The sequence below is a fragment of the Acidaminococcus sp. AM33-14BH genome (assembly GCF_003603525.1).
Lineage (GTDB): Bacteria > Bacillota > Negativicutes > Acidaminococcales > Acidaminococcaceae > Acidaminococcus > Acidaminococcus intestini.
Window position 1 is genome coordinate 1 of sequence record NZ_QTNG01000006.1, and the last position, 57671, is coordinate 57671.

At 51.6% G+C, this 57671-nt stretch carries 43 protein-coding genes, 6 tRNA genes and 1 pseudogene (1 of these 50 running past the window's edge); 9 read left to right on the forward strand and 41 right to left on the reverse strand.

The annotated features are described in order from the left end of the window. The 17 genes from DW817_RS05490 to DW817_RS05570 form a co-directional block, all read right to left on the reverse strand. Positions 1–92: GTP-binding protein (locus DW817_RS05490; protein ID WP_018294844.1), on the reverse strand; the 92-nt coding region annotated here is incomplete at its 3' end. A 79-nt stretch (positions 93–171) separates the two neighbouring features. Next, positions 172–248 (reverse strand) — tRNA-Met (locus DW817_RS05495). A 5-nt stretch (positions 249–253) separates the two neighbouring features. Continuing rightward, positions 254–329: transfer RNA gene (locus DW817_RS05500), tRNA-Thr, on the reverse strand. 3 nt (positions 330–332) lie between these two features. After that, positions 333–408: transfer RNA gene (locus DW817_RS05505), tRNA-Met, on the reverse strand. A 4-nt stretch (positions 409–412) separates the two neighbouring features. Further along, a tRNA-Tyr gene (locus tag DW817_RS05510) sits at positions 413–497 on the reverse strand. A gap of 23 nt (positions 498–520) precedes the next feature. Then, positions 521–596, reverse strand: a tRNA-Thr gene (locus tag DW817_RS05515). 141 nt (positions 597–737) lie between these two features. After that, entirely contained in the window at positions 738–1541 is an 804-nt protein-coding gene (locus DW817_RS05520; protein ID WP_120111408.1) for an undecaprenyl-diphosphate phosphatase, read from the reverse strand. Between the two features lie 188 nt (positions 1542–1729). Next, positions 1730–2830: a 6-phosphofructokinase gene (locus DW817_RS05525; protein ID WP_120111410.1), complete on the reverse strand. Its 1101-nt coding sequence runs from the start codon at positions 2828–2830 to the stop codon at positions 1730–1732. Between the two features lie 12 nt (positions 2831–2842). Continuing rightward, complete coding sequence (gene brxF / locus DW817_RS05530) at positions 2843–3304, reverse strand: BREX-3 system P-loop-containing protein BrxF (protein ID WP_021736741.1); 462 nt, start codon at positions 3302–3304, stop codon at positions 2843–2845. A 171-nt stretch (positions 3305–3475) separates the two neighbouring features. Continuing rightward, a complete protein-coding gene (sigH, locus tag DW817_RS05535; RefSeq protein ID WP_009015195.1) occupies positions 3476–4174 on the reverse strand; it encodes an RNA polymerase sporulation sigma factor SigH in 699 nt (232 codons plus the stop codon). A gap of 12 nt (positions 4175–4186) precedes the next feature. Then, positions 4187–4936, reverse strand: a complete 750-nt coding sequence (rlmB, locus tag DW817_RS05540) for a 23S rRNA (guanosine(2251)-2'-O)-methyltransferase RlmB (RefSeq protein WP_120111412.1) — start codon at positions 4934–4936, stop codon at positions 4187–4189. 88 nt (positions 4937–5024) lie between these two features. Next, the gene (locus tag DW817_RS05545) at positions 5025–6209 is read right to left on the reverse strand and encodes an FprA family A-type flavoprotein (protein WP_009015193.1); all 1185 of its coding nucleotides are present in this window, start codon (positions 6207–6209) and stop codon (positions 5025–5027) included. 171 nt (positions 6210–6380) lie between these two features. Beyond that, positions 6381–7724: a sodium:alanine symporter family protein gene (locus DW817_RS05550; protein ID WP_014129086.1), complete on the reverse strand. Its 1344-nt coding sequence runs from the start codon at positions 7722–7724 to the stop codon at positions 6381–6383. A gap of 48 nt (positions 7725–7772) precedes the next feature. Next, positions 7773–9503 (reverse strand): ABC transporter ATP-binding protein/permease, encoded by a 1731-nt coding sequence (locus DW817_RS05555; RefSeq protein WP_120111415.1) that lies wholly within the window; start codon positions 9501–9503, stop codon positions 7773–7775. A gap of 159 nt (positions 9504–9662) precedes the next feature. After that, the gene (locus DW817_RS05560) at positions 9663–12800 is read right to left on the reverse strand and encodes an efflux RND transporter permease subunit (protein ID WP_120111418.1); all 3138 of its coding nucleotides are present in this window, start codon (positions 12798–12800) and stop codon (positions 9663–9665) included. Between the two features lie 16 nt (positions 12801–12816). Next, complete coding sequence (locus tag DW817_RS05565; protein WP_009015189.1) at positions 12817–13977, reverse strand: efflux RND transporter periplasmic adaptor subunit; 1161 nt, start codon at positions 13975–13977, stop codon at positions 12817–12819. Positions 13978–14100: 123 nt separating this feature from the next. Beyond that, entirely contained in the window at positions 14101–15723 is a 1623-nt protein-coding gene (locus tag DW817_RS05570) for a hypothetical protein (protein WP_022227162.1), read from the reverse strand. 261 nt (positions 15724–15984) lie between these two features. Here DW817_RS05570 and DW817_RS05575 point away from each other — a divergent pair, with 261 nt between their 5' ends. Then, entirely contained in the window at positions 15985–17406 is a 1422-nt protein-coding gene (locus DW817_RS05575; RefSeq protein WP_120111421.1) for an FAD-binding oxidoreductase, read from the forward strand. A gap of 50 nt (positions 17407–17456) precedes the next feature. On the opposite strand, the gene DW817_RS05580 is transcribed toward DW817_RS05575, so the two are convergent. The 13 genes and pseudogenes from DW817_RS05580 to DW817_RS05650 all read right to left on the reverse strand — a co-directional run bounded on the left by DW817_RS05580 (position 17457) and on the right by DW817_RS05650 (position 34637). Beyond that, complete coding sequence (locus DW817_RS05580; RefSeq protein ID WP_009015186.1) at positions 17457–18569, reverse strand: 5-methyltetrahydropteroyltriglutamate--homocysteine S-methyltransferase; 1113 nt, start codon at positions 18567–18569, stop codon at positions 17457–17459. A 144-nt stretch (positions 18570–18713) separates the two neighbouring features. Beyond that, positions 18714–19835, reverse strand: a complete 1122-nt coding sequence (gene hydE / locus DW817_RS05585; protein WP_196800442.1) for a [FeFe] hydrogenase H-cluster radical SAM maturase HydE — start codon at positions 19833–19835, stop codon at positions 18714–18716. A 307-nt stretch (positions 19836–20142) separates the two neighbouring features. Next, positions 20143–21456: an APC family permease gene (locus DW817_RS05595; protein WP_009015184.1), complete on the reverse strand. Its 1314-nt coding sequence runs from the start codon at positions 21454–21456 to the stop codon at positions 20143–20145. Further along, positions 21443–22189 carry a gamma-glutamyl-gamma-aminobutyrate hydrolase family protein gene (locus DW817_RS05600; RefSeq protein ID WP_009015183.1) on the reverse strand — a complete coding sequence of 249 codons (747 nt, stop codon included), beginning with the start codon at positions 22187–22189 and terminating at the stop codon, positions 21443–21445. Before DW817_RS05600 ends, DW817_RS05595 begins: the two co-directional genes overlap by 14 nt. Before the next feature lie 131 nt (positions 22190–22320). Beyond that, positions 22321–24732 carry a homocysteine S-methyltransferase family protein gene (locus DW817_RS05605; protein WP_120111424.1) on the reverse strand — a complete coding sequence of 804 codons (2412 nt, stop codon included), beginning with the start codon at positions 24730–24732 and terminating at the stop codon, positions 22321–22323. Between the two features lie 2 nt (positions 24733–24734). Then, the gene (locus tag DW817_RS05610; protein WP_120111428.1) at positions 24735–25430 is read right to left on the reverse strand and encodes a vitamin B12 dependent-methionine synthase activation domain-containing protein; all 696 of its coding nucleotides are present in this window, start codon (positions 25428–25430) and stop codon (positions 24735–24737) included. A gap of 10 nt (positions 25431–25440) precedes the next feature. Then, positions 25441–26307 carry a methylenetetrahydrofolate reductase gene (locus DW817_RS05615; RefSeq protein WP_009015180.1) on the reverse strand — a complete coding sequence of 289 codons (867 nt, stop codon included), beginning with the start codon at positions 26305–26307 and terminating at the stop codon, positions 25441–25443. Positions 26308–26667: 360 nt separating this feature from the next. Continuing rightward, positions 26668–27048, reverse strand: a pseudogene (locus tag DW817_RS11045) (isochorismatase family protein); the annotation flags it as partial. A gap of 1149 nt (positions 27049–28197) precedes the next feature. Then, complete coding sequence (gene pepT / locus DW817_RS05630; protein WP_009015177.1) at positions 28198–29415, reverse strand: peptidase T; 1218 nt, start codon at positions 29413–29415, stop codon at positions 28198–28200. Positions 29416–29486: 71 nt separating this feature from the next. Then, entirely contained in the window at positions 29487–30041 is a 555-nt protein-coding gene (locus DW817_RS05635) for a phosphoribosyltransferase family protein (RefSeq protein WP_009015176.1), read from the reverse strand. Between the two features lie 472 nt (positions 30042–30513). Further along, positions 30514–30822, reverse strand: a complete 309-nt coding sequence (locus tag DW817_RS05640; RefSeq protein WP_009015175.1) for a hypothetical protein — start codon at positions 30820–30822, stop codon at positions 30514–30516. Positions 30823–30969: 147 nt separating this feature from the next. Further along, positions 30970–33072: an RNA degradosome polyphosphate kinase gene (locus tag DW817_RS05645; RefSeq protein WP_014129093.1), complete on the reverse strand. Its 2103-nt coding sequence runs from the start codon at positions 33070–33072 to the stop codon at positions 30970–30972. 11 nt (positions 33073–33083) lie between these two features. Beyond that, positions 33084–34637 (reverse strand): hypothetical protein, encoded by a 1554-nt coding sequence (locus tag DW817_RS05650; RefSeq protein ID WP_009015173.1) that lies wholly within the window; start codon positions 34635–34637, stop codon positions 33084–33086. Positions 34638–34838: 201 nt separating this feature from the next. Between DW817_RS05650 and DW817_RS05655 the strand changes: the two genes are divergently transcribed. Together DW817_RS05655 and DW817_RS05660 are read left to right on the forward strand one after the other, a co-directional pair. Next, complete coding sequence (locus DW817_RS05655) at positions 34839–36389, forward strand: Ppx/GppA phosphatase family protein (RefSeq protein ID WP_009015172.1); 1551 nt, start codon at positions 34839–34841, stop codon at positions 36387–36389. Positions 36390–36395: 6 nt separating this feature from the next. Then, a complete protein-coding gene (locus tag DW817_RS05660) occupies positions 36396–37340 on the forward strand; it encodes a LysR family transcriptional regulator (RefSeq protein WP_009015171.1) in 945 nt (314 codons plus the stop codon). A gap of 897 nt (positions 37341–38237) precedes the next feature. Here DW817_RS05660 and DW817_RS05670 read toward each other — a convergent pair. From DW817_RS05670 to DW817_RS05710, 9 genes are all read right to left on the reverse strand, one after another. Continuing rightward, entirely contained in the window at positions 38238–38921 is a 684-nt protein-coding gene (locus tag DW817_RS05670) for an LrgB family protein (protein WP_009015170.1), read from the reverse strand. Then, positions 38914–39282, reverse strand: coding sequence for a CidA/LrgA family protein (locus DW817_RS05675; protein WP_009015169.1), 369 nt, complete (start codon positions 39280–39282; stop codon positions 38914–38916). The genes DW817_RS05670 and DW817_RS05675 overlap by 8 nt, the downstream gene beginning before the upstream one ends. Positions 39283–39502: 220 nt before the next feature. Further along, a complete protein-coding gene (locus DW817_RS05680) occupies positions 39503–40765 on the reverse strand; it encodes a YfcC family protein (protein ID WP_243634076.1) in 1263 nt (420 codons plus the stop codon). Next, complete coding sequence (locus DW817_RS10840; RefSeq protein WP_243634077.1) at positions 40762–41064, reverse strand: hypothetical protein; 303 nt, start codon at positions 41062–41064, stop codon at positions 40762–40764. The genes DW817_RS05680 and DW817_RS10840 overlap by 4 nt, the downstream gene beginning before the upstream one ends. Before the next feature lie 48 nt (positions 41065–41112). Then, positions 41113–42462: a Sapep family Mn(2+)-dependent dipeptidase gene (locus tag DW817_RS05685; protein ID WP_021737409.1), complete on the reverse strand. Its 1350-nt coding sequence runs from the start codon at positions 42460–42462 to the stop codon at positions 41113–41115. A gap of 211 nt (positions 42463–42673) precedes the next feature. Continuing rightward, positions 42674–43633, reverse strand: a complete 960-nt coding sequence (locus tag DW817_RS05690; RefSeq protein WP_021737451.1) for an inositol hexakisphosphate — start codon at positions 43631–43633, stop codon at positions 42674–42676. Positions 43634–43693: 60 nt separating this feature from the next. Further along, a tRNA-Ala gene (locus DW817_RS05695) sits at positions 43694–43769 on the reverse strand. A 1538-nt stretch (positions 43770–45307) separates the two neighbouring features. Further along, entirely contained in the window at positions 45308–45733 is a 426-nt protein-coding gene (locus DW817_RS05705) for an Rrf2 family transcriptional regulator (protein WP_009015165.1), read from the reverse strand. Positions 45734–45839: 106 nt separating this feature from the next. Further along, the gene (locus DW817_RS05710) at positions 45840–46799 is read right to left on the reverse strand and encodes a LysR family transcriptional regulator (RefSeq protein WP_014129100.1); all 960 of its coding nucleotides are present in this window, start codon (positions 46797–46799) and stop codon (positions 45840–45842) included. A 136-nt stretch (positions 46800–46935) separates the two neighbouring features. On the opposite strand from DW817_RS05710, the gene DW817_RS05715 reads away from it, so the two are divergent. The 6 genes from DW817_RS05715 to DW817_RS05745 all read left to right on the forward strand — a co-directional run bounded on the left by DW817_RS05715 (position 46936) and on the right by DW817_RS05745 (position 55688). Further along, positions 46936–48579 carry a dihydroxy-acid dehydratase gene (locus DW817_RS05715; RefSeq protein ID WP_009015163.1) on the forward strand — a complete coding sequence of 548 codons (1644 nt, stop codon included), beginning with the start codon at positions 46936–46938 and terminating at the stop codon, positions 48577–48579. Positions 48580–48845: 266 nt separating this feature from the next. Beyond that, positions 48846–50681: an NAD(P)-binding protein gene (locus tag DW817_RS05720; protein WP_009015162.1), complete on the forward strand. Its 1836-nt coding sequence runs from the start codon at positions 48846–48848 to the stop codon at positions 50679–50681. Further along, complete coding sequence (locus DW817_RS05725) at positions 50675–52417, forward strand: [FeFe] hydrogenase, group A (protein ID WP_021737390.1); 1743 nt, start codon at positions 50675–50677, stop codon at positions 52415–52417. Before DW817_RS05720 ends, DW817_RS05725 begins: the two co-directional genes overlap by 7 nt. Positions 52418–52720: 303 nt before the next feature. Beyond that, complete coding sequence (gene pcp / locus DW817_RS05730; RefSeq protein WP_120111440.1) at positions 52721–53368, forward strand: pyroglutamyl-peptidase I; 648 nt, start codon at positions 52721–52723, stop codon at positions 53366–53368. Between the two features lie 791 nt (positions 53369–54159). Beyond that, positions 54160–54696: a DUF805 domain-containing protein gene (locus DW817_RS05740; protein ID WP_014129104.1), complete on the forward strand. Its 537-nt coding sequence runs from the start codon at positions 54160–54162 to the stop codon at positions 54694–54696. A 14-nt stretch (positions 54697–54710) separates the two neighbouring features. Continuing rightward, positions 54711–55688 (forward strand): MBL fold metallo-hydrolase, encoded by a 978-nt coding sequence (locus tag DW817_RS05745; RefSeq protein ID WP_120111444.1) that lies wholly within the window; start codon positions 54711–54713, stop codon positions 55686–55688. A gap of 791 nt (positions 55689–56479) precedes the next feature. On the opposite strand, the gene DW817_RS05750 is transcribed toward DW817_RS05745, so the two are convergent. Both DW817_RS05750 and DW817_RS05755 read right to left on the reverse strand, forming a co-directional pair. After that, positions 56480–57334 (reverse strand): serine hydrolase, encoded by an 855-nt coding sequence (locus DW817_RS05750; protein ID WP_009016309.1) that lies wholly within the window; start codon positions 57332–57334, stop codon positions 56480–56482. After that, positions 57331–57671 carry the 3' portion of an N-acetylmuramoyl-L-alanine amidase gene (locus tag DW817_RS05755; RefSeq protein ID WP_009016310.1) on the reverse strand. Its footprint extends 325 nt past the window's final position, so only the last 341 of its 666 coding nucleotides appear in the window; its start codon lies beyond the right edge, outside the window; it ends in the stop codon at positions 57331–57333. Before DW817_RS05755 ends, DW817_RS05750 begins: the two co-directional genes overlap by 4 nt.

Genomic DNA, 57671 nt, shown 5'->3' on the forward strand with positions numbered 1-57671 from the left:
GCAGCGGTCAGGGTCGTCTTGCCATGGTCAACGTGACCAATGGTACCAATGTTGACATGGGGTTTTGTTCTTTCAAATTTCTCTTTAGCCATTTGATTACCTCCCAACGCTATGCTTGGTTTTTGAAAAGATTTTAAAAGAGCCCCGCTAGAAACGGGGCTGACTAAACTATGGTAGCGGCGCACGGATTTGAACCGCGGACAGGCCGGGTATGAACCGACTGCTCTAGCCAACTGAGCTACGCCGCCATGAGTGGAGCTGATGACCAGAATCGGACTGGTGACCTTATCCTTACCAAGGATACGCTCTACCGACTGAGCTACATCAGCATATGGTTGCGGGGGCTGGACTTGAACCAACGACCTTCGGGTTATGAGCCCGACGAGCTACCAACTGCTCCACCCCGCGATATTGGTGGAGGGAGAAGGATTCGAACCTTCGAAGCCAGAGGCGGCAGATTTACAGTCTGCTCCCTTTAACCACTCGGGAATCCCTCCACGGATTGTCATTACGAATAAATTGGAGCTGGCAAAAGGAATTGAACCCTCAACCTACTGATTACAAGTCAGTTGCTCTACCTATTGAGCTATGCCAGCCTCTGAATCCGTAACGTAGAGAATTATACCGGATGAAGAAGGAAATGTCAAGCCGCTTTTAAAAAATTCGTTTCTTTTTTTACAAACCTTTTAAAACTGGCATCCCATCTGGTTTTAACGGCAATCGATCCATACCTTTTCTCAGCAGTAGAAATACCAAAGGGTAAAGAGGGCGAGCAAAATGCGGTAGACGGCAAAGGATTTAAGTGTCGACCGGTTCAGGAACCCAATGAACCAGAGGATGGAAAAATAGGCAACTGCAAAAGCCACGGCAAATCCCAGGCCAAGGATGGCAAAATCGCCGCTGGAAAGGGCCGAAAGATTTTTCAGGAGTTCATAGAGGCAGGCTGCCACCATGATCGGAAGGGCCATGATAAAGGTGAAATCCGCCCCGGCTTTGCGGCTGACCCCTACTAACAAGGCCCCACCAATAGTAGAACCGCTGCGCGAAAAGCCCGGCCAAAGGGAAAGGAACTGATAGAAACCAATATAAAGCGCCTGCTTCAAGGAAATATGGTCCACATCCTGGACCAGTTCGGCCTCATGACCGCGGATCTTTCGCTCCGCAGCCATCATTAGGAGGGCCCCTAAAACAAGGCCAATGGCAACCGTAAAGGGAGAAAAGAGATATTTTTTGATAAAGGAATGGACGAGGAGAGCGAACGCCATGGTAGGGATGCACCCTGCAAGAACATGATAGGCACTCAGCCCTTTTCCCAGCTGCCAACCTTCTTTGGTGAAGAAACGGGCAAAACGTCCGCGATAAAGGACGAGGACAGAAAGGATGGCCCCTAACTGGATGACAACATCAAAGATCTTGGCCAGATTGCCATCAAAACCGATCATGTGTCCTACAATGATCATATGCCCCGTTGATGAAACAGGGAGAAATTCCGTAAGACCTTCCACAATCCCAAGAATCAGGGCACTTAGCATATCGCTCATGATTTTTCCTCCAAAAAGTTAATTCTTATCGTGCAATGTTGCCATTATACCCCTTTCCCCCGGTGAAAGAAAGAGCCAAACTTTAAACTTTCTCAAAACATTATGAGGGCCTCCACAGCCTTTTTTTCATCCCTTTCAAGCATGAAAAAAAGAGCTGCCAACATGCACTGCAGCTCTTTTCATTGAGGTCAATCCCCAAAGGAAATCCCAAGGTTCCTCCCTGCCCTGATAAGATCCGAATCAAGCGGTACCTGATGAGGTTTTCCCGCTACTTCTTCTATTGGGATGCGGACAATCTCCCCACTGGACAGGGCAACCATCACATTATAGGCCCCGGCAAGGCAGGCTTCCACGGCAGCCGAGCCATAACGAGTCGACAGGACACGGTCAAAGGCAGTCGGCGAACCGCCGCGCTGGAGATAGCCCAAGATCGTACAGCGAGCTTCGATACCCGTCTTCGCCTCGATTTCGTCGGCAAGTTTATTGCCCACGCCGCCCAGGCGCACCTGTTCAAAGCTATTTTTCACGAGACGGGCGACCGTCATCTTACCGCCCACTGGTTTGGACCCTTCGGCAACAACAATGATACTAAATTGCTTTCCTTGAGCCTGACGGGCCTTGACCTTCTCAATGACAGACTCGATCCGGTAGGGGATTTCCGGGATCAAGATTACATCCGCTCCGCCGGCAAGGCCGGAATGAAGGGCAATCCACCCCGCATAGCGCCCCATGACTTCAAGGACCATGACGCGGTGATGGGATTCTGCCGTGGTATGAAGGCGGTCCAATGCCTCTGTAGCCATCGCCATCGCTGTGTCAAAACCAAAGGTTCGCTCCGTCCCCGGCAGGTCATTATCAATGGTCTTGGGAACGCCGACGACATTGACCCCGCAGAAACGGTGCAGGTCATAGCCAATCTTGAGGCTTCCATCGCCGCCAATGACAATGAGGCACTCGATGCCATGGGCGTTGAGGTTTCTTACGACATCATCGCGCCGGTCCTCATAAATGACATTGCCTGCTGCATCTTCACCAGCCGCATAATGGAAAGGATTATCCCTGTTTGTTGTACCAAGTACCGTCCCGCCGCGCGGCAGGATACCCGATACATCCGCCATGGACATTTTTTTCATATCATCCTGGATAAGCCCATGGAAGCCGTTGCGAATGCCATAGATCTCATTGCCATGGGTCACGGCCGTCTTCACGACGGCACGGATGACGGCATTGAGGCCAGGGCAGTCACCGCCTCCCGTAAGGACTGCCAGGGTTCCTCTTTTTTCTGCCATAAGGAGCCCCTCTTATTCTACCGTCCAGAGGGTGTAGTCAGCCGCGCTGATACGGATGGATTCGGTCCCGTCAAATTTATCATAGCAAAGGAGCCCATCCTTCACATATCCCGGCCAAGCAATGACCACTGTAAAGGCGCGCCCCAGTTCATCGAGGACGCTCTTGGGATCGATATTGAAGACAGGGATAAAAAGGGTCTGGATTCGATCCAACATGACCACATCGCCATGATGGCTAAGAAGTTCATTTTTCAGGACTTCCGGCGCGTTGACGCGTCTTTCACTGGGAAGAAGCTTCAGGAAATCTTCCGTAATAAGCAGACGGGTATCAATATAATCCCACCCCTTTGTTTCGGCTGCTTCACGCAGGACCTTGCTCTTACCGCTGCCCGGTTTGCCCGTCACAACAAGGACCTTGATTTCTTTTTCTGCCAGGCCTTCTACTTCTTTCAGGAATTCATCAAATTGACTCATGCGAATCGCCCTCCTTATAAAATGGTGCACCCATTGCTTTTCATTCTCTTGCCATCTTATTTCGCCGATATGCCAGCGTTTTCCTTTAAAGTGGTGCGGAAATTCTCTTTTTTCTGCCTTTGCTGTCCATATTGTATCATATGGTTCAATCTCTTTCAGCCACCTGTTTCCTTATTTGTGGAGCAGGTGCTCCTTGGCGGCCATGAGGAGGAGCCCCTTGTTGAGCGTGGCAAGGTCGAGTTCATTTTCCCTTGTTGAAAGGAACTTCTCCAATTTGCGTTTTACCCGCTGGAGCGCGTTGTCGATGGACTTTGTACTGCGTTCCATCTCGCTGGCAATCTCCTGATAACTTTTGTTGTCAAGATACGCGCACAAGGTTTCCCACTCCATGGCGCTCAGCATGGCTAAGACGTTCTTTTCAATATCCTTGAAAGCCTCCTGGTCTACGATGAGGTTTTCCGGGTCAACGCTGCGGCTGCCACCAAGCATATCCATCAAGGTCCGTTCCTTGCCGTCATCATAAAAAGGCTTATCGAGTGAAACGTAGGAATTAAGCGGCCGGTGCTTCTGCCGATTGGCCCCCTTGATGGCAGAAATGATCTGTCGGTTGATGCACAGCTCGGCAAACACCTTAAAGGACGCCTTTTGGTCAAAGCGATAATCGCGGATGGCTTTAAATAGGCCAATCATCCCTTCCTGGACGATATCATCCCGCTCCGCACCAGCCATATAGTAAAGGGACGTCTTTTTTTTCACCAGTTCCTTATAGCGAGCAAGCAGGATATCCTGGGCTTTCCCGTCCCCTTCCTCCTGGATCCTTTTTAAAAGGACCTCATCGGAAGGGCTCACTGCAGCCGGTTCCTTGGCCATCCCATCGCCTCCTTACGCCTTGCGGGCACTGATGATGCGCTGCCTTGTAATTTCATATAAGAGGATGCCGCCTGCAACGGAAGCATTCAGGGACTGGACCTGTCCCAGCATGGGGATGCGGACAAGAAAATCACAGTTTTCCTTCACAAGACGCCCTACGCCTTTGCCCTCGGCACCGACAACAAGGACCAAAGGTCCGGTCAGATCGGCATCGAAATAAAGGTCCTTGCCATCCATATCAGCACCAACAATCCAAAATCCGCGCTTTTTCAGGTCTTTCATGGTCCGGACAAGATTGGTCACGGAAACGACGGGTTCATGTTCCAAGGCACCGGCTGAAATCTTTGCCACAACCGCCCCCAAAGGAGCACTGCGACGCTGGGGAACAATGACAGCATCGACACCGGCGGCATTGGCCGAGCGGATAAGGGCACCAATGTTCTGAGGATCCTGCAGTTCATCGAGAAGGAGCAAAAAAGGGACTTTTCCCTTTTGGGCCACCCCTTCCAGGACCTCATCAAGATCCCGAAATGCGACAGCAGAGCCAACGGCCACGACGCCTTGATGACGCACGTCAGGGCTTAAGCGGTCCAGGCGCTCCTTATTGACGCGTTCCACCGCCACATGGCGCTTGGCACAGAGGGAAAGGATTTCTTCGAAGCTTCCCCCATGGCCGCTTTCAAGGACCAGGACTTTTTGAATGGGCCGCGTGCCGCGCAGGGCTTCCCTGACGGCATTGCGGCCAGCAATGATATCGGACATAACGGCTCCTTTTCCTAGGAAAACAAAGGAGCTGAAATCATTGTCATCATGGTTTCAGCTCCTTCTTACTTCTTACAGACCGAAAGGATTACTTGCTGGACGCAGCAATCTTTTCAGCAAATTCATAGCCAAACTTTTCAGCAGCCTTGATTTCTTCCGGCAGGGGGCGCCACTTGCAGGTATAGCCAGGCAGAAGCTCCATCCCGCTTGCCGTGATCGCGTCTTCCAGTTCCTTTTCCGCACCGCCGGCCCAGCCATAGGTTCCAAAAGCAGCAGCCTTCTTATCCGTCAGCTTCATGCCTTTGAGGTACATCATGAAAGCACCCATGGTCGGCATCATCACGCAGTTCTGCGTCGGAGAACCAACAAGGATAGCCTTTGCCGTCAGGACATCGCTCATGATGGCGGCTTTCTGCTCGCTCGTATAGCGGTACAGTTTAACACGCATCCCCTGGGCTTGGATGCCATCCATGATGGCCGTTGCCATGGCAGCCGTGCCGCCCCACATGGTGTCATAGACAATGATGATGCGGTCAAGGGCCTTCCCCAGGCTCCAGTCTTCATAAAGCTTCAGGATCTCTTCGATATGGCTGCGCCAAATGCTGCCGTGGCAGGAGCAGATCATGCGAAGCTTGAGACCCCGCACGGCCTTTACCGCGTTCGGGATGAGTTTCCGGAACGGGGTCAGGATGTTGGCATAGTAGCGCTGCGCTTCATAGAACATGTTCTCGACTTCCGTCTCGTCATCAAAGCGCTTGGAGCAGCAGTAATGCTGACCGAAAGCATCGCTGGAAAAGAGGATTTCTTCTTCCGGGCAGTAGGTCACCATGGAATCAGGCCAGTGGACCATGGGGATGGGAACAAAGGTCAGGCTCCGTTTCCCAAGGCTGATGCTTTCCCCCTTCTTCACGATCTGGCAGTTGAAGATATCGCCGTAGTGTTCCTTTAGTTCCGTGGCGCCCTGAGGCGTAATGAGGAACGTGGCATTCGGGCATTTCTGGGCAAGCAGCGGAAGTGAGCCGGAGTGGTCCGGTTCCACATGGTTTACGACAATGTAATCGACCTTCTGGGGATCGACGACTTCACTGATTTTATAAAGCTGGCGTTCTGCAAAAGGGGCCTTGACGCCGTCGATGAGGCAAACTTTCTCATCCATGATAAGGAACGAGTTATAGGTAACGCCCCGTGGTGTCGCAAAGCCGTGGAAATCAGAGCAGGTCCAATCGCGGATGCCCACATCAAAAATATCTTTGGAAATTTCTTCCGGTTTCATGGTTTACACCCCTCCGTATCGGTTAGTTATATCTATATCTAAGTTATTATACTATGACTTTCCCATAAAAACAATTTCAGGGAATAAAATTTTATCGGCCATGATGCCCTTTCATAAGAAAAAGGAAGAAGAAAGCTCGTAAGGCTCCCTTCTCCCCTTTTTAGTGCCCCATCAGGCCGTTTCCTTCAGATGGGCAAAATAACGTTTTGTTTCAGCCACGACAGCACCGGACAGTCCCAGGAGGGCAATCAAGTTTGGAATCGCCATGAGACCATTTACGATGTCAGCCAAGATCCAGATGGCTTCCAGCTTCAAGAAAGCGCCGAGGCCAATGAGGATGATGAAAATAATGCGATAAGGCATGATGCCCTTGACGCCAAATAGGTATTCAACGCAGCGTTCACCATAGTAGTTCCATCCCAAGATGGTGGTAAACGCGAACAGGACCAAGCCGACCATCAGGAGATAGCCACCCATCTGCGGATAGGCCTTGAGGAAGGTTGCGTTGGTAAGGGCCGCACCGTTAAGGTCCCCAGTCCAGAGCCCGCCAATGACAATCGTAAGTCCTGTCATGGTGCAGATGATGATGGTATCGATAAAGGTTCCCGTCATGGAAATCAGCCCCTGTTCAGCCGGCCAGTCCGTCTTAGCGGCAGCCGCAACGATCGGTGCGGACCCAAGACCCGATTCATTGGAAAAGACGCCGCGGGCAATCCCATTTCTCATGGCAAAGAGCACAGTGGCTCCGAGGAACCCGCCTTGGGCAGCCGTCGGCGTAAAAGCATCACGGAAGATTTCCCCGATGGCCATGGGAATCAGGTCATGGAACATAACCAGGATGCCTATGGTAGACAACATGTAAAGGATGGCCATGGCCGGTACAATCCGGCTTGCAGCGGCAGCAATGCTCTGCAGTCCGCCCAAGGTTACAGCAGCAACAGCGATGGTCAGGATGGCCGCTGTGCCAGCAACAGGAATCCCCGCGTTGAGCTGGGTAATGTCAACGATGGAATTCACCTGGGCAAAGGTCCCGATACCAAAGTAAGCAACAAGGATTCCAAAGAAAGCGAAGGCTATGGCAAGGGGTTTGTACTTTTTCCCCAGACCCAGCTCAATGTAGTACATCGGGCCGCCAGAAATCTGACCTTTGGCGTCGACCGTGCGGTATTTGACAGCAAGAACACCTTCCGCGTATTTTGTTGCCATACCAAAGAAGGCGGCAATCCACATCCAGAAGATGGCTCCCGGACCGCCTGCTTTAACAGCTGTCGCGACACCGACGATATTCCCCGTACCAACGGTGGCTGCAAGGGCTGTACACAGGGCCTTGAAACTGTCAATGTCACCTTCGCCGGCGTTTTCCGCCTTGAAGATGAGTTGCAGGGCCTTGGGCAGGCGGGAAACCTGCAGGAAGCCCAGCCGCAAGGTGAGGAAAATCCCCGTCCCTACAAGCAGGACCAGGAGCGGCGGTCCCCAGACAAAGCTGTCGATGCTGTTCAAAAGTTCAATGTTCATGACTTCCCCTCCAATAAAATAGATAGATGAGTGCAGCCCCCTCCCTTTTTAGGGGAGAGGTTCGAGAAACGCTTCCTTCGTTTCCTTATGTAAAGTAAGTGCTGCCGTATGATAGGTGACAAGGGTGCTGCGATGTCCCACACTGATCAGCGTTGTCCGGGCAAGGCGGGACAGAAGAAGTTCATACATGGCCTTTTCTGTCTCCTCGTCAAGGGCGGATGTTGATTCATCCATGAAGAGCCAAGCTGGTTCATAAATGAGTGCCCTTACAAAGGCAAGGCGCTGCTGTTCGCCCACGGAAAAGACATGGGTCCAATCGGCTTCCTCGTCAAGGTGGTTGGCCAGATAGCCAATCCGGCAATCCTCCATGAGGGCGCGGAGCCTGTCATCAGAGATCTGCCGAGTGCCCGGGTAAACAATAGCTTCCCGAAGCGTTCCCAGCGGCAGATAAGGTCGCTGGGGGATAAACATAAGACGGTTCTGCGGGGCAAGGGTGACCTTTCCCTTGGCAAATGGCCAGATGCCGGCAAGAGCCCTCAGGAAAGTACTCTTGCCGCTGCCGCTCGTGCCACGGATAAGGATATGGGTGCCTGCTTGAACGGTCATTGTCAGGGGCTTTAGGATTGGCGAGCCGCTTGGAAGGTCCACTTCAAACTGATCCAGGACCAACCTTCCTTCGTCCCCTACCGTGCGAGTGACCTGGTTCTGTGTCTTTGTCATCCCTGCAGCCTCCAAATGGGTGCGGAAACTCGTCAAGCGGTCCACAACCGCCTGCCATTCGGCAAGCGTTGCATAGGCATCGACAAAATAGGATAGGGAATCCTGCACGCGTCCAAAAGCAGTCGCGACCTGCATCAGGCCGCCCAAGGTCAGTTCCCGTCTCAGATAGCGCGGGATGGCCACCACAAAAGGAAAGATGATGGCAATCTGGGAATACCCCGAATTAAGCCATACCAACTGTTTTTGCTTTTTGACAATCTTCCAAAAATTTTCCAAAAGGACGCGAAACCGTTCCAGAAAAACACTTTTTTCGTGGGGTTCCCCATGGTAGAAAGCTACACTTTCAGCATTTTCCCTAAGACGCATCATACTGAAGCGGAAATCGGCTTCATAGCGTTGCTGAACAAAATTAAGATTCACCAGCCGGTGACCGACCTTATGGATCAAGAAGGTTCCCAGACCCGCATAGCAGATGGCAACCCAAACCATATATCCGGGGATGGAAATCTCTTTTCCTAGGATTGAAACGGCAAAAGGTCCTGAAAGGTTCCACAAAATTACAATAAAGGAAAGGAGCGTACAGATGGCTTTCATCAGGCCAATGGCAAGACTGAGGGTCCGTGTCACAAAAAGTGACACATCTTCGCTGATGCGCTGGTCGGGATTATCCATATCCTTCCCGAACATTTCGAGCCGGTAATAGGTCTTGGCAGACAGCCACTCCTCCACATACCGTCTTGTCAGCCAGCGGCGCCAGTTCACAATGAGGGTCTGCTGCAGATAATAGGCATAGACAGCAAGGATGATATAGCTAAAAGCAAGGATGGTAAACCGCCAGAGTTGGTGAAAAATCTCATCCACAGCGTAATCCTGGAGCGCCGTATAAAAAGAATTGTTCCATTCATTCAATAGGACAAGAACAAAGACAACGCCCAGATTGAGGACGACGATGGCTAAAAGAAGGCCATAGGCCTTCTTTTTTTCCTCGCTTTTCCAATAGCTTTTCGTAAGGTCCCAAACTTGATGGAGTAGTTTAATAGTTACGTTTGTTTTTTTCACGTGTTCGTCTCCTTACACTATTACGAATATTGGTATTATAATCCTTTAAAATATAAAAATAAAGCCTTTTCTCGAATTATTTTCTTATTATCATAAAAAACGTTTTCCTTTTAAAAAAAGTCCCCTGCTTCCTCAAAGAAAGCAAGGGACAGGACAAACTTATTCGTCATCGACAGAACCCACGGGGATATCCGGATGGAAGATCATTTCAATGACAAGGAAGAGGACCGGTACGAGGAAGATAGAAAGGAGCGTGGAACTCATCATCCCCCCGATGATGGCCGTACCAATGGAGATACGGGACCCGGATCCAGCGCCGGAGGCCCACGCAAGGGGCACAGCACCAATGACCGTTGAGAACGCCGTCATAAGAATCGGGCGCAGACGAACCTTGACCGTATCAATCAGAGCCGGCAGGATAGCACGGCCATTATCGACACGCATCTTTGCGTATTCTACGATCAGGATGGAGTTCTTGGCCGACAGACCAATGAGCACAATCATCCCGATCTGCATGTAGATATCGGCAGACAGTCCACGCAGATACTGGAATCCGACGCAGCCCATGACCGCCGTCGGCACACCAAAGATGATGCCAAGGGGCAGGGACCAGGATTCATAAAGAGCGGACAAGCAAAGGTAAACGAAAATCAGGGACACGGCAAAGATCATGTAGGACGAGGACCCTGCATCTCGTTCGTCACGGCTCTGGTCAACCCATTCATAGGTGTAGCCGCTTGGAAGATTCTGTTTCAGGACTTCATCGATGGCACTCATGGCGTCACCGGTGGAATAACCCGTTGCCGGACTGCCGGCAATCTTAGCGCCGCGGGCGTTATTGAAACGCGTAATAACCGGCGGTGCCTGAATTTCCTGCGAGGTTACGATGGCAGACAGCGGAATCAGGTCACCTGAAGTATTTTTCACAAAGATATTGGAAAGCTGTTTCGTATCGGCACGATATTTCTTATCTGCCTGGATGACGACTTTCCAGGTTTTCCCCAAGAGGTTGAAGTCGTTGACTTCACTGCCGCCGAGGTTTGCCTGAAGGGCCGTTGTTACGTTGGAAACAGGGATATTGAGACTTTCTGCCTTTTCGCGGTCGAGATGGAACTCAATGGATGGCGTGTTATCGGAAAATGTCGTATAGGCCATTCCGACTTCCGGACGCTGGTTAATGAGACCAAGGAGCTTATTAACATCCTGAGTCATTTCGCTGGTGTCCTTACCGACCGTATCCATGATGTAAAGGCTGAGGTTACCCGTATTGCTCATGCCCGGCAGGACAGCCATGTTGAAGGCGCGCACCGTGGCTTCCGGTGCATCGGCACCCATCGCCGCTACCTTATTGATGATTTCCTGGACCGACTGACCGTTCTTGCCTTCACGATCCCCAATGTCATTGAGCTTAACCGGGATGAGGACCCCGTTTGGCTGACGCGTCGAGGACAGGACATCGATACCGATGATCTGCATGACGTGACGGACGCCGGGAATCTCAGCAATCTTGGCTCCGAAGGATTCCGTAAAGGCCATGGACCGGTTCGTAGAAGCAGCCGCTGGCAGAGAAGCCGACACCAGCATGAAGGACTGGTCTTCATCCGGCACGTAAGCCGTCGGGATCATCTTGAAGAAGAACCCAATCAGGCAGAAGACAACGAGCATGCCGGCAAGCCCTACTTTATAATGGCTCAACAGTTTTTTCGAAAGGCCGACATATTTTTCCGTCGCCCATTCAAGGGCGCGGTTAAATACATCAAAGAGTTTCCCAATCGGCCCCGTAGCTTTCTTGAGGTCCTTTTTCGGCTTGATGACAAGCGCGCTGACAGCTGGTGACAAACTCATGGCAACGACAGCGGAAAGGGACAGGGCGACCACGATGGTAAGAGCGAACTGTTTATACAGAACGCCCGTTGCCCCGCCCATAAAGGATACTGGCAGGAATACAGCAAGGAGCACGAAAGCCGTTGCCACAATAGCGCCCGATACGCTGCGCATAGCGGCGAAAGTGGCTTCCTTTGGACTCATGCCCATTTCATCGACGTTATATTCAACGGCTTCGACAACAACGATGGCGTCATCGACGACGATACCAATGGCCAGCACCAAAGCAAACAACGTCAAGGTGTTGATGGTAAAGCCAAAGATATAGAAGGAAGTAAAAGTTCCCAAAAGGGAAACCGGAATGGCAAGGACCGGAATCAGCGTGGCCCGCCAGCTCTGGAGGAAGATCCAGGTAATAAGGACAACAAGGAGCAGGGTTTCAATGAAGGTCACCCCGACTTCCTTCAGGGATTCCTTAACGTATTCCGTATTATCCTGAACGATTTCAATCTTCATGTCCGGTGGGAAGTTCTTTTCCGCTTCCTCAAGGACTTTCTTGATGGCAGCAACCGATTCCAAGGAGTTGGCATCGGAGTTCAGCTGGATGGCGTACTGCATGGCAGGAATCCCATCCAACCGGCCAACAACCCCGTCACTGCGCTTGCCATACTCGACGCGGGCAATGTCACGCAGATGGAGCAGCTGTCCATTGTTGTTTTTTAGAACAATATTGCCAAATTCCTCTTCCGTCTTGAGTCGGCCCTGCAGACGGGCGGAATACTGGAATTCCTGATCGTTTTCTGTAGGACGGGCCCCGATGGAACCAACCGGTGCCTGAATGTTCTGGCTGGTAATGGCCGACTTGACATCGGCGGCCGTAAGGCCATTTTGGGCCATCTTCATCGGATCGAGCCAAACACGCAGGGACAGGTCCGGACCATATTCGTTGACTTCGGAAACCCCATCCACACGTTTCAAGGCATCGACGAACTGCGTCGTGCCATAGTTTTTAAGAAAGAGTTCATCATAAGTCCCATTCGGCGACAACAGGGAGAAATACATGATGGTCTCTTCTGCCTGCTTACTGGTCGTTACGCCATAGCTTGTTACTTCGCTCGGCAAGGACGCATTGGCCTGGGCCACGCGGTTCTGGACCTTGACCATATCCATGTCATCATCCGTACCGAGATCGAACTTGATATCAAGGGTGTAGTTCCCATCGTTATCACTGGTGGAACGCATGTCGACCATGTTGTCAACGCCGTTGACTTCTTTTTCAATTGCCTGGGCAACCGTCTGCTCTACAACCTCAGCGTTGGCACCAACGTAGTTCGTTGATACGGAAATACGGGGGTTGGAAATCTGCGGATACTGGGCAACAGGGAGACTGACGGCGGAAATGGAACCGACAAGGGCGATGATGATGGAGATAACGCAGGCAAAAACAGGATGTTCAATAAAGAATTTTGCCACTTCCTAGACCTCCTTGTCAGCTTGCGCTCCCAGCGCTGGAAGAATCACTCGACGTGTCGAGTTCATCTTCCGTCATGGTTACGGGATCAACCTTACTGTCCTTATTTAGTTTCTGTACGCCTTCAACCACAACAGTTTCCGTACCGTCAAGACCGCTCTTGACGAGCCACAAACGGCCAATGCGGGCGCCAAGTTGGACTTCCTTCATAGAAACGCTGTTGTCAGCATTGACGACATAGACATAATGCTTATAGAGCAGATCCGTAACAGCCCGCTGAGGAACAAGGATGGCTCCAGGTTCCGTCGAACCCACAACGGAAACATTGGCAAACATACCAGGAAGGAGCAGATGATCCGGATTCTGGAAGAGTGCCTTCAAAGTCAAGGTACCCGTTGAATCACTGACGGAACGGTCGACCTGATCGACATATCCCTTATAGGCATAAGTAGATCCATCGGCGAGGGTCAGCGTAATGTCACGCAGCTGATTGCCGTTGTCCGTATTGCCCTTCAACATATCAAGGTAATCACTTTCGGAAACGGAAAAACGCACCCGCATGGGATCGCTGTTGGAAAGGGTCGTAAGGACGGTGGAGTTGGCCGTTACAAATTCCCCTTCAGCCAGTGTATTCGTATCGATTTTCCCTGCAAAGGGAGCTACGATTTTTGTATCGCTGACGTTTACCTGGGAACTTGTCACAAGGGCCTGGTACGCATTGACGCTGGCCTGAGCCTGTTCAAGCGCCGTATTGTACTGGTCTGCTGTCTGTTTGGAAACAGCTCCTTCTTCGTAAAGGCTCTGGTAACGGGCTGCATCACGCTGGGCATTGGCAAGGGAAGCCTGGGCATTGGCTAGATTGGCCTGAGCATTGAGCACATTGGCTTCATAGGCCCGAGGATCGATTTCGTAAAGAAGCTGTCCGGCTTCAACATAATCGCCGCCATTGACATACTTCTTGATAATGGTTCCTGTGACTTTTGACTTAATGGAAACCTGATCCTTTGCTTCAACAAAACCGGTGTACTCATAGGTCAGCGGTGTATCACGCTTGATGGCCTGCATGACCTTGACCTTGACAGCGCCACCAGGAGCGGCTGTTTTCTTGCTGCAGCCGGCAGCTCCCAAGGCAACGAGAAGTGCCAGCCCTAGAGCCATGGCTTTCTTTTTTCCTAGCATTGAAACTCCTCCTAAAATCCTTCCTTGCTGAAGGAAGTGCCCCTAAAGAGGCACTTCCAGCAAGGGAAAGTAAACTGAATCGACAAAAATTCCTATACATTATACCCTATGAAGAGGGTCCCTTCAAATCTCGGATTCTGTTGTTTTTACTTTCCGTTCTTCTTTTTTCTCGGCATTTCTTTCTTTTTCTTCTTTTGACTGGCTAGTCAAAAATTCTTCTTCAAGACGATTCTTGATCATGAAAGGCAATACCTTGTCTTCTTCCAGATCAAATTCCCTGTTGTCGCCATAAAACAGTCCCAACACGGCACCATCATAGTAGAATCCTTTCACGTCTTTTTCCGTGAGGGAAACCCCGGACGCTTGGGCTTCATTGCGAACCATGGTCCAGAACTTGCCCGCAGGCCGGACAAGATCCTTAAGTTCCACCGCTTCCCCGGTCCGCAAATCAAAATTGAAACCTTGGATGATGGGTTCATTCATCTCATGGTCGGAGTAAAGACCCATGACGAGGATACTGGCATAGTTTTTCCCTGCGTACTTCACATCATAGGAAAGATGGAGCCTACTTCCAAAGCTGGCATCGCGGATCTTGCTGCGATAGAACATTTCCATAGCATGGTTCATTTTCCAAGCAAGTTTTGCATCGAACTTTTGGAAATGAGGATAATAGAGATTGCCCACAGGGGTATCAAGAGGCAGAGGGATGATTTCATATCCTGATTTGCCCTTGACGCGGTCACTTGTCTGATAAGCCGGTTTCGTATAGAGCTCGGTCCTGAAGGAAACATCTTGGACCTGCCACGTACCGGCCCGATAAGCCCACAAGGTCCTCACATAGCCAATGGGCGCGGCCTGAACAGCACCAATGACCTTCTGCGTCGTAATGAGGGCATCCACCCCATCGCCATCCGTATCCATGGGAATGAGTTCACTGATGCCCTGAGCGTAAGGCCGCTGACCGGAAGGAAGGACACGGCCCGTTTCATCAAAGACGTTCAGTGTGTGGTAGGCATCTTCATTGCGGGAAAGATCGACGACGACTTCCTGCATCTTCCCGGGCAGATTAGGGAACTGGAGGCGGGCCCGATAACCGTCAAGATAGGTTCCTACAATCTGGACACCCCGGTTATCGGCAGCGGTAAAGATTTCATCCGGTTTCTTCCCGGTAAAATCAAGGATACGGAAATCCACCATACCGCTCGTGCCGCCCGTAGGAGCCGCTACGATGACATTGGGTGCGCCGCTGCCGGTCACATCAGCCAGCATGAGATAGGGATCATAACCGCCTAGGTTTTGGGGCCGGATGAAATATTTCACATCCTTTTTCCCGACTTCCTTGACAACAATATAAAGGTCCCCCATAAAAGAGGATTTTTCAACAACGGGATTGCCTAAAAGATCCACAACCTCTTCCTTCCCATCGCCGTCGACATCTCCAATGGCTTCGCTGATGAGCTGGCCGCGCTGAAGCTTGAGTTCCACTTCACGGACCGCCTTCTTGAAAGGAGGCTTGACAGGCACATTGCTGATGGGAGCTGACAGATTTTTTTGATTGGTCTTTCCCTCTACAGGTGCGGTTCCCTTTTTGGCGGCTTCCTTTTGGCTCCACCCCTCAGCCGCTGTACGGGCGGCTTCCGGAAGAGGTGCTTTTCCTTTAGGAGAGGCTGCTTCCCCCCAAAGGGCGGGCATTCCCAAAAGTCCTGCAAGGACCATGGTAACAAAGGTATGTTTCCTGCAATTCATATCAATAAAACCTCCTCTGCGATGTAGAAGAAAAAGTCAAATTCTTGATGATTGATCTATTATGAACACTTATTTTCTCATTATACTATAGGCCTCACAGAAAAGCACGGGCACGGCCATATTTTTCTTTCTGCAAGGGGGCGTCTGTTTTTTTAAAAAATTCTGTATTTTCCCTTTACAGAAAGTTCCAAGACGCCTATACTTAGAGTCACGTGAGTCCGGAGGACAGTCTCCTCCCCAAAGAAAAGGAAGGTACCTATTATGACCCAGTATGAAGCCATTACGCCTGACATCCTCGATGAACTGAAGGCCATTTCTGGTCACCGTGTCATCGTCGGTGAAGAAATCAATCCTGACTACACACATGATGATATGCCCATCTACGGCCTTGCCATGCCGGAAGTAACCATTGACGTCACGTCAACGGAAGAAGTTTCAGCCATCATGAAAGTCTGTGCCCGCCATCATATCCCCGTCACGGTCCGCGGCGCGGGAACGGGCCTCGTAGGGGGATGCACCCCGGTCCAAGGGGGCGTCGTTTTGTGCACCATTCGCATGAACAAGATCCTTGGTTACGACGAGGAAAACATGAATGTCCGCGTCGAAGCAGGGGTTCTTTTGGCAGACCTTGCCAAGGACGCTGAATCCCGGGGCTTTTTCTATCCGCCCGATCCAGGTGAGAAGTTTGCCACCTTGGGCGGCAACGTATCAACCAACGCCGGCGGGATGCGGGCCGTCAAGTACGGAACGACGCGGGACTACGTAGAAGCCATGACCGTTGTCCTGCCAAGCGGGGAAATCATGCACGTAGGCGCGCCTGTATCCAAATCCTCATCGGGATATAGCCTGCTCCACCTGATGATTGGTTCAGAAGGAACACTGGGCATCATTACGGAACTGACACTGAAACTCATTGCGCCCCCAGCCTGCCACTGTTCCCTTATCGTCCCCTTCGAAAACCTTGCTGACGCCATTGGCTCAGTTCCTGAAATCAAGCACTCGAACCTGAAACCCCAGGCCCTGGAGTTCTTTGAAAAGGAAATGCTTGAAACCACGGAAGCCTACATGGGGACAAGCGTTTTTCCGAAAGTGGTGGAAGGAACCGAAGTCGGCGCCTATCTTCTCATCACCCTTGATGCCGATCACAACGATGAATTGGACCGTCTCGTAGAACAAGCGGCCGAAATGCTCCTGGAAAAAGGCGCTCTTGACGTCCTTGTTGCCGATGTTCCAATGTATCTTGAAAAGACCTGGGCAGCCCGCTCCAGTTTCCTTGAAGGGATTGAATCAATCTATAACCTCATTGATGAATGTGATGTGGTCGTCCCCGTTTCAAAGATTCCGGACTTTACCCTCTACATCCGGGAAATTGCGGAAGGCTTTTCCTTTGACATCCGTATGTTCGGCCATGCCGGCGATGGCAATATCCACGTCTATGCCTGCAAAAAAGGCGCCCGTGAAGACATCCTGCCCTTCAAGGAAGAAACAGAACGTTTCATGCACGCCCTCTACGCCAAAGCGTCCGAATTGGGCGGCCAGATTTCCGGAGAACACGGGATTGGTCTCGGCAAACGGGCTTACCTTGCGGAAAACCTGGGTCCCCTTCCCATTGCCCTTATGCAGGGCATCAAGCTGGTCTTTGATCCAGACCTTATCCTGAACCCCAATAAAGTTTGCTTCTAATCATATAGCAAAAAGGCGAAAGAACCCATCCGGTTCCTTCGCCTTTTTTATTATCCCCAAACCGTCTGGGCAATGTCGCGCACAAGGGCAATCTTCTTCCACTGATCCTCTTCCGTCAGCTTGTTTCCGATTTCCGTCGACGCAAAACCGCATTGGGGGCTTAAGCTGAGCCGGGAAAGCGGAACATACTGGGCCGCTTCCTTGATGCGTTCCCGGATACGTTCCGGATCTTCAAGGTCAGGACGTTTGGTCGTCACAAGGCCCAGGACGACCGTCTTATCTGGTGATACATAACGCAATGGAGCGAACCCACCGGAACGCTCGTCATCAAATTCAAGATAGAGGGTATGAACCTTTTCGCGAGCAAAAAGAAGGGGCGCAATGGGCAGATATCCGCCTCGGGCCGCCCAAGTCGAATGGTAGTTACCGCGGCACACATGGGTCGAGATGACAAGGTCAAAGGGCTGGTCCTCCAGGACTCGGTTATTGATGGTAAGATGACGTTCAGCAATGACCTTAAGATTTTCAGTCCCGCCCTGGCGCTGGGTCCAGTACTTCGTGTCACAGAGCATGGCCCACGTACAATCATCCAGCTGCAGGCAGCGGCAGCCAGCATCATAAAGGTCACGGATCACGGTTCGATAAGCGGCGACAATATCATCGATGAGCGCGTCCTCGTCAGGATAGATTGCTTTTGTGACCGCGGCGTTTTCCTCCCGGTAAAGCTCATCAAGCAAATGCGCCGGAGCAGGGAGAGTTTCCTTTACCACTGTATTTTGATAGGCAAACTGTTGGGTAAAGCGGAAATCATCGACGATGGGATGATGGTCCCCAGAAAGCTTTCCCGTAAGGACTGCTGTATCCCGGCCTGTTTCCTCCCCTTCGAAGAAATAGCCATGGGAAAGGGTTTCCCGCTTGATTCCGCCAAGGCCCCACATAAAATCAAGGTGCCAATATTCGCGGCGAAACTCCCCATCCGTCAGGGTGCGCAGGCCAAGAGCCTTTTCCTTGCTGATGAGTTTGCGTATTTCCTCATCTTCCACGCGGCGCAGGCCAGCCTGACCGAGGGCGCCGGAGCGGAACGCCTCACGTGCCTTTTTGAGGCGTTCCGGACGCAGGAAACTGCCTACAATATCAAAATGAACGGGATTCTGTACAGCCATGATGATTCCCCCTTACGGTGATGATGGAATCCATTCTAACGCAATGCTTTTTATTTGTAAAATAGGCTTTTTATACCATTTCCTATAACTTTAAAGCATAGCAAAAAGACGGTCCCCTTTTGGGTCCCGTCCCTTCCTTTTTTATTATTGTGTCTTTTCGGCAAAGTAATGCGGTGAATCGCCCCACTCGCCAAATCCGACTTTATCCCCAATAGAGGCCACCCGACCGGCAAGGCAGTGCTTACACTGATCCGGGGAATCCTCAACGCAGGGTTTGTTGTCGTAAAGCAGATACTGAGGGCGGAACTTCGGCAGCGTTACAAGCGGCATGAGGATATTGGCTCCTGCCAAAAGCCCCAGTTCCCGTCCCAAGGGATTCAGGGCCTGAAGCGCCGTAGTAGCGGCGATATTGACGTTCTTAAGGTAAAGACGCGTCACGGCAATCATATTAAGACCCAGGATAAAGCGCTGGTTCTGTGCTTCTTTGCTGTCACCGCCGGCTGCAAGGACATGTTTCCCAATCGGTGTATTGTGGTGAACGACATAAGGACCCATACCGATCATATCGATATCCATATGGCGGAAAAATTCGATATCGCAGGCCAGGTCATCCAAGGTCTGCCCCGGCAGCCCCATCATGTCTCCGGTTCCTACCTGGTAGCCAATCTTTTTGAGCGTCTTTAGGCAGTCACGACGCACTTCCCACTTATGGTGCCCATCTTGGGGGTGAAGGGTCCGATATAAGGCAGGATTGCTCGTTTCAATGCGCAGAAGGTAGCGATGGGCCCCCGCTTCAAACCAGCGTCGGTAGGTTTCTTCCGTCTGCTCCCCAACACAAAGCGTAAGGCCCAAGGCACCGCCGCCAATTTTTTTGATATCCAGGATCAGACGTTCCACGTAGGCAATGAATTCCTCGTCCTGACGCTCCCCACTCTGCAGGGTCAGCGATCCGTAACGCTCATCATAAGCCCATTGGGCCATGGCAAGAAGATCTTCATAAGGCGTGTCAAAGCGTTCCACCTCTTCATTATCCCGGCGGATGCCGCAGTATTTGCAATTCTTGATACAGCGATTGGAAAATTCCAAGAGGCCCCGGTAATGGTCAACATTACCAATATATTTGAGTTTTACGGCATAAGCCGCATCATAAAGTTTCTTTCGCTGTCCCGCGTCCGTTGTCCCCAGAAGGGTCACAAGGTCACTATGGGTCAAGGTTTCTTTCTGTAAGATTGCATCAATGGTCACAACGGTTCTCCTATCTTCCATCAAGTGACGTTATTGTATATGGAAAGAGGGCGGCCTGTCAAATGTTGGCCTTGGAAATTGGGCGAATTCAAGGGAAAGGTAAGCCCGTTCTATCATTAAAAAAAATGGAGGAATCAATGGGCTCATGGGCTATCGTACAGTGGACCGTCCCACGTTTGGGGATAGCTTACGCCTGGGCGCTTCCTTTCCTAACCATGTGTCGTCACGTCCAGCCCCCAGTGCCATCTGACTTTTTTTCGAATCAGGAAAATGAACAAAAGAGACTGCGGAAAAATGAATTACTCATTTTTCCGCAGTCTCCCGTACATCAGGCTTCTTCGTCGTGATCTTTGACGAGGCCCTCGGCTTTTTTCTTTTTATAGACAAGATAGTAGGGTGCGATGACAAGGATTCCGCCAAGGCCCCAGACAAGCTGCATCGGTTTGGCATTGGAGAGCATCCAGAGACTCGTTAAAAAGGCAACGACTGGAACAAAGATGCCGCCAGGGATCTTATAGGTCCGTTCCCGGTCCTTCCACTTGCGGCGGAAGACAATGACTGAAAGGACCGTCGGCAGGTACTGGGTAAACCGGCTTACGGCACTGATGGCAGCAAGGGTCGTAAAGCTGCCGCTCCAAGCAAGAAGGATGCTGAGAATGGCAACGACGACGCTTGAAGCCCACGGCGTTCCCCAGCTCGTGCGCCGATTGAGGAAAGCCGGCAGCATGCCGTCTTCAGCAAGGGACGTGCATGCCCGAGGCGCAATAAAGGATTCGGCAAGGTTGATGCCGCCCATGCTAAAGAGTGTTCCAAGCAGGATGAAGTAAGCGCCGACGGGCCCAACGGCGCGGCCAAAGGCGGTCTGGATAGGGGCTTTGTCCACAGCCAGATCCGGTCCCAGGATACCGATGGAAATCCCCACGACGAGCATATAGATGATGGTGACAATGATCATGGTCAGGATGATACCCCGAGGCAAATCCTTTTTAGGATCCTTGAAATCTTCGGCGGCAACTGCAATGGCTTCAAATCCCGTGTACGCAAAAAACATGGTAATGGCGGCATTGGCAAAGGCCCCGTCAGCCATATGGGTCGGAACAAAAGGCGTGAAATTGCTGCCATTGACAAAAAACAGGCCCACAGCAATAAAGACGCATAAAGGAACCAATTTGGATATGGTCATGAGGTTATTGAGGATCTTTGAAATCTTGACCCCTGCAATATTCATGATGGTGAGCCCGCCAATGAGCACGGCAGCAATGAGATTCTTCATGGTGTCGCCGGCAAAAAATGGAAAGGCAGCGCCCAGTGCCGTCGCAAAGCCAACGGCCATAGCCGCCCAGGCAATGATGGTCACAACGAGCTTCAGCACGCCCACCTCATAACCGACAAAATCCCCAAAAGCGGCCTTGGCATAAAGGTACGGGCCCCCATTCCGGGAAAAGAAACCGGCGACTTCCGCAAAGCAAAGGGCAAGGCAGCCAGCAAGGAACGCATCAAAAAGAAGGATCAGGAGGCTTGACGGTCCCATCAGGGCATAGGCCCGGTTTGGCAGGAGAAAGATTCCCGTCCCGATGATGCTGTTGATACCGAGAAGGACAATGCTCCAAAGGCCAAATTTATCTTTTTTATCGGTTCCCATGACGCACCTCCGCTTCCTTGATAAAGTCCACAAATAGGTTCCGTGCAAGCTTACTGTGAATGGACATCATTTCCGGATGGAACTGATAGGCCATAAGATAGCTTTCTCCCGTCCCTTGCAGGGATTCCACGGTGCCATCCTTGGCGCGGGCTGTAACAAGGAGTCCTTGGCCCACTTCGTGAACGGTCTGGTGATGATGGCTGTTCGTAACCCATTCCGTACGGCCGAGAAGAGAAGCCAGCCGGCTTTGAGGATCGATTTCAATGGTATGCGTTGCCGTCGCCGGGTCCTGGTTCTGGGAATGCTTCACAAAGGACTGGGGATCTTTGGAAAGGTCCTGATAAAGCGTCCCGCCGTGCGCCACATTGATGATCTGCAGACCGCGGCAAATCCCGACAACAGGAATTTTCCGTGCTTCCGCCCGCTTCAAAAGCAGCATGTCGAAATGATCTCGTTCCGGCCACACCGCGCCAATCTGCCGACAAGGTTCTTCCCCATAAAGGAGGGGATACACATCGTGTCCGCCCGACAAAAGGAGCCCATCGACGCGGTCCATAAGGGCTTCCACGACATCATCCTCTTCATTGAAGGGAATGATGAGGGGGATACCGCCCGCCTCCGTAACAGAACGGACATAATCATGGTTCACATAGCTTCGATGATAACCGGGGAATTGCCCGCCGCCATCAATCATATGGCTGCCGGAAATCCCAATTAACGGTTTTGCTGTCATAGGAGTTCATCTTCTTTCTATATGTTTTTGTATATTTTTCATTCTAGCACAATGAAATTGTGAAGAAAATGAAAATTTCTCTGTTCAACAAAAATTGTGAAACAAGGTTTCAAAGACAGGTTGCTTCTGTTCTACTTTTTGCGAAAAAGGGCATTGGCATAGCTTACGGCCGCAACGGCATTTCCCGCATAGGCATCCGCGCCCAGTTCTGCCGCATACTCTTCGGTCATAACGGCGCCGCCAACAATGACGCGGCACCCCGGTGCCTTCTCACGAAGCTGTCGGATCGTTTCTGCCATGGAACCCAAGGTCGTTGTCATGAGGGCCGAAAGGCCCACAAGCTTCACATCCCGTTCCAAGGTCTTTTCCACGATGGCCTCCGGCGGCACATCCTTGCCAAGATCAATGACATCATAGCCATAGTTTTCAAGAAGCACCTTGACAATATTTTTCCCAATATCGTGGATATCCCCTTTGACCGTAGCAACAATGACAGGGTCGCCTTTCCCCCTATCCGTACCCTTTTGGAACATTGCTTTCTTGATGATTTCAAAGCCTGCTTTGGCCGCGTCGGCACTCATGAGGAGCTGGGGCAGGAAGAGGGTCTTTTTTTCAAAGGCATCGCCCACGCGGTTAAGGGCTGGAATCATATATTCATTGATGATGGAAAGTGCGTCCCTTCCTTCATCCAAAAGCGCTGCAACCGCCGTCTCAGCCGGTGAGATGAGGCCCTTTTCAATGGCTTCGTCAAGACCATAGCGGCCTTGTTCGCCGCTGTCTTTTGCGGCAGGAACATGGGGTTCCCTTTTTTCTGTTGGCAGATCCGCAAAATAGGAAACATAGGCCTTGCAGCTTGTGTCATACCCACTTAAGGCGCCATAGGCAAGATAGGTTTCCATCATCGGTGCTGAATTAGGATTGATGATGCCTGCCGAAAGGCCCAGCTGCATAGCCGAGGCAAAAAAGGCACTGTTGACAGCGTCCCGATGAGGAAGGCCAAAGGAAATATTCGAGACCCCCATAACCGTCTTAAGTCCTGCCTTTTTGAGAGCCGCGATGATGGAAAGGGCAATCTGGGCATTTTGTCCCCCCGTGCTGATGGTCATGGCAAGGGGATCAAGAAGCAGTGCCTTTTCAGAAAGGCCCGCCTTTTTGGCTCCGTCAATGACGCGGCGTGCACTTTTGAGCCGGCCTTCCAGCGATTCCGCAATCCCGTCATCATCAAGACAAAGTCCAACCAGCATTGCGCCATACTTCTTTGCTAAGGGCAGGACCGACGAAAGGGAACTTGTCTTGCCATTTACAGAATTAAGGAGAGGCCGTCCGTTATAAAGGCGCAGGGCCTGTTCCATGGCTTTGAGATCACTCGTATCAATCTGAAGCGGCAGGGGCGTAATGGACTGGAGTGTCCTCATCGCCTTTTCAAGAAGAGCCGGTTCATCAATACCGGGTACGCCAACGTTGACGTCAAGGACCTGGGCCCCTTTATCGATCTGTTCCAAGGCAAGCTGGCACACATAATCCATGTCCCCGGCCTTAAGGGCCTCTTTGAGCCGTTTTTTCCCCGTCGGATTGATGCGCTCGCCAATGATGACAGGCATGCGGTCAAAACAAACAGGCGCACCATAGCCGGTAATGCATTCTGGGGCCCCGGTCCGTTTTTCCGGAGGCGGCAGCTCGGCGCAGCTTTCTACAAGGGCTTCGATGTGCTGGGGCGTTGTCCCACAGCAGCCGCCCAAAAGGGCTGTCTGGGAAGCAAATTCCAACATGGTTGCGGCAAATTCCTCAGGTCCCACCTCAAACTGTGTGACTCCATCGTGCGTGACAGGAAGACCGGCATTCGGATTGACCACAAGAGGCAGGTCTGTTGCCGCAAGGGCGCGGGGCACAAGGCGGCTGATTTCCTTGGGCCCCAGCCCACAGTTGAAGCCAACAGCCGAAGCCCCTAGGGAAGAAGCGACAATCATGGCCGTTTCCACATCGGCGCCGCTTAAGAGCTTTCCTTCTTCGTCGAACGTAAAGGTCACCACAAAAGGCAGATTAGAATGTTCCTTTACGGCCAGAATTGCCGCTTTGGCCTCATAGGTATCACTCATGGTCTCAATCAGGACAAGGTCAGCACCGGCTTTTTTCCCTGCTTCGACCGCTTCCGCGTAAAGGGACACGGCCTCTTCAAACGGAAGGTCTCCATACGGCTGGAGAAGCTTTCCCGTCGGTCCTAGGTCAAGGGCCACACATCCTCTCTCGCCACAAGCCTGGAAGGCCTTTTGGGCAAGTTTTACCGCTGCCGTAACAAGAGTCGAAACCGCTGGCGTGCCATGGGCCTTTCCAAATTTGAGGCCATTGCAGCCAAATGTATTGGTCTTGATGATTTGGGCCCCTGCCCTGATATAGGCTTCGTGGACGCCTTGGATCACATCAGCATGGCTCAGGTTCCACAGTTCTGGCAGCTCACCCGGCATAAGCCCCGCGCTTTGAAGCATGGTTCCCATGCCGCCATCAAAAAACAAGCGTTCCTTTTCTAACCGTTCTCGAATCTCCATCGTCAAGGTTCCTCTTTCCGGAAAGGACAGTTCAAGGCCATGCAGGCATTGCACGAGCTATGACGAGCATCCGGCTCCTTTCTGGTTTCATTTTGAAGGCCATGATTGATGCCAATCACAGCCGTTACGGACTTAATAGGCGCCATTAAGCCTCCTGCCGTCAACGTAAGGCCAATCTTCTTAGGCAGCTCCAAGAGACGGAAAATCTTTTCCTGATCCGTAAGCGGCCAATCCCCATACCCTGGAGAAAACCGTGACCGGTAGGTAAACTCAGCAGATAACTCCCCTTTCCATTCCTCTTCCAGCTTGTCACAGTAACTTTCAATAAGAGCCGCACCAACGGCTTGGGCCGCGGCTCCATAGGCAATCCGCTGCAGACTGAGGCGTCGGATGCCGATATCAAAGCGGCTGCCCAAGGTGGCCCCAAAAAGAATCACTTCCAGACAGCCCAAAAGGTGGTTGGCAAGCTGGCTGCTTTCAAAGACCGTGCCGCCCTCAAGTTCCACGCGGCCCATCCCGCCGTCACAAGGGGGCGTGACGCGGCAGGAAAGACGCCGTTTCACGGCACGCGGCTGGACTTCGTTGCGAAGGGCGATAAAGGCTTCATCAACCAGGCGCGCAGCTTCCCGATCATCTTTTTGGGCACCAAAATAGCGAACCGCTTCCTTTTCATCAAAGGGAATCTTTACTTGTGCCATCTTGGGCTCCTTACAGTTTGATAACTTCCGAAAGAGTACGGCGGATGCCGCCAATGACTTCCGGTTTATTCATCGTATAGACATGGATATGGTTGAATCCGTTGGCAATCAGGTCCATGATCTGACCCGTCGTATACGCCATCCCCGCCTGACGCAGAGCTTCCGGATGATCACCAAAGCGCTCCACCACGGCCCGCAGCTTGCTGGGAATGGGTGTTCCGCTGAGGGTAAAGATGCGTTCCACCTGCTTTGCGTTCGTGATCGGCATGACGCCGGCCACAACAGGGACACGGACCCCTTTGGCCAGGAGCCGATACATGAAGTTGTAGAACATCTCATTATCAAAGAACATTTGTGTCACGAGAAAATCACAGCCCGCATCTACCTTGCGTTTCATGTTCTCCAAATCCTCATCAAGGGTCCGCGATTCAGGATGTCCCTCAGGATAGGTAGCGCAGCCCACGCAGAAATCCCCCGTTTCCTTGATGAAGCGGACGAGGTCGCTAGCATGAGGGAAGTCCGATTCCGGCAGCTCGTCCATCCCTTGAGGACGATCACCGCGCAGGGCGAGGACATTATCAATGCCGCCGGCTTTCATGTCGCGAAGGACGCGGGCGATGCCATCTTTTTTCGCACCGATACAAGTTAGATGGGCCAAGGCCGGAACCCCGCTCCGCTCGACCTCAGAGGCAATCGCAAGGCTCTTGCCGACTGCGGTGCCGCCGGCGCCATACGTGACACTCATATAGTCCACCCCATCGATGGCAATAGCATGGACAATATCCATGGCATTTTGCAGTTCTGTCCCTTTTTTGGGCGGAAAAAGTTCGCATGATATGGTTACTTTGGGACTATCTAGAAGTTCCTTGATTTTCATGGCTGGGCCCCCTTCTCTTACAATGTCCCTATTGTAATACAAAGGGAAAAGATAGGCAATAAAAAAGAAAAAAGTAACAATATGTCCACGAAAGATTCTATTTTTCTTTTGTGGGAGGAAACAGGAATTGCCAAAGGGCTGCAGCCGCAGCTCGGAGCTGAAATTGAGTGAAGGCGGCGTTTTCCCATACAAGAAAGGCTCCCTGCTCAAGGCGGCTGACACCTCAACGGTTACCCTATTTTGCAGGGCAATGACGCACCAGAGTGGCATAAAAAATCAGTCCCTTCCCCGCAAAGAGGAAAGGACTGATGGTGTTCCGAGAGAGACCCTCCGTCACGGTGATTTTCAGGGCTTGATGCTTTAGTCTTCGTGCAGGCTGTCCATGGGTTCGCCCGTCCTCGTAACTTCGACGGCCTTGGCATAGCTTTCCAGCAGGAGACCATAGTTCGTGAATACGCGGGACCACAATTGAGCCCATTTTTCCTAATCTTCACGGTGCCAAGTAAATTGGAGCTCAGCAATGGCAGAAGACGTATCCATCGGAATAATGCCGGCTTGGACCATACGGGCGAGGGAGATCTCCTCGGCCATCTTGGAATAGGTGCCCGATGCATCAGGCAGGGCAAAGACCTTATAGCCATCATGGACGGCGCTGATTGCCGGGAAAGCAAGGCAGACGCTCGTAACCGTCCCTGCAATGATGAAGGTCTTGCGGCCCATATTTTTGACTTCTTCTACAAAAGCAGGGCGTTCCCGCCACGACAGCAGAAAGCGTCTTTGGGAGCATCATCAACGGATCCATGGCGGTCAACAAGAAGATTGGCTGGTGCAAGAACGATGACTGGTACGAAATGCAGCTCCAGCTCCTGCGCTTTACCATGTATGGGCTCGAGGGCTTAGGGACGCATAAGTAAAAAAGAGGGAAGAAGCAGTGGGGGCAGGTCCCAAGCGTCCGCGGACTGCTGAGACGCAGTAACTATGTTGTCGAGGTCACGTTTCTTGTCGATAGGAAGGCGGATTGTAAGGCAAAAGACCGTACCGCTCCGCCCCAAACCGCCCTTCGGGAGGGGGCGGAACTTAATTCGCCCTCAAACATGTTCCTCGGACTTCTGCTTCGCTCCAAAAGCGTCCTTCGAAACTCCGGGCGAATCTGCTTCGCTACCGCTCATGATGAGACGTCGCTACCGCTCCTCATCCACCACCAAAACCGGGAAATTTTAATGATAAATGCTTATGGAAATTTTCCAGTTTCGGTCCCCCGCCCTGGCGGGGCGGCTCGATTTCAGAGAAATCGAGCTCTAAGGCGAAAAAGCAGGTACTCCCGTGGATTGAAGAAACGTTGCTAAATCTTACAATAGCATTAAATCCTAAGAGTTAAGAAAACAAACTACGTAGAAGTTCAAAAAGCCTCAAACCGAATTCGTGTCTTGATTCGGTTTGAGGCTTTCCCCTTTTTTATTCTTTTTCTTTAGGTTCGATGCAGGATGCATCGAATCGTCGCCGTTAGGTCTTTTGCCTTACGGTCTTTTTTCTATTTACCTTTTTCGAATATGGCTCCAGATTAGCCCAGATGCTAGGAAAAACGCGAAGCGGGCCGACGACGCCGTACAAGAAGCGGGGTACTGCTAAGAGGCTCGCCGCGTTTGACAACGCAGATGGGTCGATATGGGCCATAGGCGAAAAAGGTTTCCTCTGCAATCCGAAAAAATTCCTAGGAGCGGCCCGCCCGACGACGGCATTTTTTTCGGGCGTCTTAGAAATGAGATTATGGTACGTGACTTCTTACGAATCGTCATGCCTTCCTTGCTCTCAAAAGAATCTTTTCTCAAGCAAGGAGGGCACGTATGTATCTGCATCGAATCGGCGCGATTTGTGCGCCGAGTAAAAAACTTACTTACTGAGTCCTACTATCAATTTTTCCAGCACATCCACCATGGTTTCCAAGGATTCCTGAGGAATGAATTCATAACGGCTGTGGAAAAGATAGCCGCCAGTCGAAAGGTTCGGACAAGGCAGTCCTTTATGGCTGAGACGCGCCCCGTCCGTACCGCCGCGGATAGGCTGCACGATGGGTTTTACCCCGCAGGCTTCAAAAGCATGACGAGCTTCATCGACAAGTTCCATATGATTTTCGATGATGGGACGCATATTGGCATAGGAGTCACGGATGGAGACCGTCACGACACCGCTTCCCCATTTTTCGTTCAGCTTCCTGCCAATTTCTTCCACTTTCCTTTTCTGGGCAGCAAATTTTTCAGCGTCATGCTCGCGCAGAAGGTACTTCATTTCGCAGTGCTCGCAGCTGCCTTCGATGGAAGACAGATGGTAAAACCCTTCATACCCTTCAGTATAAACAGGCTGCTCTTTTTCCGGCAGCAAGGACTGGAACTCACAACCCACAGCGGCCGCATTGATCATTTGATTCTTGGCACTTCCCGTATGGACGCTCACGCCCTTGATGGTGATAGTTGCCGTAGCCGCGTTGAAGTTTTCATATTCCAGTTCACCCAAGGCTCCGCCGTCAACAGTATAAGCAATCTGGGCACCAAATTTTTCAAGATCGAAGAACTTCGTACCTTCCCCGACTTCCTCATCCGGCGTAAAACCAATGCGGATCTTTCCGTGTTTAGGAGCATCCGGACGAAGCAGACGCTCCGCAAGGGTCATGATTTCAGCCACACCGGCTTTATCATCAGCCCCCAAAAGTGTCGTTCCATCTGTCACAATGAGCCGTTTTCCCTTGACTTCATTGAGACAGGGAAAAGCGCTTGGCGTCATGACAATATCCTGTTCCTTGTTAAGGACGATATCGCCCCCCTGATAATCTACAAAGGCAGGATGGATTGGACCGCCACTTACAGCATTGCTCGTATCAAGATGGCTGATGAGGCCAATGGTCGGACCCTTATCACGGGTCGCGGGGATGGTCCCCATGACATAGCCATATTCATCTTGGATTACATCCGTAAGACCCATGGCTTTCATTTCTTCCGCGATCTGGGCTCCTAGGACTTTTTGGTTCGGACTGGATGGATACACCTTGGCATCATCTACGGAGGTTGTGTTGACAGCGATGTACTTCAGGAAGCGTTCTGTTGCAGTGGTCATGTTTTTTGTCTCCTTTTCTGCTGTGATGTGAAATCAATTCCCCTCAAATTGGCCCTAGTCAACAATGGAAGTTAGACTTGAGCGTCAAAAAGCGGCAGGTTCTCGAGAGTCACGATGTCCTTGCGGTTCATGGCGTCCCCTTCGGCGAGGATGGCCATGCGCCCAATCACTGTGCCGCCCGCTTTTTCGATAAGTTCTTCCAAGGCCTTGATGGAGCCGCCTGTGCTGATGACATCATCCACAAGGAGGACCTTCCTGCCGCGAACAAGGGCAATATCCTCATCTTGAAGAACGAGTATCTGTTTTCCCTTGGTTGTAATGGAGCGGTCTTCAACAATAATTGGATTTTCCATGTAAGCCTTGACGGACTTTCGGGCAATGGCATAACGCGGCATCCCCATGAGGCGCGCCATTTCGTGAACCAAAGGAATGCCCTTGGTTTCAGCGGTCACCATGATTTCCGTTTCCGGCGGCACGCGTTTGACAAGTGCTGCAGCGGCCTTTTCCACAAGCTCCACATCGCCTAGGATGACAAAGCCCGCAATGGCCAGTTTGTCATTGACATTGAGAATCGGAAGTTTTCTTGTTACACCTGCGACGTGCAGTTCATAAAATCGGTCAGCCATTTGTATGTATGCCCCTTTCATACCAAAAGTGGTTCCTTTTCCCTTCCTTACGGCGGGAAGTGTTCCTTCATCGATTGATCACGCCAGCTGCATTTGGGTTGGTCGCAGGCAGCAGCTTCTTTGCCTGCTGGAAAGATGAGTCTCCAAAGATTGAATGCTTTAAAAACCCGCACGCAAGCCGCCTTCTTTCGCTTTTATTCAGCGTTCGTGCCAAAGGCAGGCGGCACTTTCGCACGCGGAGACAGTCAAGTTATCCACAATAAAAGGTCCCCATTCATGGGCTTTTCCAGCCCAGTGAAGAAAGTTATTCACCAAATCGAAGGTTATCCACAGTCCCTGTGGATAACCTTGTGTATAACCTATGATTGGAAAGACGGAATGGCCTAGCTGCCTTTTCCACCGCTATTCTGGGGGAAAGAAATGGAAAAAAGGCCGCGTCTTTATCCAGGACGGGCCCTCCGTTCGGAATCCCTTACAGGTCTTCCACCATGTGGGGCGGCATGCTCCACTCCACCAAAACGCCCGTATTGACCCAAAGACGGGTCAATACCTGCTGGCAGTCCTTCCAACTGTCTCTGGCAAGGAAGGTCCGCTCTTCGAAATGATAAGTACAGGCGTCAATAGGGACTTCCATCTTATGCGGTGCCGCAAGAAAGTCCATGACTTTCTGCTCGATCTGGGTCTCGCCTTTGATGGTGACCGTAAGTTCCTTGGTTTCTTCGTTATAGTCAAGCGCGCCATAATGGCCGTTATAATTCAAAGTGACACTTTTTATTGCCATACTGTTAAACCATCCTCTTTTCAAGTGATAGCCCCATTATATCATAAAGGATGGACTCGATGCACGGGAAGTTTCTGGGAGACGTACAAAAAAAATCCTGTCCCGATGTCTCAAGAAAAAAGACGCGGGACAGGACGGCAGAAATCGTCAGGATTCCTTATGATAAACCGGTTTCAGGCGCTGGGAAAGGGGCAATTTCTTTTTGGGTGCATGGGCCATGGACCAGGCCATCATGCGTTCCTGGACACTGACCTTTTCCCGGCCATGAGCGTAGACGCGGCGGTAATTGCCGTTTGAAAGCTCCATATGGGCCCCGACATTATCCTTGAGACACAGATCAAGAAAGGCCTTGATCCGTTCAATGTGGGCATGGCGCTCAACAGGGAACATGAGTTCCACACGCTCGCTGAGATTGCGGTGCATCATGTCTGCACTGGAAAGATAGAGTTCTTCCTGACCGTCATTCCAAAAATAATAGGCCCGGTGATGCTCAAGAAAACGGCCAATGATAGAACGGACCGTAATATTTTCCGACAGCCCCTTGATTCCCGGACGAAGGCCACAGATCCCGCGGACAATCAGATCGACTTTGACGCCAGCTTGGGAGGCCTCATAGTATTTTTCGATCATGGGCTGATCGATCAGGGAATTCATCTTGGCAATGAGATAGGCTTCCTTTCCCGCCTTGGCATGAGCAATTTCCCGATCGATCAGTTCGGTCATCCGTTCCCTCAGGCCCAAGGGAGCCATGATGAGCTTGTGGAAGGTGGGCGGCTCGGAATAACCGGAAAGGACATTGAAAAAGGCAGAGGCATCCTGCCCAAATTCATCGTTTGCCGTGAGAAGGCCAAAGTCCGTATAGAGCTTGGCCGTCTTATCGTTGTAGTTTCCCGTCCCCAAATGGACATACCGTTTGATGCCGGTTTCTTCCTTACGCACAATGAGAGTGATCTTGGAATGGGTCTTCAGCCCTACAAGGCCATAGATGACGTGACAGCCGGCGCGTTCCAGACGGCGCGCCCAGACAATATTGTTTTCTTCATCAAAGCGGGCTTTCAGTTCCACCAGGGCCGTCACCTGCTTGCCGTTTTCCGCCGCTTTGGCAAGGGCCGCGACAATGGGTGAATTCCCGCTGACACGGTACAAAGTCTGCTTGATGGCAAGGACCTTGGGATCTTCGGCGGCATCCCGGATGAGATTGACGACAGGATCAAAACTTTCATAAGGGTGATGGAGCAAAATATCATGGTCCCGGATCTGGTCAAAAAGGGAAAGGTCGGGCGTCAGTTCAGCTGGTACTTGGGGCGTATAGGGCTTGAAGCATAGGGACTCCATCCCCTTTTGGCTGATGAAGCCAAAAAGGAAGGTAAGGTCCAGCGGGCCCCGCACTTCGTAGATCTCTTCGTCCACAAGGTCAAGTTCTTGCTTAAGGAAGTCCTGTAGGAAGGAACCCTTTTCCGGATTGATTTCAAGCCGAACGGCACTCCCTCTTTTGCGTTTCTTTAAAGACCGTTCGATTTCCTTCATGAGGTCGTGGGTTTCATCTTCATCAACCTCAAGATCCGAGTCACGAGTAATGCGGAAAGGTACCGCATCAAGGACGCTCAATCCTTTGAAGAGCTCCCCGCAGTGTGCCATGATGAGGTCTTCCAAGAAAACGAAGGATTTTTCATCCCCCGCCCCCTTCACAGGGATGACACGGGGCAAGACGCTCGGCACCTGAATAAAGGCGATCTTACGGATGTCCTTGGCATCCCGCAGTTCAAGGGCGATATTAAGGGACTTATTGGCAAGAAAAGGAAAGGGCCGTGACGCATCAATGGCCATGGGCGTGAGCACCGGAAAGACCATTTCCTTGTAGTACCGTTCAAGGCTTTCCCGCGCCTTTCCCGAAAGATCCTCCACCCGGGAAAAGGAAATGGCATACTTTTCCAGTTCCTTTACAAGGGCAAAGAAATAGCGGTACTTGAGTTTCATTTCACTATGGGCAGCTGCCGCAATAGCCGTAAGCTGCTCCCGCGTGGAAAGTCCGGCAATGTCGGGGCGTTCGATTCCTGATTCCTCGCGGCCCACAAGACCGGCTACACGGACCATGAAAAACTCATCAAGGTTTGAAGCAGAAATGGCCACAAAACGAAGACGTTCCAAAAGAGGCAGGGTCCTGACGCCAGCTTCACGCAGGACGCGGAGGTTAAATTTTAGCCAGCTCAGTTCCCGATTGATATAATATTCTGGCTTCTTGAGATCCATAAGGGTTCCACTCACCTTTCCACTTGTTCCAGGATTGGCGTAAGGCCAAAAACTTCTTCAAAAAATCCGCTCTGTTTTTCAAAGGTCCAGCGCTCGAGGGAAAGATCCTCGCGACTTGTGACAATGACGCGGAATTGATTTTCCTTCATTACGGTCCGGCAGCCTGTGATCTTTTGCTTGCGGCTGACATCAAGGGCATCGGCAAGACGCAGGATGGCTGCCAGTTTAGCCACCGCGGGAGTTGCAGAAATCTCCCGGTCGTAGGCTTCTGGCGACAGGGCGTCAGGCGACGGCAGGGAAAAGAGATAGGATACGGACGCAATGGTCTGCTGCGCGTCGGGCCCAAATCCCAAAAAGTCCGTTGCTTGGATCAGCTCATAATTGTATAGCTTCCCCGCACGCAGGGAAAAGAACTTACCCACACCATGGAGCAGGGCGGCAGCGCGGAGCAGATGGAGGTCAGCCCCGTCGAGGCCCTCGCTTTTGGCGACCGTTTTGAAGATAGCTTCACAAAGATCTGCTACAAGGCCCACATGGACAAGATTGGTTCCAAAACGGCGGGCCACACCTCGGATTTGGCTCATCTGGATGCTCTGCATATACGCCATAAAGGCTGGATCTTTCTGGCGGGCAATATAAAGGGCCCGGATCCCGTCAATGAAACGATTGGTCACGATATAGACAAAAGGCGATCCAGCCGCCCGGATCAGTTCCTCATAAAGGGTTGCCGCCGGAAGGACCAAATCTGCTTCTTCCTCAGATAGGGCATAGACCTTTGTCAGCTGGCGGGGGGAAAGACTTCTAAGGCGCAGGAGGATTTCCTCAAGGTCCCCTGCCCCAACCTTGATAAGGCCCTTTTTGTCCGGCTTTTTTTTCAAGATCCGCGGCAAATAGCTTGATTCAACGCCGCTGATGAACATGCTCTCGACGGGCTTATTTTCCAGTTCCTGCATGACAGGAAAAAGATTGGCCCGAATATACTCCCGCAGGGCCTCCCCAAAATGGATGCTGGACTGTTCATTGCGCGTGAAGTATTCCTTCATACGGATCAGCCCCACATGCAGGTTCTGCTGATATTCCATCTCTCCCCTGCGCACATAGGTAAAGCCCATGGCTCCGCTCGATAGATCCACAAGAAGGTGTCCGCCTTTATGTTCCACCTTTTTCTTATGGGATTCCAAATGGTAGCTGAGGGACGCAATCTTTCGAAAGATTTCCTGGGGCAGGTTGATCACGTCCATGACAAAGCCCGTTTTCACAAGGACCTGATCCAAAAAGAACGTTCGATTCCGGGCTTCCCGCACAGCGGTCGTTGCTTCAAGGACATAGTCCTTGATCCCGTAATCCTTCATGAGACGGCGGAAGCCCTTCAAAATATCAATAAGAGCCCGCATCGTCTCGGTTGAGATACGCCCCGTCTTGAAGGTCTCTTCGCCCAGACGAACAGTCTGACTGGCTTCATCAAGGATGGTCACAGCATAAAGGTCAGTGTACTCAATAAGCTGCATCGTGACCCGCTCCGAGCCTAAATGGATGATGGCAGCCAGCTGTTTTTTCTTTGCCATAGTATGCCTCCCGTCTCAATCTTATGGGTATCGGCGGAAAACCTGTCACACCGCCTGGAAATCGTGTTATACTAACAGTAATCTATCATTTTCTTTTCATTGTAGCACGTTTTCTTCCCTTCATCGAATAATTTACCGATTCTTTACAGGGTACTGCTAGTATAGAGGAAAAGAAAAACAAACTTCCATAGGAGAAACAATATGAAACGAATCGGAATCATAGACGTGGGTTCCAACTCGGCACGGCTTGTCATCATGGAAATCTCAAGCCAAAAAGGGAGCCACCTCGTCTATAACCAGAAAGATCCTTTGCGTCTGGCGCTTAAGACCGATCCCCAGGGATATCTGACGGAAGAGGCCTTCACGAGCACCATCGACTGCATCCGGGGCTTTGCTTCCATGTGCCGTTTCTTCCACGTAACAGATATGGTTGCGGTAGCCACAGCCGCCATCAGGAACGCAAAAAACGGCATGAAACTGACACGGGCCGTCAAGGAAAAAACCGGTGTCGATCTGGATATCATTTCGGGCAAGACGGAAGCCTTTATGAGTTACGTTGGCGTCGTCAATACCATCAATGTAGAAGATGCTGTGATTTTTGACCTAGGAGGCGGTTCGACAGAAGTCATCCTCGTCCGAAAGCGGAAGCTCATTGATTCCGTCAGTCTGCCCATTGGCTGCGTCAACCTGACAAAGCAAAGCCGGCAGGGCTCTATGCGCGGCCGCGAAGACATGAAGACCATGCAGAAGCTCATTGCCGAACAGATGAAAAAAACGCCTTGGCTAACTGGCTGCGGACTGCCCCTTGTCGGCGTAGGTGGTACGGCCCGTTCCATTGGGAAAGTGGAAGAAAAGCGGATCAAGTACTTTACGGCCAAGCTGCATAACTTCCAATTTGATATAGCCGATTTTGCGATTTGGTACAAAGGGCTCCTCTCGACACCGCCGGGGATGCGCCGGCGCATTCCCGGCCTTTCAAGCGACCGGGCAGACGTCATCGTCGCTGGCAGCTCCATCATCAAGGCCCTGGCAGACAAATGCAATTCTAAAAAACTCATCATCTCCGGCTGTGGGCTCCGGGAAGGCCTCTTTTGCGAATACCGGCACCAGCACGAAAACATGCCCCTCATTACGCCTAACATCCTTGAAACGAGCCGCAACGACATGATTCATCAATATGTGCCAGATGAGGAACATGCCCGTCTTGTGGCCCGCTTTGCCCTGCGAATCTTTGATGGCTGGAAGCGCTTTCACAAGCTGCCGGAAAAACGCTGGCGGGATCTTGTGGAAACAGCGGCCCTGCTTCACGATACAGGGATTACCATCAATTACTACAACCACACACGGCACAGCGGCTACATCATTGAAAATGCCCGACTTTTTGGCATGAGCCATATGGACATCGTCTTTGCCTCCATCATTGCCGCATGGCACCACGGGGTAAACCGCTCCTACCTGCGCAACAAACCTTACCGGAAACTGATCACGGATAAGGATATTGAAGACCTGACGCGGGCAGCAGTTATTGTGGCCATCGCCGAAAGCCTGGATCATCCCCACATGGGGGATATCCTCGATGTGGAGGCCCGCGACCTAGATGAAGCGGCCCAGCTCACTCTCATTGCCCGCAAGGATCCCCTCATTGAAATGAAGCAGCTAAACGCCCTGATGAAATGGATCCGCAAAACCTTGGGGACTCCAGTCACTGTCGTTGTCAAACTCCTTCCCAATGGCAGCACCAGAAAGGAGTAAGATGTCATGACCCTCCAGCAGCTGCGCTATATCGTCGCCATTGCCGAAGCAGGTACCTTGAGCGGCGCTGCCAAGGCCCTCTTCATCTCCCAGCCAAGCCTTACGAAAACCGTACAGGAACTGGAAAATGAAATGGGCATCAAGATCTTTGAACGGACCAACAAAGGGGTCCTTCTCTCCCATGATGGAGAAATCTTTTTAGGCTATGCCCGTCAGGTCCTGGAACAAGCCGCACTCCTTGAATCCCACTATAAGACCCAAGCCGGCGGCAAGCAGGAATTTCGTGTTTCGACCCAGCACTACTCCTTTGCGGTCAATGCCTTTGTCGACCTCATCAAGGAATACGGCCGCGACACCTACGATTTTAGTCTTCAGGAAACACAGACCTATGAAATCATCCGTGATGTGGCGGATATGAAAAGTGAAATCGGCATCCTCTATATGAACGACTTCAACCGTTCCGTCCTGGAAAAGCTCTTCAAGACCCACGACCTCGTCTTCCATGAGCTCTTTTCGACATCCCCCCACATCTTCATTTCCAATACCCATCCCCTCCATGATCGAGATAAGGTCTCCATGGAAGAACTGGAACCATATCCCTACCTTTCCTACGTTCAAGGGGACCATAACTCCTTTTATTTTTCGGAAGAGATTTTCAGTACCGTCGTACGAAAAAAGAATATCCGCGTCACTGACCGGGCTACGCTCTTTAACCTGCTGATTGGTCTTGATGGCTATACCGTCTGCAGCGGCGTCATTGATAAACGCCTCAATGGTGAATCCATCATTGCCGTTCCCCTAGATGAGGAAGATACCATCCATATTGGCTATATTACCCACAAAAAGATTCATCTGAGCCGCCTTGGCACAAGCTACATCAATGCTTTGGAGCGTTATATTGCAAGTTTGGAGATTGGGGGAAAAAATAAGTCAGCCCAAGGATTGAGCTGATTGGATGAGGACGGGAGCTGTCAGGCAAAAATGGGAGGGAAGAGCCTCAAAGGCACGGACCCGAACCGGCCCCTCATGGGGGAACGGGGCCGAAATGATTCGCCTGGAAACATGTCCCTGCGCCCTTCCGCTTTCGCTTCAAAGAGGGCTTGGGACCCGGGCAAATGGTCCTCACTGCCGCTTGCAAGGATATGGCGCATAGCTTCTCATCCATCACCAAAGCCGGGAAATTATGTTGATCAATGCTTATGGAAAATTTCTGGTTTCGGCCCCCCGATTTCAAAGAAACCAGTCTCTCACAAAATCAAATAAAAGTTAGAGCCCAAAACCGAACCTGCCTCTACGTCCGGTTTTGGGCTTCTTTTATGTTTTTTCCTTACAATCTTTGCCTCCGTGTTATTTGCCTTATAATCTTTTCCCTTCCGGTATTTTCTTCCATTTGCTTTTTGCAAATTCGGTTCAGATGGGTTCAGATACGAGGAGTCCCCGCTTCCACCGACGACGACAGACCTGAAACGCCAGCAATCCGCTAGCGCAGCGACGCGGGAGCTGTTGCGCGAAGGTTCTCCGAAGCGGCGCCACCAAAAATAAATCGGCGACGCGTGAGTTTCTTTGCGGCCAGAGGCCGGTACGTCTAGGAGGTTGGGTGCGCGAGCAACAAAGTAGATGGGCCCATATGGACTGAAAATTGCAAAAAGCTTCCGCTTTGATAAGCTGGGCGCTGGAAGTGACGACACATGGGTAGGAAAGGAAGCCCCCAGGCGTAAGCGATTCCCCAATCAGTAACGAAACGTCGTACGAATCGACATGCCTCCATTGCTACCTTAAAATGAGAGGTTGAGCAATGGAGGCACGTCATTTTGAAGAATCGGCCCAATTTTGGGGCCGATTCCATATTTACATAAACACAACCGCCAGCGCCGTCGTAACAATCCCGCAGACACAAAGTGAGATGGAGCTCATAGCCCCTTGGATCTTACCAATTTCCAAGGCCTTCATCGTGCCAATGGCATGGCTGCAGGCCCCGATGGCAACGCCTTCAGCAACGGGATCTGTAATCTTGAAATGTTTGGCCAGAAAGGGAGCCAGAACGGCCCCTTCTATCCCCGTAATGACAACAGCAGCTGCCGTAATGCCGGGAATCCCGCCCCCGCTTTCGGAAATTCCCAGCGCAATGGCTGTCGTAACGCTCTTAGGAAGCATGGACGCCGAAAAAATGGAATTGGTCCCAAAAAGATGGCAAAGGGCAACGGCCGCGGCAATGCTGACAAGACTGCCAAAGGCGCAGCCGATGAGGATGGGCAGGAAATGTTCATGCAAAATAGCTTTCTGCCGATAGATCGTAAGAGCAAGCACAGCTGTGGCAGGACCTAGGAGCATGGAAATAAGCGAGCCACCGGTACGAAAATGGTCCAAAGGAATGCCGGTTGCCATGAGAATGAGGACAATCATACAGGAAGACGTCAGCACAGGATTGCAGACGAGCCACCCTGTCTTTTTCTGCAGTTTGACACCAATGATCCAACAGACAAGGATGAGGAAAAGGCCAAGAAAAGGCGTGGCTGTCACGTTTTCAAGCATGACGAACTCCCTTCTTTTCCCTATGGCGCAGCATCAGCTGAACAGTCCACCCCGTCACAAAATAAATCAGCGGCGTTGTCACAAGCGTAATGACCAAAAAGGGCAGCAGATAGTTTTTCAGCGTCTCCACGTATTCCATCGTGCCCACGACGGCCGGTACAAAAAAGATGCCCATATTTTCGATGAAAAAGCGGCTTGCTTTTTCAATCTGATAGGGCTTGATGGCCTTTTGATACAGCAAGGTCATCAGGATGAGCAGACTGATGACGCTGTATGGGACGGCAAAGGGCATGATGGATGCCACTATGACCCCAACGAGACAAACGCCGAAAATCAGCGCAAGTTCCATAACGATGTTCATGAGAAAGTCCCCCTCGATTTTCTTTTCTCTCTAAAAATATGCGATAGATAAAAGTATACCCTATCTGTCACAAGAATAAAAGTGATGGGCCATAATTGATGGGAAAATCGCAAAAATTTCCCTCTTTCGTTTCATAAAAAATGAGCCCCACTTTTCCCAAAGAGCAAGGGGCTCACCTTCACCTAATTGCGGCGCAGCTTCCGCAGCGCCAAAAAATGACTTACAAGATTCCCAGCATCGGTGCCACGGACACAATCGCGATACCGACAATAAGCATAACCATATCAATTTTCAGCATAAAGGACAGATACCGATCATAGGGAATCTGATAGATTTCAAGGGTCCCCATATTGGTCGCACTGGGATAGATTGCACTCGTAAAGTTAAGCCCAATCGTAAAAGCAGCAATCAGCATGACCTGGCCACCAATGGAACCAATGGGAGCACTTTGGAAAAGCGCATAGGCTACGGCACCAAGAATCGGCATAGTAATGCCGGCAACACCGCTTGTCGACTGCATAAAGAACCCAATGCCCACATAAGCAAGGGCGGCTGCAATGGCAAAAGCCCAGCCGGGAACACCTTGAAGGGCATTCTGGATCCAGTACACGAACGTTACGCTCATACCGGCCGTTTTGCTGCCCATGATGACAGAAATCCCGTTTGCCACGGTGAGGACGAGAACAACGCCCAGCATTTCACGGGCACCGGCAACAAATTCGCGAACAAATTCCGGTTCAGGAATCTTGTTGATGGGCCCCAAGAGCAAGGCACCAACAAGGAAGACAAAGGCAAATTCATCAAAGTACCAATCGCCAAATTCCGTATAATGACCCGCGCCAAACAGTTCACCCAGGATAGGGACCTTGGCCAAGCTGCGGAAAGGCAGATTCACCACGTCCTTCATGGTGCTGCCGTCAGCAAACTTGATGGCGTCCCAAGGCATGTACCCGCAGACAAGGGCCAGGATAATGACCACCAGCAGGGTGATGGACCAAGCTTTGCGGCTCGTAAATTCTTCCATTTTGTGATCTTCATCAACAAGGGTCTTGATATCAAGACCGTGGACGATGGATCTTGTTGGATCCCTTTTGACCGTGTCGGCATAGTGGAGCATATAGACGAGCCCCACAACATAAAGGACGAAGAAAATGACAATACGCAGCAGCATGCCGCTGCCCATGGACAGTCCATCGGTTCCAATGGCCCCTACGGCAGCCCCCAAGGAAAAGGGGTTGACAATACTTGCCATATTGCCCGCCGTAGCCCCGACAAAAAGGACACCGATCCCAGTAATGACGTCATACCCGGCAAGTACAAAAAGGGGAACGACGACCATGGAATAAGCCGGGATTTCTTCCCACAGTCCATAGACCGCGCCAAATAAGGCAGAAACAAACATGAGAACGATGATCAGGGCCTTTCCCGTAAACCGTTTGAGGAGCCAGCCAATGGCCGAATTCATGGCTCCGACATGGTTCATGAGGTGCAGGAAGCTTCCCCGGCCATAAGGATGGCAAAGCCAACAGGAGCGGCCTTGACAAAGCCCCGGATCGGCGCCATGAGGATGTCCCACAGGCCCATGGGCTGCAGGCCCTGTCCGGTCACGACTTTGCCTTCGACCATAATGGCGTTGTAAATGATTTCCTTTGTCCCGTTATTTTTAACGACAACGGATTGAGGGACAAACCAAGTCAGGATAGCGACAACGATCAGGACTAAAAATACAATGGAATAAGAGCTCAGCATTTGTTTCTTTTTCTTTGCTTGTACGTCTGACATAAGGACCCTTCTTTCTATTTGTACGGAAACAGGAAGCAAGAGGAGGCATCAGCGGTTGAAATTCACAAAAGTGTGGATGTAGATTTTCATCGCCGTTTTATAATCATCAACAACCATATTTTCATTTGGCATGTGTTCACTTTTTTCAACGCCGGGAAGGATGATGCCGTAGGCCACACAGTTATCCATGGCACGGGCATAGGTGGCGCCGCCGCTGGAAAGGGGTTTATGCTCCGTATCACCCGTCGCTTCAACATAGCTATCCATGAGCTTTTTGATGATAGGCGAATCAAGGGGCAGATAGACCGGTTTCAACCAGTCAAATTCATGATAGGTAAAGCCGTATTCAGCCGCTTTTTGCGTAATGGCTTCAACCGCCTTTTCCTTTGGATAGGTCACGGGAATGCGCATATCGATGGACAGGATTTCTTCTTTTTCCGTAAGTTCAATCTTACCGAGGTTGAATTTGAGCTCACCGGATGCGTCATCCTTGACATCACCAAAAATAGGTTCTGCAAAAAGATGCCCCTCCAGATTGTCCTTCACAAAACGGGCCGCCTTCGTCGGGTATCCCATGGCCTCAAGGGCAAGCAGATAGCGATGGATGGCATTGACACCCTTTTCAGCAAACTGGGCATGCATCCCTTTACCAAGAATGCCCACGGTCTCCCCTTCATCGCGGTATTCATAATGAAGATTCTTCAGGGCCTCTATGAGGGCCTGCGATTTAGGAGCCTTGACATAGCTGGGAACGACGTTATAGGCATCACCGGCCTTAAAGGTGAGACCACTTTCGTTCGGCGCATGGAGTGTATATTCAAGGACCCCTTTTTCAGCATGGATAAGGGGGAAAATGGAATCAGGCGTAAAACCAAAATCCGGTTTTTCCTCTTTTTCCATATAGACCTTGATGCCGCGCCAGAGGTTTTCTTCATCGGTGCCAAAAATAAAGCGCAGACGGTAATTGGGGGTAAATCCTTCGTCAAGAAGAGCTTTAACGGCATAGACAGCAGTCAAGGTTGGGCCTTTATCATCCTGAACGCCGCGGCCATAGGCCTTACCGTCGCGGTAGTTCACTGTAAAGGGATCACTCTTCCAATCATCGATGAGCCCTGGCGGGACCACGTCAAGATGCCCTAAAACACCGATCAGGGTATCGCCTTCACCAATTTCCGCCCATCCATAGTAACCGTCTGGATCGGCATACGTACGATACCCCAGGTCCTTCATAAGGGCCATGGTTTCATCAAGAACCTTCTTGATGGCCGGCACATGGGGATAGTCATCGTCTTCCTTAAGATAGCTCGGGACCGCCACAAGCCGCTCCATAGCCTTTAGAAACTGGGGAAAGTTTTTTTCCATGCGCCCATAATAGCGCGCTTTTTCGTCCGGTGTCATGATTCTGGTTCCTCCTTTTTTCAGGAAAGTCCTGTTTCGTCGAAAAATTCAGCAAACAATTGATAAAATAATCTTTCACCACGATTATATCATAGGGTAAGGGCGTCCATAGAGCGACAAAAAAGGGTTTCCTGCGTAAAAGGAAACCCTTCCTAGGGGAGTACGCGGTTCATGCAGTCCAGCGTCCCTCCCCTCTGGATTATGAAATATCTCAATCGGTTACCTGCGTCTTATGAAGCTTTCGATAAAACGCTTCAAGCCCCCTCTTCTTTGCCCTGTAATAGGGCTTTTTCCACGTTGAAAGGCCCTTTCCGAGAAAAGGCGTATAGACGCCGCCAATCCGCAGCTGGCGCAGGACAATATCCTCATAGGGGACATCGGGATTTTTCAGCATATCATACATGGTCATGAAGGCCGTTGTTCGTCCCTCACCGGCAACGCAGTGAAAATGAAGCCAGGCGTCCTTAGGCAAAGTCTTTACGAAACGGCGGAACCGCTCAATTTCCCCTGCATCAGGCCACAGATGGTCTGTTGCTGTAAAGCGGACATACATCACTCCTTTTTGAGCAGCAAGTTCCGCTTCCGTAAGCACCTGACCCGCCTCCACGGTCATGGTTGAAGCAGACCTTTTATCCGTTTTGAGACGCACAAGGGTCACGTCCTGTCCCTGAAGGGCGTGGATACGCTGCGCTTCATCAGCAAGTACAGCAAAGTGTCCCTTTCCCCTGTTGGCCCAATTCCGTTTCCCATACCAGCTTACGGGCATTCCATTCACAAAGCCATGGCTCTCCTGTCGCAGGTCAACAAGGACAATAGGTCCTTGGGTTCTATTTCGAAGATCTGCAAGGATTGCATCGAGTCCTTTTTCAGAGTACTGGCTGGATCCTGAGATATGGAGCTCAGACAGTCCTTTGCAGCTGGGAATACGGGAAGAAGCTTCCTTTGCGTAGCGAGGAGGGATTGCCCGATAAGCATCATCACAGGTCCTATAATTGCGCGGAAGTCCAGGTGCATTTTCTGCGTCAAGACGCCACAGCGCGCCTTCGTAGGAAAAAGGCGCCTCAAGGGGCACGCTTTTAGGGGCCTCCTTTGCTCTGACGCAAGGAAGAGGCGCTGAAAAAGCAATCAAGGAAGCGCTTAGCATCAGTAAAAAGGGAACCTTTTTCAGCATCTTTCCTCCTATAAAAAACAAACCCCCAACCCGTAACACGAGTTGGGGAATCTTCCAAATTGGTGGAGCATAGGGGGATCGAACCCCTGACCTCAAGATTGCGAACCTTGCGCTCTCCCAGCTGAGCTAATGCCCCAATAGTTAGTATTATAGCCCTTTCCCTAAATTCACGCAAGAGAAAATAGAGGGTTGGATGACAATATTATACGACGTCGTCAGCCTGCTTCGCGTTTTTCCCAGCATCGGGGCCAATCTGGAGCCCTATTTGAAAAAGGAAAATGGAGAAAAGGCCATAACGTCGGCGCCAAACCGTGTCCTTCGGACTGGGCGCCGAATTAAATCCGTCCTTAAACATGTTTTTCGGACTTTCGCTCCGCTCCAAAAGCGACCTTCGAAACCCGGGCGGATATGCCTCGCTTTCGCTCGTAAGGAAACGTCGCTACGCTCCTCATCCACCACCAAAAGGGCACGCTTGCCTCATTTTAATGAGGCAACATGCGGCTTTTGGTCCCCCGCCCTGGTGGAGCGGCTCGACTCTACGAGTCGAGCTCAGAGGCAAAACACAAAGGCGGGCAGTGCTTAAACGAAGGAAATCATTTCTTAATTTCATTGTAATCATAATCATATGGATAGAATGGATAAAGATCCCATCGGATAAATATTCCCCCATATCAGACTAACTACGCTAACGGATTCAACCTACAAAAAGCCCAGAACCGAACTCGTATCTACGTTCTATTCAGGGCTCACGTCACGGTCTTTTTGCCTTGGAGACGGCGAAAGCCGTTCCGCCCCGCCAGGGCGGTAAGCGCATCGCCGATCGATTCGCAAGCTTCCTTGGCGCCTTTGAAAAAGCGAAGCGAGAGATCGTGACAGGCGCTTATCCAGGGAGCGCAGAGCCCTTTTATCCCTTACATCCGCCTAATTAGACTCCGGCGGATGCAAAAGTAACGGATACGTTTTCGTGTATGACGATGTTGCAGACAATCTTTCTTAGCAGGATTGTAACAAGCAGGCTTGTTGGGTGGTGGATGAGGAGGCCGGTTTGTGGCCGACGTTTCCTTACGAACGGCTAGCGAGGAGCATTTTTCGATGGGCCAAAACCGCTGCGTATGGAGCTCTTGCTCCATAGCCGGTTGCAGGACCGTGTTATCGAAAAATTGATTCGGCCCCCTCCGGTCGGGACGCTTTGTGGCCGCGCGTTACTCTCTTTTGCCTTACGGGCTTTTCTTTCATTTGCTTTTTGTGAATTTGGCTCAGACGGGTCCAATTGCGAGGAGCCCCGCTTCCACCGACGACGACGGACCTGAGACGCCAGCAACCAGCTAGCGCAGCGACGCGGGAGCTGTTGCGCGAAAGTTCTCCGAATCGACGACGCGTGAGTTTTCTTGCGGCCAGAGGCCGGTACGTCTAGGAGGTTGGGAGTGTGGGCGACAAAGCAGCTGGGCCCATATGGGCCGAAGATTGCAAAAAGCTTCCGCTTTGATGAGCTGGGCGCGGAAGGTGACGACACGTGGTTAGGAGGGGGAGCGCCCAGGCGTAAGGGATCCCCAAACGTGAGACGGACCCTCCTACGAATCGACATGGCCCCATTGCTTCCATATATTTCAACGAAAGCAATGGGGCCATGTAACTTCATCAAATCAGCCTGATTTTTGGGCTGGCCAAAAACAGTTACGCTTTATCCTGCGCCTCCTGCTGGGCCACCAGGTCCGCCAGCGTCGTACGATCTACGACAGAATCCACGGCTTCCTGGATTTCCTTATACAAATTCAGGGTAATACATTTTTTGGCGCGGGCACAGACTGTATGGCCCGGTTCCAGACAGGCCACAGGGGCAAGGGATCCTTCGACAGCGCGCAGGATCTCTCCCGTCGTATATTCTTCCGGTGCCTTGACAAGCTTATAGCCGCCTTGGGCGCCGCGAGCGCTCTTGACCAGTTTGGCTCTGGAGAGGGCAGTAATGATTTGCTCCAAATATTTCTCGGAGATTTCCTGGCGTTCGGATACACTGCGGATGGGAACAAAGTTTTCCTTGCCATTCATGGCAAGATCCAGCATGAGACGCAGGGCATACCGACCTTTTGTTGAGATCTTCATGACGTGGTTCCTCCAAAAGCATTCTTTCTGACTCTTGCCATACCATTTTACTATAAATTTCAAAAAAAATCCATACTGTTTGATAGGAATTAAAACTGTCAGAAATTCAGCCCTTTTTTGCCATGAATTTCCGGATTTCCGCATATTTTTCCTGTAGGACACGGCGGCTTTCCTCCAAAAAGGCCGTCAGATAAGGAGCCTCGTAAGGAGCCTTAGCCGTTACAAGGTCCGTCCGGAGCGTATCCGTGATTTCCTTTACGGAAAGCGGCGTAAGGGGGGCTTCCTTTGCGTCAAAAAGGGAAGTCAAATGCAGCTGTGAACAAAAGGTCACCCCTAATTTACGCCGTGCCAATTCAAATTGGGTCTCATCATCACTGATGGAAAAAAGTGGGGCCGTAAAGAGGCCTTCCCGTTTAAGGACCTCCGTAACCCGGGAATAAACAGTGCTTCGCTTTTCTTTTCCAAGGATCGTGAGATTCTCAAAATCGTGAAGACTCACCACACTCCCCGGTTGAAGCGTGACTGCCCGTCCTTTTTTGAGATGTCCTTTTACATACTCTCGATTTCCGACAAGGTAAAGTGCCTCCGTCCCGACGGGGATGCGGTGAAACAGCGCCGACTCCGTACAGTCCACACCAAGCAGCACGTCAAGGCGTCCCTCCTCAAGAAGGGGTTCCAGCTCCCTGGTATCCCCGAGCACGGTCTCCACCGTAACGGCGGGATAGGCCTTATGATATCGCTCCAAAAGATCGGGGAGAAAACATTTGGCCCGTGCCGCATTGGTGCCAAGACGCACATGTCCCCGCGTTCCGGCTTCCCGCTCCTTTAAGTGCACCAGGCAGCGGCGTTCGATAAGATCCATTTGCCGTACGGTTTCGTAAAAAATGCGGCCCGATTCGGTGAGTGCAACGCGGGGAGACCGCGTAAAAAGCACGGTTCCAACTTCTTTTTCAAGCTTTTTGATATGTTCACTGAAACTTTGCTGCGTAATGTGGGCAAGGCTGGCCGCCTTGGTAAAATTGAGCGTCTTTGCAGCAAGGAGGAACATTTCATAGGAAGTTTGCATGGACCTCCCCCCTTTCCTTTTTTATTTTATCACAGGTTTTACCCTGTGGTCTATGTAGGAACCTTCTGTTTTACGTAAGCTCCGTTTTCGGCTACACTAAAGATAATCAATCCCGTACCACAAGGAGGAACCAGTTATGACTCTCATCGATCCCAATGCGGAAGCCTATTATATCGGTCTCATGAACGCCGCGGGCTATCGCGACAAGGACCTTAAAAAGCCCATCATCGGCATTGTCAATTCCTGGAACGATGTCAATCCCGGGCACAAACCCTTAAAGGAGCTGGCCCAATATGTTAAAGAAGGCGTTTGGGCCGCTGGCGGCGCGCCGGCTGAATTTACGGTCCCCGCTCCCTGCGACGGCATGGCCCAGCTAAGGGGTATGCAGTATGTACTGGCTTCGCGCGACCTCATTGCGGGCTCCATAGAAACCATGGTACGGGCCCACAATTTTGACGGTCTCGTCTTTTTGTGTGCCTGTGATAAGATTGTCCCTGCAATGCTCATGGCAGCCGCTTCCCTTGACCTGCCGAGCCTCTTTTTGACTCCAGGATCCATGCTCCCTTATGAGGAAAATGGCATCACCTATGCTACACCGGACCTCAAGGAGTCAATTGGAGCCTACAGGGCCGGGAAAATCGATGAAACGACTTTCTCCCGTTTCCGCCAGAATATCTGTGCATCCTGCGGTACCTGCTCCATGTACGGCACGGCAAATACCATGGCCGTCTTTACGGAAGCTATTGGTCTTGCCCCCTTTGGGTCGGCGACAATGCCCTTTTGCGTCTCCCAGAAGGTAAAACAGGCCCGTGATGTGGGAGAACGGATTGTCACTCTCACGCGGGAAAAAATCACAGCCCGCGCTTTCCTTACCAAAAAATCCCTTGAAAACGGTATCCTCCACACGTCGGCAACGGGCGGTTCCAGCAACTTTGCCCTCCACATCATGGCCATTGCCTCCGTCTCCGAGGTTCCCCTTACCTTGGAAGAATTCGATAAGATCCAGGAACAGGTCCCGGTCATCGCGAAATTTAAACCGGCCTCCCAATACAATATGGTTGACTACGGCAAAGCCGGTGGATCCCTAGGAACGCTCAAGACCATTGCACCCTTCCTTCACAAGGATGTGCCTCTTGCCATGGGCGGCACCTTAGGCGAGGCCCTTGATGCCTTTACAGGACCCATTGACCGGAACGTGATCCACGATCTGACAGATCCCCTATTTGAAAAGGGCTGCTACAGCGTGCTTTACGGGAACCTGGCCCCAAAGGGTGCCGTAGTCAAGAAAAGCGGCGTCGACCCTGCCATGTTCGTTCACCGCGGTCCTGCCGTCGTTTTTGATTCCGAAGAAGAAGTGATGGAAACCTTTCTCCATAAGGACATCAAACCGGGGTCCGTACTCGTCATCCGTTATGAAGGGCCCAAAGGCGGACCAGGCATGCGGGAAATGAGCATTCCCGCGGCTATGCTCATCGGCATGGGCCTTCAAAAATCTGTCGCCATGATCACGGACGGCCGTTTTTCCGGTGCCTCCCGCGGGCCCTGCGTCGGACACATTTCACCTGAAGCCTGGGATGACGGGCCCATTGCCTGCGTCAAAAACGGGGATATGATCCACATCGACCTCAACCAGCATCTTCTCGAAGTGGAAATCTCAGATGAAGAACTCCAGCGGCGCAAAAAGGAAATCCAAAAGCCCAATCACCCTGCTTTTGGCGTTATGAAGCGCTACCGCGGCATTGTCAGCGGAGCGGAAAATGGAGCCCTGTGGCTTTACTGATGGACAGACTTGGGGAGTTTGTCCACACTTCCTGCACAAGGTACTTTTTCTGAAGTGCCTTGTGCATTTTTCTATACAAGATTCGACAGCTTCTATCGTCTATCCAGATTTTATATACAACGGTTTCTCGTTTTTGGTGTATAATGGGGCTGTACTATTTTGCGAATTATCGGATTATTTATTGTCTTTTTTCAAAGAGAGGGAAAAAGGCCCTGCATGCATCCATGAGGAGGTGCCCCGTGCCCCTCAAAAGGGAGGTTTATCCTATGACAAGACTGTCCATTGAGACCCCATCCAGTGCCGAAGTGGTCCTGCGCGGGCTCTACCGGGATATAGAGCGGCGCATCAGCGCCAGTTCGCCCGGTCTGTGTCCCATTGATATGTCGCTCAGTTTCCTGCGGCTCTGCCATGCCCAGACCTGCGGGAAATGCGTACCTTGCCGCATTGGACTGGGCCAGCTGGCAACGCTGATTGAATCCGTCATGAACCGCACGGCCACACTTGAAACCATTGACCGCATCGAGCGGACGGCAAAAGTCATTGCAGACTCGGCGGACTGTGCCATTGGCTACGAGGCTGCCGTCATGGTCCTTAAAGGAGTCAAAGGCTTCCGTGACGACTACGAGGAGCACATTCTCCGCGGCCGCTGCATTACGGGACTCACCCATCCGGTTCCCTGCGTCTCTGTCTGCCCAGCCCATGTGGATGTCCCGGGCTATATTGCCCTTATCCGGGAAAAGCGCTATGACGAGGCTGTCGCCCTCATTCGTAAGGATAATCCCTTTCCTGGTGTCTGCGGCTATGTCTGCGAACACCCCTGTGAAATCCACTGCCGGCGCCGCATGGTTGACGATGCCGTCAATATCTGCGGGTTGAAGCGCTTTGCCATTGACCATTCAAAACCCGCGGCACCGCCCAAAAGTGCCAAACCGACGGGACGCACAGTTGCCATCATCGGCGGCGGTCCTGGCGGCCTTACGGCAGCCTACTACCTATCCCTCATGGGACATTCCTGTACCATTTTTGAGCAGCGGCCCCAGCTAGGCGGGATGCTCCGCTATGGCATTCCTGATTACCGCCTGCCGCCGGAAATCCTTGACCGTGACATCAGTCATATCCTTTGGACGGGTATCGATGTCCATACAGGCATCTCCATTGGAAAGGATGTCGGGATCGAAAATATCCAGAAAGATTATGATGCTGTTTACATTGCCATCGGTGCCCACAGCGACAAAAAGCTGCGCATCGAAGGAGAAGATGCCAAAAATGTGATCAGTGCCGTCTCCATGCTGCGCGGCATTGGAGAAAACATCATTCCTGACTTTACGGATAAACGCATCTGCGTCATCGGAGGCGGCAATGTCTCCATGGATGCGACAAGAACGGCCAAACGCCTTGGTGCGGCAAGCGTCATTTGCCTCTACCGGCGCCGTGTCGAAGATATGACGGCCTTACCCGAAGAAATCAGTGCTGCCATGGCAGAAGGCTGTGAAATCCGTCCCCTTGAAGCGCCTGACCACATCGAAAAGGATGGGGATGGCAAAGTGGCAGCCCTATGGACCCGTCCCCAGATCATCGGGAAATACGGTCACGATGGCCGGCCCCGTCCGGGAAACGCGGCGACGGACCTCACGCGCATTCCCTGCGACTACGTCATCGTTGCCATTGGTCAGTCCATCGTCACAAAACCCTTTGAACAAATTGGCGTGGCAACAGATCACGGTGCCATCAAGGCCGAACGGTCAAGCGCCGTACCAGGCCTCAATAATATCTTTGCCGGCGGCGACGCTGTTTCTGGACCGGCTACGGTCATCCGAGCCATTGCCGCGGGAAAAGTCGCGGCAGCCAATATCGACGCATTTCTCGGCTTTGACCACAAGATTTCGGTCGATATCGAGATTCCGCCGGCCCACTTTACAAACACGCCGCCCTGCGGACGCATCAATCTCAAGTATCACGGAAGACCTGACTGTTCCGGTGACTTCAGCCTGCCTGTAGAAGGTATGACGGCCGAAGAAGCCCGTCAGGAAGCAAGCCGCTGCCTGCGCTGTGATCACTTTGGCTTTGGCAGCTTCAAAGGAGGGAGACAAACCGAATGGTAACACTCACCATTGACAATCAAACCGTCCGCGTTGCGGAAGGAACGACCATCCTTGAAGCAGCCAAATCAGCAGGAATCATCATCCCCCATCTGTGCTACCTCAAGGAGCTCAACGAAATTGCCGCCTGCCGCGTCTGTTCCGTTGAAGTAGAAGGGGAAACGGCTATGGTTACGGCCTGCAACAGTTCTGTTGTCGAGGGCATGGTCGTCCATACCAATTCGCCGCGGGCCCGGGAAACACGCCGCATCAATGTGGAGCTCATCTTAAGCCAGCATGACTGTCTGTGCGCCACCTGTGTAAGAAGCGGCAGCTGCCAACTCCAGCGTCTGGCAAACTCCCTTGGCATCATTTCCCTTCCCTACGAACGGGAACTGCCTAAAGGCGCGCGAGGAGCCTGGACCACAACCTACCCTCTCTACCGAGATTATCAAAAATGCATCAAATGTATGCGCTGCATCCAGGTCTGTGACAAGATGCAGACCGTCCATATTTGGGACGTTGATGGCACCGGATCAAGGACCACGGTCGATGTATCCCATAACCGCGTCATCAAGGACTCGGACTGTACCCTCTGCGGGCAGTGCATCACCCACTGCCCTACGGCAGGCCTTCGGGAACGGGATGACACGGATAAAGTCTACAGTGCCCTTGCCAATCCTGAGCTCATTCCCATTGTCCAAATCGCGCCGGCGGTCCGCACAGCCCTATGTGAAGCCTACGGAGTTTCCCCCCAGGAAGCACCGATGGGAAAACTGGCCGCTGCCCTGCGCCGTATGGGCTTTCGCTATGTTTATGATACGTGCTTTGGGGCCGACCTTACCATCATGGAAGAAGCCAACGAATTTCTCGAGAAATTTAAGAACGGTAAGACAAAGAAATTCCCCCTATTTACAAGCTGCTGCCCCGGCTGGGTGCGCTTTCTCAAAGGAAAGTTCCCGGAACTGACAGACCGCCTGTCAACCTCCAAGTCCCCGCAGCAGATGTTTGGCGCCATCGCAAAGACCTGGCTTGCAAAAAAACTGGGAACGGAGCCGGAAAAACTCTTTCTCGTTTCCATCATGCCCTGCCTTGCCAAAAAAGCAGAATGCGACCTTCCCACGATGCGGACCCAGCATGGTAAGGACGTGGACTGCGTCCTTACGACACGGGAATTTATCCGTATGCTGAACGCGGATCGCATCTATCCCCACCTGCTCAAGGAAGAACCCCTCGATGATCCCATGGGAACCCATACAGGGGCTGGCACCATCTTCGGTGTGACAGGCGGCGTCATGGAAGCAGCCCTGCGGACAGCCTATTATGAAGTCACAGGAAAAGATCCCGATCCGGACCTGTTTGCCGACATCCGCACCGGTCCGGCCCTCAGGGAAAGGACCTACACCTTGGGCGGTGCCGACGTGCACTGCGCTGTTGTAAGCGGTCTTGGCAACGCGCGGCACCTGTTGGAAGCCATCAAAGCAGGAAAAGTCCATTATGACTTCGTGGAAGTGATGGCCTGTCCCGGCGGCTGCAGCGGCGGCGGTGGCCAGCCGATTTCCATCGATGATGAAGAGCGAGCCGAAGCGCGCGGTCAAAGTCTCTATGCCCTTGACCAAAAAATGGCCCTGCGCCTCAGTCATCGCAATCCTCAAATCGAAGCCCTCTATGCGGAATTTCTCGGCAGCCCCCTCAGTGAAAAAGCAGAGGAACTGCTCCATACCGATCAGGGGGCGTGGGAAGTGACGGAGTGTTATTAATCGGGTCGAAGCAAGAATCACGCCAATCTCCCCAAGAGCATGCTTCCATTGCTTACTTCCGTGTTTTGTGGATGCAATGGAGGCATGCCGAAAGGTAAATGGGAAACCACGAAGACTATAAATAACTGCACTAGACAACTGACTTGCGTCGTCAGTGGAGGCGGAAGCTCCTCGCAATTGGACCCATCTGAACCGGATTTGCTTTTGCAAATTTTGTTCACGTTATAGATATGATTGGCACAGTAGACGTTATCAGCCATAAAATAAGTTTTTTTACGCATCTTAGCATTGGAAGGAGAAACTATGGAGATTTTAGTGACCGGCTTCGATCCTTTTGACGGCGAACCCATCAACCCAGCTTGGGAAGCCGTAAAACGCCTTGATGGAAAAGTGATTGACGGACAGCATCCCGTGCATGCCCTTATGATCCCTACAGTCCGTTATGAGGCGCTTTCGGCCATCAAGCGCGGCATCGGGCGGTTTGATCCCCAGCTCATGATCGCCGTTGGACAGGCGGGGGGACGTATGGCCATTACCCCTGAACGAGTTGCCATCAATTGCGACGACTTCCGCATTCCGGACAATAAAGGCAACCAGCCCATTGACGAAATGATTGTGCCGGACGGCCCGGCAGCTTATTTTTCAACTCTTCCCATCAAGCGCATCGTAATGCGGCTTATGGCAGCGGGAATCCCTGCTCAGGTATCAAACTCGGCTGGAACCTTTGTCTGTAACCATGTCTTTTATGGGCTCATGGATTTCATGAAAAAAGAAGGCAAAGGGCGCCGCGGCGGCTTTATCCATGTGCCGTACCTTCCGAAGCAGGCCGCCCGCCTAAAAAACGAACCCAGTATGAGTCTAGAGATGATTGTGGAAGGGTTAACCCTTGCCATTAAGGCAAGCGTAGAAATAGGAGTCGATGAGAGAATGACAGATGGAGTGGAGTGTTGATTATTTATTCGGTGCACAAATTGCACTGACTAAATAATAGGCAGCACCGTTTCCTTACAAATAGCAGTGACCATTTGCCCCTCCCATAGGGCAGTTTGGATCCAGCGTTACGGTCTTTTCCGCTCTGATTTTTTGCTCGAAACAGCCATTCGGGCCTTCCCCAATAGATTGCTTGACAGCCTCCCGCCTATCACTAAAATTTCTTGATTTTATCCCATTGATTAAAAATTATTACAAAAAGGCTATTCGACTTGTTTTTATCATCTTAAAATGTTACATTAATCTTGTAGCACGGGGTCAAGTCCCCATAGAAAAGCAGACGATGAACCACATCGGTAGCAAGGATAGGTCGGGAGTTGATGATGATGGGAAATAAGACGAAACAGGTGGTACTGACAGTATTTTCAGCAGGGGCCCTGCTTTTGGGAAGTCCCGCTGCGTGTGAGGCCTTATCTCTTGACGGAGTGCCCTTTCCGCAGCAACATGGACCAGTTGTACAACATGCCGTGACACGTCACGATGAGGATCGCTTCATTGGTCGCCTTTCGGCATCGGCGAGGCTCATGGCACAAAGCCCGCTTTTACCAATGACAGCGACCTTGCTTTTCCTCACGGAATCGAATTTGTAAGCTTTTGTACGAGGGCGTTCAAGGAGTTTTCCTTGACGCCTTCTTTGCTTGCATAAAGTCCCCGTTTCGGGTATGATTTACAAAATGATTCTTTTTCTAGGATATTCCCCAAAAGATGCTGAAAGGCACACGGGGGTGAGGCCAATAAGGCCCAAAGGAGCAATGATGACTCAATTCTGCAAACACTGCGGGCATCTCCTGCCCGACGGTGCTAAATTTTGTGACGCCTGCGGTGCATCGACCGAGGAAGCAAAGACGCCTTTTGCGGCAGGCCCCCAATACGAACCGTGGCATGATGCCGCGCTTCAGGATAAGTTCCTAGGTTTTCGGGGACGCCTCAACAGAAAACGCTATTTTCAACGTACCCTCATCCTGGCAGGCCTTCAGGTCCTTTTGGCCTTTTTCTTTAGGCTATTCCAGCCAGACAATCCAAGCAGTGAAGAGCTGCTTCACATGGCCGTCATGGATGCAGGTTTTTCCTTTACCATGGGCGAACTTGCAGCCCGGATCATCGACGCCTTTTTGTCAGTCCTTCAGCTGGGCCTTGCCCTGCGGCGCTTCCATGACCTTGACCGGTCGTGGGGGAGCCTTTTCCTGCTCATGATTCCATTCATCAATCTGTACTTTCTTTTCCTGCTCTTTTGCAAAAAGGGAACGGCTGGCGACAACCGCTTTGGCCCGGATCCCCTCATGAACTAAGGGAGGACCCTCTCATGGCAGAACAACTTGCTAACAACCTGTGGCGCCTGGAAATCCCTCTCGTGGGGAACCCCCTTAAGGCTCTCAATAGCTACCTCATTACAGGAGAGCGCAACCTTCTCATCGATACGGGGTTCAATGAAGAAACATGTCGAAAGGCCATGGTGGAAGAACTGGACGCTATCGGCGTGTACCTTACGCGGACGGATATCTTTTTGACCCACGTCCACAATGACCATACGGGTCAGTCGACGTTCCTGCACCGTGAGGGCTGCAAGATTTACATCAGTCGCATTGACGGCACTATCATGCGCAATCTCAAGGATCCGGCCTTCTGGGACAAGCGCTACGAAAAATGCGTCCAAAATGGCTTTACGAAAGAAGAAACAGATGGACTGCGCCGCGTCAATCCTGCCCAAACGAAAGGACCGGAACCCTTTGACGGCTACACATATCTTGAAGACGGCGACAAACTGCATTATGGCGGTGTGGACCTTGAGGCGATTTGGACGCCAGGCCATACACCAGGACATTTCTGCCTTTACGCGCCGACGGAAGGCTGGCTTTTTTCCGGAGACCACATCCTCTTTACCATTTCCCCTAATATTTGCGACTGGGAAAATGTGGCGGACTCCTTAGGTGCCTATCTCGAGAGTTTGGGAAAAGTGGAGAACCTTGAAGCGCCCCATCCCTTTCCAAGCCATCGCCGCGTCATGGGCACCATAAAAGAACGCGTAAAAGCCCTTCGGGAACACCATGAGCGCCGCATTGCCGAAGCGCTCCGTATCGTAACCGAAAAGCCGGGGCTGACGCCTTATGAAATTGCAGGCCGCATGCAGTGGAAGATCCGATCCCGCAACTGGGAAGAATTTCCCCTCGCCCAAAAATTCTTTGCCGTCGGCGAAACTGTCGCCCACCTGGACTACCTTCGCCTGCGGGGGAAGGTGGTTCGTGAAACGGTGAAGGGGAAGAATCGATATCGAGCCGTGTAACGATCAGCCAACCCAAGGATTATCCTCTTACAAAAGCTAAATAAAAACCAAGAGCCCAAAACCAAACCTGCGTCTGAATTTGGTTTTGGGCTTTTCTTACGATTTTTGCCTTACAATCTTTTGCGTTTCAATCTTTTGCCTCTGTGTTTTTCCCCTCGTGTTTTCGCCTTGGAAACGGCGAATGCCGTTCCGCCTTACCAAAGCGGGGGTATCCACCGAAAAGGCTTGCTTGCGAGCGTGGATGGTGGATGAGGAGGAGCAGTTTGGTGCCGGCGTTCTGGTCTTTCTTCTATTTACATGATTCAAATGGGGCTCAGATTGGTTCAGATGCTAGGAAAAAAGCTGCAGGCTGACGAAGCCGCACACGCATTTTTGTGCTGCTAGGAAGTCTGCGTCTTTTTGACAACGCAGATGGGCCGATATGAGCTTCAGGCGAATCATGTTTCCTCTAAAAAACCGAAAAAATTCCAAGAAGTGGCTCGCCCAAGGGCTCCATTTTTTCGGGCGACTTTAACATGAAATTGTGGTACGTAATCTCTTGCGAATCGCCATGCCTTCCTTGCTCTCAAAAGAATCATTTCTCAAGCAAGGATGGCAAGTAACTGCATTGAATCGGCGCGATTTCTGCGCCGAGTAAAAATAAAAAGGACGCCCAGGCGTAGGCGATCCCCAAACGTGGGACGGTCCATCGTACGATAGGCCATGAGGCCATTGTTTCCACAAAATCTTTTTCAAGCAATGGTCTCACGTACTTCATTAAATCCGCCCGATTTTTGGGCTGAGCAAAAAACTCACTTCACATACCCATCATAAACCCGGCGCGACAAATCCGCCACCGACGCATACGGCGTATAATCCCGCGTAAATACAACGAGGACATAGTCGCCTTTTGCCGTATAGACGATGCCCCCATCGTGGCGCAGGTCGCGCACCTCGCCCGTCTTGTGGGCTACGACCGTGCCTTTGGGGAGCTTATCGGGAAGCATATCCGTATCGACCTGGGCCTTATAGATGGCAAGCATTTGGGCATCAAGGTCCTTACTTACGCATTTTCCCTGATAAAGACGCTTAAAAAGAAGCCCCACGTCCCTTACGGTGGTCATGTTTTCGGCGCCTTTTTTCGCGGCATCAAAATCCATCATCTTGCGGCGGAGCGTCGTATCCTTATAGCCGTGCTCCTTAAGGTAGCGGTTGACGCGGTCCATGCCCAAGCGGTCAATCATGAGGTTTGTCGCCGTATTGTCACTGTGGATGATCATTTCATCCAGGGCTTTTTTTACCGTGACCGTCGTACCCTTGGGCATTCCTTGAAGGACGCCGGATCCAGCAACAACGTTTTTATCCGTTAGGGTAAACGTCTCTGTAAGGCTCAGTTTCCCGTCCCTAATATCCTCATAGGCGGCAGCAAGGATGAAGACCTTGATCATACTGGCTGCCGGTGTCTGTACGCTGTTGCGGTAATATCCCTTTCCCGTTTTAAGGTCGGAGAAATAGACGCCGTAGGGTGCGGCACCTTTGACGGTCTTTGACACAGCTGCAAGGTTTGCCGGCACATTTACCGCCGCCATAACAGGCGTGCTCCACAGGGTGACTGTAAGGAGCGCCGCCCCCATAAGGGCCGCGCCTTTTTTCATCATATCCATCATAAAAATTTCAGTCCTTTCTTTGTAAGCGCCTCCCGCAAGCCCTTCATAAAGGTAGGCCCGGGATCAATCTTTCCATGGTAATAGTTCGGCACGTCTTCGCGCCAAAGGTCCGTCTGTTTCGCCTTATCCTGCTCATAATGACCAAGGACCGTCGTAAGGGTCGGGTACTTATCCTTCAAATAGGAAATGAGAGCAATATTGGCCCTAAGTTGGGCCTCCGTAAGGTCTTCTTTACCCCTGGCGCCGCCCACGTTTTCAATGCCGATGGCGCACCAATTGAGCCCAATGGCATGGCGGGCAAGGGCCGTTTCCGGCATGAGCTGCCAAATGGCCCCAT

Excerpts from the sequence above, each read along its gene's own strand:
- DW817_RS05520 (WP_120111408.1), bottom strand. The coding sequence starts at position 1,541 with ATGAGCGATATGCTAAGTGCCCTGATTCTTGGGATTGTGGAAGGTCTT.
- DW817_RS05525 (WP_120111410.1), bottom strand. The coding sequence starts at position 2,830 with ATGGCAGAAAAAAGAGGAACCCTGGCAGTCCTTACGGGAGGCGGTGAC.
- brxF (WP_021736741.1), bottom strand. The coding sequence starts at position 3,304 with ATGAGTCAATTTGATGAATTCCTGAAAGAAGTAGAAGGCCTGGCAGAA.
- sigH (WP_009015195.1), bottom strand. The coding sequence starts at position 4,174 with ATGGCCAAGGAACCGGCTGCAGTGAGCCCTTCCGATGAGGTCCTTTTA.
- rlmB (WP_120111412.1), bottom strand. The coding sequence starts at position 4,936 with ATGTCCGATATCATTGCTGGCCGCAATGCCGTCAGGGAAGCCCTGCGC.
- DW817_RS05545 (WP_009015193.1), bottom strand. The coding sequence starts at position 6,209 with ATGAAACCGGAAGAAATTTCCAAAGATATTTTTGATGTGGGCATCCGC.
- DW817_RS05550 (WP_014129086.1), bottom strand. The coding sequence starts at position 7,724 with ATGAACATTGAACTTTTGAACAGCATCGACAGCTTTGTCTGGGGACCG.
- DW817_RS05565 (WP_009015189.1), bottom strand. The coding sequence starts at position 13,977 with ATGCTAGGAAAAAAGAAAGCCATGGCTCTAGGGCTGGCACTTCTCGTT.
- DW817_RS05570 (WP_022227162.1), bottom strand. The coding sequence starts at position 15,723 with ATGAATTGCAGGAAACATACCTTTGTTACCATGGTCCTTGCAGGACTT.
- DW817_RS05575 (WP_120111421.1), top strand. The coding sequence starts at position 15,985 with ATGACCCAGTATGAAGCCATTACGCCTGACATCCTCGATGAACTGAAG.
- DW817_RS05580 (WP_009015186.1), bottom strand. The coding sequence starts at position 18,569 with ATGGCTGTACAGAATCCCGTTCATTTTGATATTGTAGGCAGTTTCCTG.
- hydE (WP_196800442.1), bottom strand. The coding sequence starts at position 19,835 with ATGGAAGATAGGAGAACCGTTGTGACCATTGATGCAATCTTACAGAAA.
- DW817_RS05595 (WP_009015184.1), bottom strand. The coding sequence starts at position 21,456 with ATGGGAACCGATAAAAAAGATAAATTTGGCCTTTGGAGCATTGTCCTT.
- DW817_RS05600 (WP_009015183.1), bottom strand. The coding sequence starts at position 22,189 with ATGACAGCAAAACCGTTAATTGGGATTTCCGGCAGCCATATGATTGAT.
- DW817_RS05605 (WP_120111424.1), bottom strand. The coding sequence starts at position 24,732 with ATGGAGATTCGAGAACGGTTAGAAAAGGAACGCTTGTTTTTTGATGGC.
- DW817_RS05610 (WP_120111428.1), bottom strand. The coding sequence starts at position 25,430 with ATGGCACAAGTAAAGATTCCCTTTGATGAAAAGGAAGCGGTTCGCTAT.
- DW817_RS05615 (WP_009015180.1), bottom strand. The coding sequence starts at position 26,307 with ATGAAAATCAAGGAACTTCTAGATAGTCCCAAAGTAACCATATCATGC.
- pepT (WP_009015177.1), bottom strand. The coding sequence starts at position 29,415 with ATGACCACTGCAACAGAACGCTTCCTGAAGTACATCGCTGTCAACACA.
- DW817_RS05635 (WP_009015176.1), bottom strand. The coding sequence starts at position 30,041 with ATGGCTGACCGATTTTATGAACTGCACGTCGCAGGTGTAACAAGAAAA.
- DW817_RS05640 (WP_009015175.1), bottom strand. The coding sequence starts at position 30,822 with ATGGCAATAAAAAGTGTCACTTTGAATTATAACGGCCATTATGGCGCG.
- DW817_RS05645 (WP_014129093.1), bottom strand. The coding sequence starts at position 33,072 with ATGGATCTCAAGAAGCCAGAATATTATATCAATCGGGAACTGAGCTGG.
- DW817_RS05650 (WP_009015173.1), bottom strand. The coding sequence starts at position 34,637 with ATGGCAAAGAAAAAACAGCTGGCTGCCATCATCCATTTAGGCTCGGAG.
- DW817_RS05655 (WP_009015172.1), top strand. The coding sequence starts at position 34,839 with ATGAAACGAATCGGAATCATAGACGTGGGTTCCAACTCGGCACGGCTT.
- DW817_RS05660 (WP_009015171.1), top strand. The coding sequence starts at position 36,396 with ATGACCCTCCAGCAGCTGCGCTATATCGTCGCCATTGCCGAAGCAGGT.
- DW817_RS05670 (WP_009015170.1), bottom strand. The coding sequence starts at position 38,921 with ATGCTTGAAAACGTGACAGCCACGCCTTTTCTTGGCCTTTTCCTCATC.
- DW817_RS05675 (WP_009015169.1), bottom strand. The coding sequence starts at position 39,282 with ATGAACATCGTTATGGAACTTGCGCTGATTTTCGGCGTTTGTCTCGTT.
- DW817_RS05680 (WP_243634076.1), bottom strand. The coding sequence starts at position 40,765 with ATGAACCATGTCGGAGCCATGAATTCGGCCATTGGCTGGCTCCTCAAA.
- DW817_RS10840 (WP_243634077.1), bottom strand. The coding sequence starts at position 41,064 with ATGTCAGACGTACAAGCAAAGAAAAAGAAACAAATGCTGAGCTCTTAT.
- DW817_RS05685 (WP_021737409.1), bottom strand. The coding sequence starts at position 42,462 with ATGACACCGGACGAAAAAGCGCGCTATTATGGGCGCATGGAAAAAAAC.
- DW817_RS05690 (WP_021737451.1), bottom strand. The coding sequence starts at position 43,633 with ATGCTGAAAAAGGTTCCCTTTTTACTGATGCTAAGCGCTTCCTTGATT.
- DW817_RS05705 (WP_009015165.1), bottom strand. The coding sequence starts at position 45,733 with ATGAAGATCTCAACAAAAGGTCGGTATGCCCTGCGTCTCATGCTGGAT.
- DW817_RS05710 (WP_014129100.1), bottom strand. The coding sequence starts at position 46,799 with ATGCAAACTTCCTATGAAATGTTCCTCCTTGCTGCAAAGACGCTCAAT.
- DW817_RS05715 (WP_009015163.1), top strand. The coding sequence starts at position 46,936 with ATGACTCTCATCGATCCCAATGCGGAAGCCTATTATATCGGTCTCATG.
- DW817_RS05720 (WP_009015162.1), top strand. The coding sequence starts at position 48,846 with ATGACAAGACTGTCCATTGAGACCCCATCCAGTGCCGAAGTGGTCCTG.
- DW817_RS05725 (WP_021737390.1), top strand. The coding sequence starts at position 50,675 with ATGGTAACACTCACCATTGACAATCAAACCGTCCGCGTTGCGGAAGGA.
- pcp (WP_120111440.1), top strand. The coding sequence starts at position 52,721 with ATGGAGATTTTAGTGACCGGCTTCGATCCTTTTGACGGCGAACCCATC.
- DW817_RS05740 (WP_014129104.1), top strand. The coding sequence starts at position 54,160 with ATGATGACTCAATTCTGCAAACACTGCGGGCATCTCCTGCCCGACGGT.
- DW817_RS05745 (WP_120111444.1), top strand. The coding sequence starts at position 54,711 with ATGGCAGAACAACTTGCTAACAACCTGTGGCGCCTGGAAATCCCTCTC.
- DW817_RS05750 (WP_009016309.1), bottom strand. The coding sequence starts at position 57,334 with ATGATGGATATGATGAAAAAAGGCGCGGCCCTTATGGGGGCGGCGCTC.